At 64.4% G+C, this 57,385-nt stretch carries 45 protein-coding genes, 1 tRNA gene, 2 rRNA genes and 6 pseudogenes (1 of these 54 only partly in view); 27 read left to right on the top strand and 27 right to left on the bottom strand.

Going from position 1 to position 57,385, the window contains the following annotated elements; all coding sequences use genetic code 11:
• From RUMESO_RS10805 to RUMESO_RS10815, 3 genes are all read left to right on the top strand, one after another.
• Positions 1-1,994 (top strand): 23S ribosomal RNA (locus RUMESO_RS10805) (it extends 895 nt beyond the left edge of the window).
• A 109-nt stretch (positions 1,995-2,103) separates the two neighbouring features.
• A 5S ribosomal RNA gene (gene rrf / locus RUMESO_RS10810) occupies positions 2,104-2,220 on the top strand.
• Positions 2,221-2,298: 78 nt separating this feature from the next.
• Positions 2,299-2,375: transfer RNA gene (locus tag RUMESO_RS10815), tRNA-Met, on the top strand.
• On the opposite strand, the gene RUMESO_RS27145 is transcribed toward RUMESO_RS10815, so the two are convergent.
• The 4 genes from RUMESO_RS27145 to RUMESO_RS10830 all read right to left on the bottom strand — a co-directional run bounded on the left by RUMESO_RS27145 (position 2,332) and on the right by RUMESO_RS10830 (position 5,139).
• Positions 2,332-3,072, bottom strand: coding sequence for a recombinase zinc ribbon domain-containing protein (locus tag RUMESO_RS27145; RefSeq protein ID WP_245639245.1), 741 nt, complete (start codon positions 3,070-3,072; stop codon positions 2,332-2,334). The two genes, RUMESO_RS10815 and RUMESO_RS27145, sit on opposite strands and share 44 nt — an antisense overlap.
• Entirely contained in the window at positions 3,072-4,016 is a 945-nt protein-coding gene (locus RUMESO_RS27150) for a recombinase family protein (RefSeq protein ID WP_037280173.1), read from the bottom strand. The genes RUMESO_RS27145 and RUMESO_RS27150 overlap by 1 nt, the downstream gene beginning before the upstream one ends.
• Positions 4,016-4,264, bottom strand: coding sequence for a hypothetical protein (locus tag RUMESO_RS25730; protein WP_169791159.1), 249 nt, complete (start codon positions 4,262-4,264; stop codon positions 4,016-4,018). The genes RUMESO_RS27150 and RUMESO_RS25730 overlap by 1 nt, the downstream gene beginning before the upstream one ends.
• A 356-nt stretch (positions 4,265-4,620) precedes the next feature.
• Positions 4,621-5,139 (bottom strand): hypothetical protein, encoded by a 519-nt coding sequence (locus RUMESO_RS10830; RefSeq protein ID WP_037280176.1) that lies wholly within the window; start codon positions 5,137-5,139, stop codon positions 4,621-4,623.
• 555 nt (positions 5,140-5,694) lie between these two features.
• Here RUMESO_RS10830 and RUMESO_RS24170 point away from each other — a divergent pair.
• Positions 5,695-5,979 carry a helix-turn-helix domain-containing protein gene (locus tag RUMESO_RS24170; RefSeq protein WP_082483905.1) on the top strand — a complete coding sequence of 95 codons (285 nt, stop codon included), beginning with the start codon at positions 5,695-5,697 and terminating at the stop codon, positions 5,977-5,979.
• Between the two features lie 28 nt (positions 5,980-6,007).
• Here RUMESO_RS24170 and RUMESO_RS10835 read toward each other — a convergent pair whose 3' ends face one another.
• The 3 genes and pseudogenes from RUMESO_RS10835 to recD2 all read right to left on the bottom strand — a co-directional run bounded on the left by RUMESO_RS10835 (position 6,008) and on the right by recD2 (position 11,254).
• Positions 6,008-7,201 carry a cytochrome P450 gene (locus RUMESO_RS10835; RefSeq protein WP_037280177.1) on the bottom strand — a complete coding sequence of 398 codons (1,194 nt, stop codon included), beginning with the start codon at positions 7,199-7,201 and terminating at the stop codon, positions 6,008-6,010.
• A 360-nt stretch (positions 7,202-7,561) separates the two neighbouring features.
• Positions 7,562-9,028 carry a DUF6880 family protein gene (locus tag RUMESO_RS10840; protein ID WP_051521234.1) on the bottom strand — a complete coding sequence of 489 codons (1,467 nt, stop codon included), beginning with the start codon at positions 9,026-9,028 and terminating at the stop codon, positions 7,562-7,564.
• A 4-nt stretch (positions 9,029-9,032) separates the two neighbouring features.
• Positions 9,033-11,254 (bottom strand): annotated as a pseudogene (gene recD2 / locus RUMESO_RS10845) (SF1B family DNA helicase RecD2).
• Between the two features lie 351 nt (positions 11,255-11,605).
• On the opposite strand from recD2, the gene RUMESO_RS10850 reads away from it, so the two are divergent.
• The 4 genes from RUMESO_RS10850 to RUMESO_RS10870 all read left to right on the top strand — a co-directional run bounded on the left by RUMESO_RS10850 (position 11,606) and on the right by RUMESO_RS10870 (position 14,991).
• Positions 11,606-12,031, top strand: coding sequence for a hypothetical protein (locus tag RUMESO_RS10850; protein WP_037280179.1), 426 nt, complete (start codon positions 11,606-11,608; stop codon positions 12,029-12,031).
• A gap of 1,260 nt (positions 12,032-13,291) precedes the next feature.
• Positions 13,292-13,561, top strand: a complete 270-nt coding sequence (locus tag RUMESO_RS10860) for a hypothetical protein (protein WP_037280181.1) — start codon at positions 13,292-13,294, stop codon at positions 13,559-13,561.
• Between the two features lie 135 nt (positions 13,562-13,696).
• Positions 13,697-14,131: a hypothetical protein gene (locus RUMESO_RS10865; RefSeq protein WP_037280184.1), complete on the top strand. Its 435-nt coding sequence runs from the start codon at positions 13,697-13,699 to the stop codon at positions 14,129-14,131.
• 116 nt (positions 14,132-14,247) lie between these two features.
• Positions 14,248-14,991, top strand: a complete 744-nt coding sequence (locus tag RUMESO_RS10870) for a hypothetical protein (protein WP_037280185.1) — start codon at positions 14,248-14,250, stop codon at positions 14,989-14,991.
• A gap of 472 nt (positions 14,992-15,463) precedes the next feature.
• Here the strand turns inward: RUMESO_RS10870 and RUMESO_RS24175 are convergent, their stop codons facing one another.
• Together RUMESO_RS24175 and RUMESO_RS28510 are read right to left on the bottom strand one after the other, a co-directional pair.
• Positions 15,464-15,703 carry a DNA-binding protein gene (locus RUMESO_RS24175; RefSeq protein WP_082483821.1) on the bottom strand — a complete coding sequence of 80 codons (240 nt, stop codon included), beginning with the start codon at positions 15,701-15,703 and terminating at the stop codon, positions 15,464-15,466.
• A gap of 204 nt (positions 15,704-15,907) precedes the next feature.
• Positions 15,908-16,060 carry an Arc family DNA-binding protein gene (locus tag RUMESO_RS28510; RefSeq protein ID WP_082483823.1) on the bottom strand — a complete coding sequence of 51 codons (153 nt, stop codon included), beginning with the start codon at positions 16,058-16,060 and terminating at the stop codon, positions 15,908-15,910.
• Between the two features lie 540 nt (positions 16,061-16,600).
• On the opposite strand from RUMESO_RS28510, the gene RUMESO_RS10875 reads away from it, so the two are divergent.
• Complete coding sequence (locus RUMESO_RS10875) at positions 16,601-17,452, top strand: hypothetical protein (protein ID WP_037280186.1); 852 nt, start codon at positions 16,601-16,603, stop codon at positions 17,450-17,452.
• Between the two features lie 394 nt (positions 17,453-17,846).
• Positions 17,847-18,050 (top strand): hypothetical protein, encoded by a 204-nt coding sequence (locus tag RUMESO_RS10880; RefSeq protein WP_055725563.1) that lies wholly within the window; start codon positions 17,847-17,849, stop codon positions 18,048-18,050.
• A 370-nt stretch (positions 18,051-18,420) separates the two neighbouring features.
• On the opposite strand, the gene RUMESO_RS10885 is transcribed toward RUMESO_RS10880, so the two are convergent.
• Positions 18,421-18,954, bottom strand: coding sequence for a hypothetical protein (locus tag RUMESO_RS10885; RefSeq protein WP_051521235.1), 534 nt, complete (start codon positions 18,952-18,954; stop codon positions 18,421-18,423).
• Between RUMESO_RS10885 and RUMESO_RS28515 the strand changes: the two are divergent.
• The 10 genes and pseudogenes from RUMESO_RS28515 to RUMESO_RS10925 form a co-directional block, all read left to right on the top strand.
• Positions 18,953-19,297, top strand: a pseudogene (locus RUMESO_RS28515) (AAA family ATPase); the annotation flags it as partial. The gene RUMESO_RS10885 and the pseudogene RUMESO_RS28515 sit on opposite strands and share 2 nt — an antisense overlap.
• 52 nt (positions 19,298-19,349) lie before the next feature.
• A complete protein-coding gene (locus tag RUMESO_RS10895; protein WP_051521237.1) occupies positions 19,350-19,637 on the top strand; it encodes a hypothetical protein in 288 nt (95 codons plus the stop codon).
• The gene (locus RUMESO_RS10900) at positions 19,637-20,317 is read left to right on the top strand and encodes a DUF6634 family protein (protein WP_037280188.1); all 681 of its coding nucleotides are present in this window, start codon (positions 19,637-19,639) and stop codon (positions 20,315-20,317) included. The genes RUMESO_RS10895 and RUMESO_RS10900 overlap by 1 nt, the downstream gene beginning before the upstream one ends.
• Positions 20,314-21,285, top strand: coding sequence for a hypothetical protein (locus tag RUMESO_RS26375; RefSeq protein ID WP_037280189.1), 972 nt, complete (start codon positions 20,314-20,316; stop codon positions 21,283-21,285). The genes RUMESO_RS10900 and RUMESO_RS26375 overlap by 4 nt, the downstream gene beginning before the upstream one ends.
• 11 nt (positions 21,286-21,296) lie before the next feature.
• Entirely contained in the window at positions 21,297-21,785 is a 489-nt protein-coding gene (locus RUMESO_RS10910) for a hypothetical protein (protein WP_051521238.1), read from the top strand.
• 80 nt (positions 21,786-21,865) lie between these two features.
• The gene (locus tag RUMESO_RS10915; protein WP_037280190.1) at positions 21,866-22,582 is read left to right on the top strand and encodes a hypothetical protein; all 717 of its coding nucleotides are present in this window, start codon (positions 21,866-21,868) and stop codon (positions 22,580-22,582) included.
• The gene (locus tag RUMESO_RS25125; RefSeq protein ID WP_156362876.1) at positions 22,579-22,749 is read left to right on the top strand and encodes a hypothetical protein; all 171 of its coding nucleotides are present in this window, start codon (positions 22,579-22,581) and stop codon (positions 22,747-22,749) included. The genes RUMESO_RS10915 and RUMESO_RS25125 overlap by 4 nt, the downstream gene beginning before the upstream one ends.
• A 36-nt stretch (positions 22,750-22,785) precedes the next feature.
• A complete protein-coding gene (locus tag RUMESO_RS10920; RefSeq protein ID WP_037280192.1) occupies positions 22,786-23,148 on the top strand; it encodes a hypothetical protein in 363 nt (120 codons plus the stop codon).
• Positions 23,145-23,351: pseudogene (locus RUMESO_RS28520) on the top strand (metallophosphoesterase family protein); the annotation flags it as partial. The gene RUMESO_RS10920 and the pseudogene RUMESO_RS28520, both read left to right, overlap by 4 nt.
• Positions 23,352-23,425: 74 nt before the next feature.
• On the top strand, positions 23,426-23,947 hold the full coding sequence (locus RUMESO_RS10925) for a metallophosphoesterase family protein (RefSeq protein ID WP_051521239.1): 522 nt from the start codon (positions 23,426-23,428) through the stop codon (positions 23,945-23,947).
• A 101-nt stretch (positions 23,948-24,048) separates the two neighbouring features.
• Here the strand turns inward: RUMESO_RS10925 and tnpC are convergent, their stop codons facing one another.
• From tnpC to RUMESO_RS10945, 4 genes are all read right to left on the bottom strand, one after another.
• Positions 24,049-25,548, bottom strand: coding sequence for an IS66 family transposase (tnpC, locus tag RUMESO_RS10930; protein WP_037280194.1), 1,500 nt, complete (start codon positions 25,546-25,548; stop codon positions 24,049-24,051).
• Between the two features lie 58 nt (positions 25,549-25,606).
• The gene (gene tnpB, locus RUMESO_RS10935; RefSeq protein ID WP_037280195.1) at positions 25,607-25,954 is read right to left on the bottom strand and encodes an IS66 family insertion sequence element accessory protein TnpB; all 348 of its coding nucleotides are present in this window, start codon (positions 25,952-25,954) and stop codon (positions 25,607-25,609) included.
• Positions 25,951-26,304: an IS66-like element accessory protein TnpA gene (gene tnpA, locus RUMESO_RS10940; protein ID WP_037280196.1), complete on the bottom strand. Its 354-nt coding sequence runs from the start codon at positions 26,302-26,304 to the stop codon at positions 25,951-25,953. The genes tnpB and tnpA overlap by 4 nt, the downstream gene beginning before the upstream one ends.
• A gap of 548 nt (positions 26,305-26,852) precedes the next feature.
• Positions 26,853-28,454: a DNA cytosine methyltransferase gene (locus RUMESO_RS10945; protein WP_082483825.1), complete on the bottom strand. Its 1,602-nt coding sequence runs from the start codon at positions 28,452-28,454 to the stop codon at positions 26,853-26,855.
• Between the two features lie 56 nt (positions 28,455-28,510).
• On the opposite strand from RUMESO_RS10945, the gene RUMESO_RS10950 reads away from it, so the two are divergent.
• Together RUMESO_RS10950 and RUMESO_RS10955 are read left to right on the top strand one after the other, a co-directional pair.
• Complete coding sequence (locus RUMESO_RS10950) at positions 28,511-28,954, top strand: very short patch repair endonuclease (RefSeq protein WP_037280197.1); 444 nt, start codon at positions 28,511-28,513, stop codon at positions 28,952-28,954.
• Between the two features lie 121 nt (positions 28,955-29,075).
• Entirely contained in the window at positions 29,076-29,348 is a 273-nt protein-coding gene (locus RUMESO_RS10955) for a hypothetical protein (RefSeq protein WP_037280199.1), read from the top strand.
• 142 nt (positions 29,349-29,490) lie between these two features.
• Here RUMESO_RS10955 and RUMESO_RS10960 read toward each other — a convergent pair whose 3' ends face one another.
• Positions 29,491-29,736, bottom strand: a complete 246-nt coding sequence (locus tag RUMESO_RS10960; RefSeq protein WP_245639247.1) for a hypothetical protein — start codon at positions 29,734-29,736, stop codon at positions 29,491-29,493.
• 101 nt (positions 29,737-29,837) lie between these two features.
• Between RUMESO_RS10960 and RUMESO_RS10965 the strand changes: the two are divergent.
• Together RUMESO_RS10965 and RUMESO_RS10970 are read left to right on the top strand one after the other, a co-directional pair.
• A pseudogene (locus RUMESO_RS10965) lies at positions 29,838-30,868 on the top strand (IS110 family RNA-guided transposase).
• Between the two features lie 319 nt (positions 30,869-31,187).
• Positions 31,188-32,118 (top strand): annotated as a pseudogene (locus tag RUMESO_RS10970) (IS5 family transposase).
• Between the two features lie 432 nt (positions 32,119-32,550).
• Here the strand turns inward: RUMESO_RS10970 and RUMESO_RS25135 are convergent.
• From RUMESO_RS25135 to RUMESO_RS10990, 5 genes are all read right to left on the bottom strand, one after another.
• Positions 32,551-32,928, bottom strand: coding sequence for an ATP-binding domain-containing protein (locus RUMESO_RS25135; RefSeq protein ID WP_156362884.1), 378 nt, complete (start codon positions 32,926-32,928; stop codon positions 32,551-32,553).
• A 107-nt stretch (positions 32,929-33,035) separates the two neighbouring features.
• Positions 33,036-34,226 carry an NERD domain-containing protein gene (locus RUMESO_RS24185; RefSeq protein WP_082483827.1) on the bottom strand — a complete coding sequence of 397 codons (1,191 nt, stop codon included), beginning with the start codon at positions 34,224-34,226 and terminating at the stop codon, positions 33,036-33,038.
• 2 nt (positions 34,227-34,228) lie between these two features.
• Positions 34,229-36,049 carry a DUF1998 domain-containing protein gene (gene drmB, locus RUMESO_RS10980; protein ID WP_037280202.1) on the bottom strand — a complete coding sequence of 607 codons (1,821 nt, stop codon included), beginning with the start codon at positions 36,047-36,049 and terminating at the stop codon, positions 34,229-34,231.
• Positions 36,046-39,204 (bottom strand): helicase-related protein, encoded by a 3,159-nt coding sequence (locus RUMESO_RS10985; RefSeq protein WP_037280203.1) that lies wholly within the window; start codon positions 39,202-39,204, stop codon positions 36,046-36,048. Before RUMESO_RS10985 ends, drmB begins: the two co-directional genes overlap by 4 nt.
• Before the next feature lie 29 nt (positions 39,205-39,233).
• Positions 39,234-41,606, bottom strand: a complete 2,373-nt coding sequence (locus RUMESO_RS10990; protein ID WP_037280204.1) for a UvrD-helicase domain-containing protein — start codon at positions 41,604-41,606, stop codon at positions 39,234-39,236.
• A 131-nt stretch (positions 41,607-41,737) separates the two neighbouring features.
• Between RUMESO_RS10990 and RUMESO_RS25140 the strand changes: the two genes are divergently transcribed.
• Both RUMESO_RS25140 and RUMESO_RS25145 read left to right on the top strand, forming a co-directional pair.
• Positions 41,738-44,707, top strand: a complete 2,970-nt coding sequence (locus tag RUMESO_RS25140) for a hypothetical protein (protein WP_156362886.1) — start codon at positions 41,738-41,740, stop codon at positions 44,705-44,707.
• Entirely contained in the window at positions 44,707-47,679 is a 2,973-nt protein-coding gene (locus tag RUMESO_RS25145; protein ID WP_156362888.1) for a DEAD/DEAH box helicase family protein, read from the top strand. Before RUMESO_RS25140 ends, RUMESO_RS25145 begins: the two co-directional genes overlap by 1 nt.
• Positions 47,680-48,509: 830 nt before the next feature.
• On the opposite strand, the gene RUMESO_RS24190 is transcribed toward RUMESO_RS25145, so the two are convergent.
• The 3 genes and pseudogenes from RUMESO_RS24190 to RUMESO_RS24200 all read right to left on the bottom strand — a co-directional run.
• Positions 48,510-48,986 (bottom strand): DUF488 domain-containing protein, encoded by a 477-nt coding sequence (locus RUMESO_RS24190; RefSeq protein ID WP_082483840.1) that lies wholly within the window; start codon positions 48,984-48,986, stop codon positions 48,510-48,512.
• Entirely contained in the window at positions 48,983-49,531 is a 549-nt protein-coding gene (locus tag RUMESO_RS24195; RefSeq protein ID WP_169791161.1) for a DUF488 domain-containing protein, read from the bottom strand. The genes RUMESO_RS24190 and RUMESO_RS24195 overlap by 4 nt, the downstream gene beginning before the upstream one ends.
• Positions 49,532-49,663: 132 nt before the next feature.
• Positions 49,664-49,855, bottom strand: a pseudogene (locus RUMESO_RS24200) (integrase core domain-containing protein); the annotation flags it as partial.
• 384 nt (positions 49,856-50,239) lie between these two features.
• Here RUMESO_RS24200 and RUMESO_RS25150 point away from each other — a divergent pair.
• Positions 50,240-50,425, top strand: coding sequence for a hypothetical protein (locus tag RUMESO_RS25150; protein WP_156362890.1), 186 nt, complete (start codon positions 50,240-50,242; stop codon positions 50,423-50,425).
• A 197-nt stretch (positions 50,426-50,622) separates the two neighbouring features.
• Here RUMESO_RS25150 and RUMESO_RS11000 read toward each other — a convergent pair whose 3' ends face one another.
• The 4 genes from RUMESO_RS11000 to RUMESO_RS11015 all read right to left on the bottom strand — a co-directional run bounded on the left by RUMESO_RS11000 (position 50,623) and on the right by RUMESO_RS11015 (position 57,035).
• Positions 50,623-53,307, bottom strand: coding sequence for an SNF2-related protein (locus tag RUMESO_RS11000; RefSeq protein ID WP_037280206.1), 2,685 nt, complete (start codon positions 53,305-53,307; stop codon positions 50,623-50,625).
• Positions 53,297-55,009: a phospholipase D-like domain-containing protein gene (locus RUMESO_RS11005; RefSeq protein ID WP_037280208.1), complete on the bottom strand. Its 1,713-nt coding sequence runs from the start codon at positions 55,007-55,009 to the stop codon at positions 53,297-53,299. Before RUMESO_RS11005 ends, RUMESO_RS11000 begins: the two co-directional genes overlap by 11 nt.
• Positions 55,010-55,266: 257 nt before the next feature.
• Positions 55,267-56,538 carry a hypothetical protein gene (locus RUMESO_RS11010; RefSeq protein ID WP_156362892.1) on the bottom strand — a complete coding sequence of 424 codons (1,272 nt, stop codon included), beginning with the start codon at positions 56,536-56,538 and terminating at the stop codon, positions 55,267-55,269.
• A 158-nt stretch (positions 56,539-56,696) separates the two neighbouring features.
• Entirely contained in the window at positions 56,697-57,035 is a 339-nt protein-coding gene (locus RUMESO_RS11015) for an ATP-binding protein (protein ID WP_037280210.1), read from the bottom strand.
• Between the last annotated feature and the right edge of the window lie 350 nt (positions 57,036-57,385).

Genomic DNA, 57,385 nt, shown 5'->3' on the forward strand with positions numbered 1-57,385 from the left:
GGTGATGGGGTCCCACAGACTTACTGAGCCTAACCAAACTCCGAATACCGAGGAGCACTATCTGGCAGACACACGTCGGGTGCTAACGTCCGGCGTGGAGAGGGAAACAACCCTGACCTCCAGCTAAGGCCCCCAATTCACGGCTAAGTGGGAAAGCAGGTGGGACGACCAAAACAACCAGGAGGTTGGCTTAGAAGCAGCCATCCTTTAAAGATAGCGTAACAGCTCACTGGTCTAGACAAGTTGTCCTGCGGCGAAGATGTAACGGGGCTCAAGCCGTGAGCCGAAGCTGAGGATGCATCCTCTGGATGCGTGGTAGCAGAGCGTGGCGTGATACAGTGCCTTGCTTCTTCTGACTTGGCTGCCGAGGAGCGAACGGGCGGGGGGCAACTCCGCGCTCAAGTAGCGAAGCGGTAGCGCAAGCAAGAGGAAGCGAAGCGCTTTCGATGAAGCCCGGGCGTGAGCCATTGGGTGGAGAGATCGCCAGTGAGAATGATGACATGAGTAGCGACAAGGAGGGTGAGAGACCCTCCCGCCGAAAGTCCAAGGGTTCCTGCTTAAAGCTAATCTGAGCAGGGTGAGCCGACCCCTAAGGCGAGGCCGAGAGGCGTAGTCGATGGGAACCGGGTTAATAGTCCCGGGCCAGGAGGATGTGACGGATCGCAGGTGTTGTTGGGCCTTATCGGATTGGTCTGGCAGCTGAGCGGTTCCTGGAAATAGCCCTCCGTGAGATCGTACCCGAAACCGACACAGGTGGACTGGTAGAGCATACCAAGGCGCTTGAGAGAACGATGTTGAAGGAACTCGGCAAAATACCTCCGTAAGTTCGCGAGAAGGAGGCCCGCTTGGTGCGCAAGCATTGGGCGGGGGCACAAACCAGGGGGTGGCGACTGTTTACTAAAAACACAGGGCTGTGCGAAGCCGCAAGGCGACGTATACAGTCTGACGCCTGCCCGGTGCTGGAAGGTTAAAGGGAGGGGTGCGAGCTCCGAACTGAAGCCCCAGTAAACGGCGGCCGTAACTATAACGGTCCTAAGGTAGCGAAATTCCTTGTCGGGTAAGTTCCGACCTGCACGAATGGCGTAACGACTTCCCCGCTGTCTCCAACATCGGCTCAGCGAAATTGAATTGCCCGTGAAGATGCGGGCTTCCCGCGGTTAGACGGAAAGACCCCATGCACCTTTACTCTAGCTTCGCACTGGCATCAGGATTGCGATGTGCAGGATAGGCGGTAGGCTTTGAAGCGGGGACGCCAGTCTCCGTGGAGCCGTCCTTGAGATACCGCCCTTCGCCATCTTGATGTCTAACCGCGGCCCGTCATCCGGGTCCGGGACCCTGCGTGGTGGGGAGTTTGACTGGGGCGGTCGCCTCCCAAAGCGTAACGGAGGCGCGCGAAGGTTGGCTCAGGGCGGTCGGAAATCGCCCGTTGAGTGCAATGGCATAAGCCAGCCTGACTGCGAGACTGACACGTCGAGCAGAGTCGAAAGACGGCCATAGTGATCCGGTGGTCCCACGTGGGAGGGCCATCGCTCAACGAATAAAAGGTACGCTGGGGATAACAGGCTGATACTGCCCAAGAGTCCATATCGACGGCAGTGTTTGGCACCTCGATGTCGGCTCATCTCATCCTGGGGCTGGAGCAGGTCCCAAGGGTATGGCTGTTCGCCATTTAAAGAGGTACGTGAGCTGGGTTTAGAACGTCGTGAGACAGTTCGGTCCCTATCTTCCGTGGGTGCAGGAGACTTGAGAGGAGTTGCCCCTAGTACGAGAGGACCGGGGTGAACGTTCCACTGGTGGACCGGTTGTCGCGCCTGCGGCAGTGCCGGGTGGCTATGAACGGACAGGATAACCGCTGAAGGCATCTAAGCGGGAAGCCCCCCTCGAAACCAGGTCTCCCCGAGGACCGTGGCAGACCACCACGTCGATAGGCCGGGGATGTAAGCGCAGCAATGCGCTCAGTTGACCGGTACTAATCGTCCGATAGGCTTGATCCGATCCAGTGACGGGCAGGGCAGATCCCCGCCGTCCAGGAGCGACGAAGTCATGCACAATCCATGGTGTGCAAGGCTTGGAACCTGATGTTCACAAGGGGCCCTGATCCGGTCTGGTGGCCATAGGCTGCGCGACACACCCGATCCCATCCCGAACTCGGCCGTTAAGCGCGCATCCGCTGATGGTACTGCGCCGTCATAGACGCGGGAGAGTAAGTCACCGCCAGACCTGACCAGAGCCCCCCTCTCTCTCCCAGCGCCCCAGGCCCCCCAAGCCCAGGGACCCTCCGGATCAGACACGCCTCGCCGCGGGGTGGAGCAGCCCGGTAGCTCGTCAGGCTCATAACCTGAAGGCCGCAGGTTCAAATCCTGCCCCCGCAACCAAAACTGATTGCAAGGCCGTCCCGAAAGGGGCGGCCTTGTTCGCATTTGCGCCGGCCCTATCGCGCGCCGTCGCCAGGGCCAGCAGCCCGGCCAGCGCGCCCTCCAGATCCACGACGGGGGCGGCCGGGTCCTCGGGCGAGGGCGTCAGCACGATGCGGTCGACGAGCGCCCGGATGGCCTCACGGGCCTCAAGCGACTGCTCCGGGTCTGCGTCCGCCAAGCTGACCACGAGCTCCCGTACGCGGGTGCGGTAGGTCTGCGCCAGGCTGGGATGCAGCCGGACGGGGTTGTCCGAGGGATCTGCGGCCAGCTCGGCCTCGATCTGCTGGCGACGCGTATCGAGCGCCACGAGGTCGTCGCGCACCAGCGCTGCCGGAATGCCGTCCCTGATGCTCTTGACCAGGTTGGCGTGCTCGCGCCGGACCTTCTGAAGCTCCGCCTCCTTGGCGGCGCGGGTGGCGCCGGCACTCGCCCGGAGACGGTTCCGCTCGGCCGCATACTCCTTGCAGAAGACCGCGACGAGCTCGGGGTCCATCAGGTGCTCGGTGAGGGCATGCAGCACGCGTCCCTCGAGGTCCTCGCGCCGGATGGTGGCCCGGCTCGTGCAGATGGCCGAGCCCTTGTTGCGCGCGGCCGAGCAGCCGAAGCGGTTCTTGCCGACCTTGGAGAAGCCCGAGCCGCACAGGCCGCAGACCATCAGGCCGGAGAAGAGATAGCGGGGGCGACGGCGGTCCCAGCTCTGGTCGGGGTGTTCTTGACGATGTTGCTGGCCTGGCGCTCGCGCACCCGGTTCCAGAGTTCCTGCTCCACGATCTGGAGATGGGGGACGCTCTCGGTGAGCCACTCGGACGGCGGGTTCAGGTGGGCCTGGCGCTTGCCCGTCGTGGGATCCTTCCGGTAGCTCTGCCGGTTCCAGATGAGCCGGCCGATGTAGAGCTCGTTGTTGAGGATGCCGGTCCCCCGCTCGCGGTTGCCGTGGATCGTGGAGGCGCCCCAACCGTCGTCACTCGGGCCGGGAATGCCGTCCTCGTTGAGGCGGGCCGCAATGGCGCGTGAGGACAAGCCGGAGGCGTACTCCTCAAAGATGCGGCGGACAACCTCGGCCTGCCCGGGATCGATGCTGCGGTCGCCACGCTCGGGCGTGCCGTCGGGGGCGAAGCGCTTGACCACCTGGTAGCCGAAAGCGTTGCCGCCCGCGCTCTTGCCTTCCTTGATCCGGCCCTCGAGCCCACGGTGTGTCTTCTCGCCCAGGTCCTTGAGGTAGAGCGCGTTCATCGTGCCCTTGAGCCCGATATGGAGTTCGTTGATCTCGCCTTCCGCGACAGTAATAATCCGAACGCCCAGATGACGCATCTGCTTGTAGAAGCCCGCGATGTGCTCCTGATCGCGGCTGAAGCGGTCGAGGCTCTCGGCGATCACGACAAGGAAGCGCTTGCGGCGCGCATCCTCGATCAGGCGCTGGAAGTCGGGGCGGAGGAACTCGGCGCCCGAGATCGCACGGTCGGCGTAGATCGCGACCACATCGAGGCCCAGGTCGGCGGCGCGCTTGCGGCCGCCGCGCTCCTGGTCCTCGAGAGAGGCGTCCCGCTGCCGGTCGGACGAGTAGCGGGTGTAGATGGCGGCGGGGAGAAAGCCGGGCATCAGAGGTTCTCCTCGGTCGTGTCGTCGTTGTTCGTGATTGCGGACATGCCAGCGTGGTCGGCCCGTGCGGCGACACGGGCGAGGTGACGCACGAGCGCCACCAGCAGCGGATGCGGGCCGCCTAAGACCATGTCGAGCCGGGTGCCCGGCAGGCCCATGTGCAGGGCGAGAGCCGGCTCCTGGCCGGCATGGGCCGCCTCGGAGGTAGGCGGGTCCATGCTGCCCGCAGGAGCAAGGGCCTCCTCCATCTTAGGTCCCATAAACCGTCCCGCTTCGGGGGTCGTGTTCTTCGCCAAATTCGTTGTCATCGCCTGTCTGCTCCTGCCCCGCGGCCCCGATCGAGGCCGCGTTGCTGTTTGTCCTCAGTTTGTGCCCCGCGGTCATGCCGAGAGGTCCTCGAGATCAGTCTATTGGCTGCTGATGAAAGTCGGATGGGGAGAATGCCTTTCCGAATGCCCGGCTTGTCGAATATCGTGGACAGTGGTCGCAAGGGAGGGCAGGGACGGCATAGCGCTTCGACCTTCATCGATGCTCTGTGCCTCCAGGCGGCATCATGCGAGCCGGAGGAAACGCGGGGCACCACTGGGGCCCCGCGTCGTGATGCTTATCGCTTCTTCTTCACATGCGGCCCGACATGGGTCTGGTAGTAGTCTTCGAGGAACTTGGTCAGGCCGTCCTCGAAGGAGCCAGGGTTGAGGTTCGCCTCGCGCATATGGCCGAGGAGGATGATGATCTCCTTCCCCGCACCCATTATCAGCCGGCGATCGGCCTTGTGGCACTTGAGCGTGATGGTCAGGAGGCCCATGGCCTTCTCTTGAGCGGCGCGCGCCCGCGCCTTGCGGCGGTCCTCCTTCTGCTTCTTGGCGAACCTGCGGCCAAGCTCCATGAGCTTGGCCTTCGAGAGGGGCCGCTCGTCTTCCGTTCCGAGGGCAGTGTCCGGCAGCGAGGAGTGTTCGCTCGTCAGTCTCACCGAACGCGGGTCCTGGGTGGCTACAGCCGCGGCGTCGTCACCCAGGGGCATGGTTTCCTCGGGCCGCGAGCTGTCGTCCCCGCCGAGGCCGTCGGTGGGGTGATCTTCGCTCGTCGCCACCGGCTTCTGGTCGTCGTTGTATATATCACTCATGGCCGTCTCCGTATGCTGCCAAGCGGGCCGCCTGCCCGATTGCAGGCGGTCCCCAGCGCTGGAACGGCATTCTGACAGAGCGACATTGACAAATTGTTGCAACTTGATCGGGTCGACATCTCAAACCCCAACTTGGGTCAGGAGGACCGAAGATCCGATCGTCAGGCAGCGCACGATTACGGGCTAACCACGCCTTCTCGCACTGGATCTCCAGCAGGGAGGGGTCGCCTGGGAACGGGCGGACGCAGGCGTCCGAAGCACAGTCGAACTGCTCATTGAACTCTTCGGACGCCAGAGCTTCGTACGGATCATGACGCTAGTCACTCCGTCACAGAGAGCTTCCGGCGCACTGTCGTTGGCGCGAAGAGGCGCAGACCATATGCGCTGGTGGCATCACCACTTCGTCCGACATGACGCTCCCGACAGGGTAGTTGCTGAGGCATGAGCCGTTTGTCGTCGGAAAAAGCGAAGCTCATCTCGTCTCCCGACTGCACCCGATTTAGGTGCATTGGGACCTCGGATTACGCCGCTGTCAAGGGCAACCAGCGGACGCACATGACACGCACGATACGAAGCGATGGTCTCCTGGCATTGGGCCGAGCCATCGCAGAGATCAGGAATTCAAGAGGGATGTCTCAACGGCAGTTCGCCGACAGCCTCGGATGCAGCTACACCTTCTTGGCCAAGATCGAATTAGGTGTTCGGAGACTAGACGTTGTGGAGTTCGTAGCCCTTGCCCGTGCTATGGACGTCGAAGCCGCTGAGCTGCTCGCGAAAATCCAAGAAGCAACACCCCTCACACAGAAGATCCTGCCTGGAAAGCATGACGCAAAGCCCTAACCTTGCGGTCGCACTTCTTGAATGACGGTCAGGGCCGCAGTCGGACAAGGAGCCGCCGGTAGCCACGGATGCCGAAGCGACGGGCGTAGGCAGGCTGCTCAATCAGGCTAGCCTCAGGGAACCTCCTGAAGAACCGGGCGATGGCGACCCGTGTTTCGGCCCGGGCCAGCTGCATGCCCAGGCACACGTGCGGGCCGAAGCCAAAGGCTAGGTGAGCATTGGGCCGGCGATGGGGGTGCAGCTCCTCGGGAGCCTCGACGCGAGCCGGGTCGTGGTTTGCGGCCAGCAGGAGTGCCGAGACGCGGCTGCCCTTGCGCAGGGGCACGCCCTCGAAGACGAGGTCCTCGCGGGCATAGTGCATCTTGGTCATCATCACTGGCGAGTGGAAGCGTAGGAACTCCTCGACGGCGAGAGGAAGACGCGCCGGATCGGAGAGGGCTTCCTCTCGGACCTGGGGGTCAGAGAGCAGGCTTGCGATCGAGTCGGTGATGAGGTGGACGGTCGTCTCATGCCCTGCAAGGAACAGGAGCACGACCATTGACAGCACCTCCTCCTCCGAGAGCCGCCCGCCCTCGTCCTCGGCGCGCACGAGCTCGCGGATGAGGCCGGCGCGCTCCGTGCGGCGCACCGTCTCGAGGTCGGCTCGGAAGTGGCGCAGGACGCGCCAGAGGCCCGGCATGGCTCGCAAGATTGTAGTGGGGCCGGGATCGGAGAGCGGCGTGATCCAGCGTGTGACGCGCTCGCGGTCAGCCGCGGGAATTCCGAGGAGCGAGCAGATGGCCAGCAAGGGCAAACGACGCGCGTAGGCTGCCTTGAGATCCACGGGCCGGGCGGGGTCCAAGCTGTCGAGGAGGCTGTCCGCCATCTGGACGAAGTCGGGCACGAGGTCGTCGATGGCCGTTCGGGCGAAGGCGCGATCCACAAGGCTACGCAGGCGCCGGTGGTCCTCGCCGTCCTTGAGAATGAGGCTGTCGAGCATGGGCGAGAGAAAGCGGGGCAGGAACCACAGGGTCTGCCGCATGGTCCGTCCGGTGGCACCCTTCGGGTCGCGGACAAAGCGCGGGTCCTTGAGGAGCGCGCGGGCGGCCGCATCGGTCGTGGTAACCCAGGTCCGGCCGATCAGCGGCACGCGTGTCTCGACCAGAGGTCCGGCCGCACGCATCTGCGCGAGCAGGGGCTGGGGCTCAGCCAAGAAGGTGCTGGAGGTCAGATTCCAAGCCATGCGCAGGCATCCTACCCAGAGGCTGTGAGCGCAGCCTATGGGCCGATCCTGAACGCCGTCCAGCGCTATGCACGGTGTTGCGGCCGCATCCGCCAGTCGCTCGCGCCGCACGACGGAGCTGACCCAAACTCCAGCTTCCTGCCAGTCCCAAGGTCGGCGCCACCAGGACAGTGCCGATTAGCTCAACTTGTCTGGCTGCGGTTTTCAGAAGATGCCCGGTGCAGCTCGAAGATGATCGCGGACAAGGTCACTGGTCGTCGCAGCGGGGTTGGTCGAGCTGGGGCATGATGGTTCGGACATCAGCAGCGGCTCGATTGCCGCCCAGACCTCAACTGCCGCAAGTGGCCTTCTCATAGCTCTTCAACGCACAAGCCCTGGTTTGGTCAGTTCCGGTGAGCTCCAGAAGGCACTCTTGCGCCCGTGCTGCTTCTTCAAACGAGCCAAGTAGGCCCCTTGTGTCTCGACATCGCCCCAGTCCGGGACAGAAGTCGCGAGGCTCTCGCATTCGAGCAGGTGACGGGCGGCATGGCGGTAGCGGCTGGCCCGGCTGTGGCTCAGGGCGAAGTCGATCATCGCCCTCAACACCAGCGTAGCGGCGAGCGGGTGCCTGGCCGAGAGCGCGTCCGCGGCCGGGGTCAGCACCTCGTAGTGGTCGCCGTCGAGCTCCTTCGCGCGGCGGAGCACAAGCGCGGCTGCCCGGTCGAGCGCTGACCAGGACACCAGGAACGCTAGGGCGTGGAGCAAGCTCCTGTGACGCTCGACGTGAGCCAGGGCCCGTTCCTCCGCCTCCAGGTCCTCGAAGTCAGGCAGGCGCTTCAGAAAGGCCCTCAAGTGCTCCGCCGAGAGCGCCTGCTCGAAAGTGGACCACCGAGCGGCTTGGGCCTCCTCGGCCCGGCCAAGCGCCTCGAGCACCTCGATGTGCGCATCCGCCCAATCGAGGTCGGGGGCGTCCCTGCCGCTGCCCTTTGGCGTGGCGGCCTCGATCGTCTGCCATGCTTCCTCCGTCCGGCCGGCCGCCAGCAAGCGCCGCGCAATCTCGGCCGCGATCTTCGGCATCTTGCGTGCGCGCTCGTCGTACTGGCGGATGAAGGCGTCGACGTCACCCTGAGCATCGGCGATGTCCATGAGAGCCAAGCGCACGGTGCTCTGCCGCGAGCGCTCCGCCATCTCGTCGGCATAGACGGGACCAGAGAGCCCGTAACCCACGACCTGCTGCTTGCCGCTGGATGAGCGCCCGACCGACTGTCCCGCCAGGGCGAGCATTCGGCTCTTCAGGTGCTCCAGACCTTCCAGTCCGAGAGCCGGGGCCAGAACTTCGATCAGGTCGTCGTACTGGCCGTAGCCGTTGTCGGTCAGAGCTTGGAACACCTCATCGGCGAGCCTCGCAGGCTCGGGCTGCGCGGCTGTCGCGATCTCGCCGAGGTCAGCAACCGCCGTGGCAAAGACGGCGCTCACCGTCCCGCTGCTGTCGTCGCAGCGCTCGAAGACGGAGTCCGCCAGCCCCAGGAAGCGCCACATCAGCTCCAGCGCCTCGGCCGGGTCACCCTTCGCCACCTGCTCCACGATGGCCCGGCGCTGCGTGTCGAGGTCCTTCACCAGCGCCTTGCGCTTCTGCCAGTCCACATGGGAGCGGGACTTCGCGATCGCGGTGAGGCGCTTGCGGATCTCGCGCACCACCTCTCCTGTACCGGTCGTGCCGGCAAGCTCGAGCCGCAGGCGGCGCTTGGCCGCGGCATCCCCCGTGCTCAGCTCGATCAGGAGCTCGGCCAGGCGCTTGGCCCCGAGCGCTTCCAGGTTCCTGGCGTTCAGGGTTGTCTTGGACGCCATCAGGTCAGCCTCCCACCGTCATCGCGACGTCGGGTCGTGGCCCGTCGCCCTGCAGCCACTCCCTCAGCTTCGACCACCTCTGCCGCCCTGAGGCGTTCCTGACGGCCATACCCACCGCCTTTCGTTGCCCCACCAGCACCACGAGCCGCTTGCCCCGGGTCACGCCGGTGTAGAGGAGGTTGCGCTGCAGCATGGTGTAGTGCTGGGTGAGGACGGGATGACCACGGCCGGGTACTCGGAGCCCTGGCTCTTGTGGATGGTGACCGCATAGGCGGGCTGCAGCGCGTCGAGCTCACTGAGCGGGTAGGTGACCTGCCGCCCCTCGAAGCGCACCGTGAGTTCGCTCTCCTCCGTGTCCACCCGCTCCACGATCCCGAGGTCGCCGTTGTAGACCTCCCGCTCGTGGTCGTTCTCCACCTGCATGACCTTGTCGCCGGGCGCAAAGACGGAGCCAAACCGCTCCACTCGTGGCTCGGCCCTGCCGTTCAGTGCCGCCTGCAGCGCCACGTTGAGCGCCCGCGCGCCCACGCCGCCCCGGTTCATGGGGCAGAGCACCTGGATGTCGCGCACCGGATCGAGCCCGAAGCTTCGCGGGATGCGCGAGGTGACGAGCGCCAGCACCCGCTCGACGGCGGCCTCCGGCTCCTCGGCGGGAACGAAGTAGAAGTCGGAGCCCGGCTCGGGGCGGCCGAGGTCCGGCATCTGGCCCTGGTTGATGCGGTGCGCGCTGGCGATGATCCGGCTCTGGGCGGCCTGGCGGAACACCTCGGTCAGGCGCACCACCGGCACTGTCCCTGAGCCGATCAGGTCGGCGAGCACCTGGCCCGGGCCCACGGAGGGCAGCTGGTCGATGTCGCCAACGAGGAGGAGGCCGGCCTCGTCCGGCACAGCCCTAAGCAGCGCTTGCATGAGCGGCACGTCGATCATGGAGCTTTCGTCCACCACGAGGAGGTCGCAGTCGAGGGGGCTGTCCTCGTTGCGCTTGAAGCCGAAGCTCTTGGGATCGAGCTCCAGCAGCCGGTGGATGGTCCGCGCCTCCAGGCCCGTGGCCTCGGACATGCGCTTGGCCGCGCGGCCCGTGGGGGCGCAGAGGAGGAGCCGCACGCCCTTGGCTCCGAGGATGCGCAGGATTGAGTTCACCAGCGTGGTCTTGCCCACCCCTGGCCCGCCGGTCACCACGAGCACCTTGGAGCGTAGCGCCAGGCGCACGGCCTCGGCCTGGGATGGGGCAAGGCTCAGGCCCGTGCGTTCTTCGATCCAAGGCAAGGCCTTGTCGGCGTCGATGGCGGGCCAGGGCAGGGGACCCGAGGCAAGCGCCCGCACCCGCTCAGCGATGCCGCGCTCGGCGTGGTAGAGCCCCGCGAGGAACAGGCAGGGCGTCTCGCCCACAGGGGTGGCGATCACTGTGCCTTCGCTCACCTCCAGTTCCATGGCCGAGACGATCAGGTCCCCTGGTACTTCCAGAAGCTTCGTGGCCAAGGCGGTCAGCTCCTCGACGGGCAGCCCGCAGTGTCCCTGGCCCATGGCCTCGGTCAGCGCGAAAGAGATGCCCGCCCGCACCCGGATCATAGCCGTCCGCTCGATGCCGAGCTTGGCTGCGATCACGTCGGCGGTGCGAAAGCCGATGCCCCGGATGTCTCGCGCGAGCCGGTAGGGGTTCTCGCTCATCACCTGCACCGCGTCGGCGCCGTAGGTCTTGAAGATGCGCACGGCCCGCGCGGTGCCCACGCCATGGGAATGCAGGAAGACCATGATCTCGCGGATGACCTTCTGCTCGGCCCAAGCCGAGGTGATCCGCGCCATGCGCTTGGGGCCGATGCCGCCCACCTCGCGCAGGCGCTGAGGGCTGGCCTCGATGACGTCGAACACCTCGGTCCCGAAGAGCTGGACCAGCCGCTTGGCGTAGACCGGGCCGATGCCGCGGATCATCCCCGACCCCAGGTAGCGCTCGATGCCCTCCGCGGAGGTGGGCTCGGAGGTCTTCAGGAACCGCGCGCGGAACTGCAGGCCATGCGTGCTGTCGTTCGCCCACTCGCCAGAGGCGGTGATCCACTCGCCCGCCGACACCATCGCGGCATGGCCCACCACCGTCACGAGATCGCGCTGCCCGCGCGCCTTCACGCGAAGAACGCAAAAGCCGCTCTCGGCGGAGTGGAAGGTCACGCGCTCGACAAGGCCGGACAGGACCTCAGTCGGCGTTTCCTGGAATGGAGCTGTAAAGCGCATGTCTGCTTCGCCACCTCTCGGCAGGACCCGCTCGCAGCCCTGCCCGAGAGGGTAGATAGCAGTTCCATGCCTTACCGGCAGCACAAGTGTATAGAAGAGGTCGATCGAAACGAGACATCGCCTGCCTGGGACGGACGGCGGCTGAGCGAAGTTTCACCCTGAGTTCACCTTCAACCGTGACTGGAATGACAGCGTCCTTGGCTGTCGCCACACCCTGATGATCTTGCTGGAAGAGATTGTTCCACTTGTCCTTTGGCTTTTCAGCAACTGTTGGGATGCTCCGCTGAGCAAGTCTCCCAGGCACCCCGGGGTTTTTCGTCGGGGCGGGAGCGACGGACAGGAGCACGACCGATGGCACGCCCTCGCAAGGACGAACTCTCGAAGCGCCAGCGCTGGGAGATCCATGTCACGCCCCTCGAGCGGCTGCGCATCGAGGAGGGCGCGCGGGCCATGGGCCTGCCCATCGGGGCGGCCGCCGCGAAAGCCATGGATGGCGTCCAGCACGTCGAGCGCGCCGACTGGCGCGAGACCGTTCATCTCCTGACCGGCCTCGACCGCAAAATGGCCGATATCCTCCTCGCGGTGCGCGACCGCGAGGACCCGCTCGACGCGCTCGGGGTGGCGGCCGCCCTTGTGAGCCTCGACCGTGCTATCCGCGCGCAGGCGATGCCCTGGACGCTGTGGGGGGCCGAGGCGGAGGAGTCGCAGGAGGACGGCTATGGCGAGGCGGCGCATGACCCCGAGGCTCGCGGCGGGGACGCCGAGGTGGCCCCATGATGATCGTCTGGTCGCCGCATACGGAGGAGCCGGGCGCGCTGGCTCGCGTGCTGCCCGACCGCGACCGCTTCCGTGCGCTCACCGACTACATGGCAGCCCCGGTCGTGCGGAAGGAGGTGAGCGGGCGCGTGGTGGAGCTCGTCCGCGATCCCGCCCCCGAGGTACTGCTGGGTGACCAGGCGCTCCTGCGCATGACCCTGCGCCAGCAGACGTCAGAGAGGAAGTACACCGCCTTGACATTGTCCTTCGCGCCCGAGGACCTCGAGGTGAGTGCGTTCAACTCGGGCGAGCCGCGCGCGCGACAGATCGTGGACCTCACCCTTACGCTCGTTCTGGAGACCGCCTTTGCGGGTATCCCGCCTGAGCCGCGCCCGCACGTCTTCGCCACAACCCACACACATGCCGGCCGCGTCGAGGTGAACCTGGCGCTGCCCCGCGGCGTCCGCCGCCCGGACGGGTCCTGTCGCGCCCACAACCCGCACCCGCCGCGGCGGGGCAGCCTGCTGCTCTGGGACGCGGTGACGGACGTCATCAACCACGCCTTCGGGCTCGCGGACCCCGGAGACCCGGCGCGGGCGCGGCTCCTCGTCCGGCCCGACTACGTGCTGAAGCGCGAGGCGGAAGAGGTGCGGGCGTTCGAGGCGGGGCTCATCGACGCGCTCCCGGCGCCCGACCCGCGTCTCGCGATCGCCGCAACCATCGCTCAGCGCGTGGACGAGGGCACGATCCGCAACAGGGCGGAGGTGCTTGCGGCGCTAGTAGAGCTGATCCGGCCCGAAGGGTGCGTCCTTCACCGCATCGGGCGCGAGTCCGTCACCGTTGGGGTGCCCGGTGCTCCGGCACGCGAGCGACTGGAGCTCAGGGGGCCGCACTTCGCCTCGAGCTTCACCGGGCCGGAGGCGCTCGTCTGCCCGTACAACCTGCCCGCGCTTCGTGCCGAGCGGGCGCGTGTCCTTGCGTCCGCCCCCGAGCGCCTCTGCGCCGCCTGGGCCGAGCGCGCGCGGGCCACGCGCGCGCATCTAGGGCAGGGAGCCTGGCCCGAGGTGGAGCCGCCCAACGTGCTGCTGGCGAGGATCGCAGCGGCCGGTCGGAGCCATCGCGCTGGAGAGTCTATCGCGCTCGGGGCGATGCCGCCTCGCCTCATCCCAAGCCGCCACCATGAGCTCGCGCCCGCAGCCGGCTCTGGTTCCCCGGTATCCCTAAGAGCCGTCCCCGGCTCTTCCTCCCCGACCACCCATCTGACGAATGGAGTTCCGTCGTATGCCGACCTCGAAGACGACCTCAGCAAACACCGCGTCGGAGCCTATGCGTCCGCCCTCGACGCCGCGGCCGCCCGGCCTCACGCCTCTGGAACGTCAGCTCCTCGACCAGTTGGTCCGGGTGGAGCAGGAGGCGCAAGGGCGGGAAGCGCGGCTCGAGCAGCGTATCATGTCGCTCGAGATGCAACTGGCGAGCACCAACGGCACCGTCTCGACCTTGACCGTCTGGTTGGGCGCCTTGCTCGGCCCGGAGGAGCCCAGCGGCTCCTGAGCCGCCTCTTTGTCCGGAGCCAAGAACTCGCCCGAGCTCTCGCTCCGCGCCTCGCCCGTGCCGATGTGGCGCGGCTCATCCCGCCGGCGCTGACCACGTCCCTAGCCATCTGCACCCGTTCCCTGGAGAGACTTCATGACCACCTCGACGCCTTCGCCCGAGCCGGCCTCCCCGGCTCCCGAGACGCGGCCCTCGGCTCTGCCGGACGCGACGGCCCTGCAGCCGCAGCTCCAGTTGGTGAGTGGGCTCCTGAGCCGCCTGCTGGAGCGGCTGGACGCGCCGTCGGGGGACGCGGCCCAGCAGATCGCGGAGATGCTGCAGCACCTCGCGGCCCTGGCGCTGAGCCTCGCGCGGGCGGCGGAGGCGATGGAGCGGGTCTCGGCGCCGGAGGGCACGCTGGGGCAGATCGGGGTGGAGCTTCAGCGCATCGGAGTCCGGCAGGAGGCGCAGGCGCGGCAGATCGCGGTGCTGTCGCAGCAGATGGCGACCATGATGGACTGGCTCGCGGGGGAGCCGACGTCGGAGGTGGCGTCGGAGGGCCTGAGGTCGCCGGCCGCGCCGCCGGGCTGAGCCGGCCTCCCGGCACGGCGAGCCGCGACGACTTTGTTCCATCCAGTCGGGCGAGGCCGCCCGCCGGGAGCCTCGCGGAGCGCCTGCGCCTCCTGCGCGATGCGGCGCAAGGCGTGATGCCCGGCTCCCGCGTGGCTGTGCGCCCCGTGCGGCGCCCGGACGGCGTGTCGGGTCCGGGCTCCACCCTGACGCTCAAGCTTCCGGGGATGCCCCTGATGCTCTGGAGCGAAGGCGTGCTCCGCTTCGCCGCCGGGGGCGTAAGCGGCCCGGCCGCGGAGCGGCTTCTGGAGCAGATCGCGGCGCGACTTGGGTCGACAGCCTTCCATGCCGGGGACGTAAGGCGGTCGCAGACCCTGGTCGTGGTCGCGGACGCCCCATCGCGCGATCGCTTCATCGCGTGGGCCGCCTCCCCGCCGGCCGCCAGTCTGTCGCAAGTCGGTTGGCTGGTCCTCCACGAGGCGGTGCATGACTCCGCTCGCGCCGTCGCGGCCGTGCGAAAGGCGGTCGAGGTCTCGGCGCCCGTTCGGGTGATAGTCGTCCTGCCGGAGACCGCCGGCACCGAGGATAAGGCCAAGGTGCCCGCCTGGGAGCACGGCCTGTCCGAGCTGAACCTCCACCTGCCAGTCACCATCCTGAGGCCGACGGCGGACGGCTATGAGGAAGTCAGGCCTGACCCATTGGGGCAGGAGCCCTCGGACGAGGCTCTGACCGTGACATCGGGCAACAGCCCAACCGTCGGCCCAACGACGGAGCCGAACAGCCCGGATGGATCGGAGGCCGTGGACGCCAACTCCACCAACGACGGCGCGCTTGATCCTGGGGACGATTTCGAGGCTGGTCCCTCGCCTTGGCGCTCCTGATGCGACGGGCTGCAGCGAGCAGACCTCCGGGCCAGCACATGGACCGTTCAGTCAGGCGGCGAAGCGCTCCCGTCCGGCGTTGCGTCCACCGGCGGCCCGGGTTGGGGCAGGGCGGGCGCCGGCGCCTCCACGATCAGGCCCTGGGTCCCGGCGTTCGCGGCCACGAGCCTCTTGCGCAGATCGGCGATCGTTGCCGCATGCTCGTCCACGCGTTGGCGCAGGAAGCGCGTGTTCCCGCGCTCGTCCCAGAGCTACTACCTGAGGTCGGCCATGGCCCGTTCGCAGTCCGCCTGGTAGCGGTTGAAGTATCCCTGATACCGCTCGGCCTCCTCCCGAGCGCCGGTAAGCTCGACTTCGAGCTCCTTCACGATCGTCTCGTGCTCCTGCGCCTCAGCGTCTCTCTCCGCTTGCAGCCTCGCGATCTCGCAGCGCAGTTCCGCCTTGCCGGTGTCGGCGATCTCGCACGCCTTCCTCAGGCCCGTGCGTCTATCTCCAGAGCCAGCCGCTCCACCTCTTCCGGGACGGGTATCTCATCGAGCGCCTCGCATTCCTGCTGGGCTGCGCGCCAGGCGCGCAGGGCCCGGTTGATCGTGGCATAGGAGCCGCGATTGCCCAGGTGGGCGCGCACACGTGATTGCGTCGGCTCTATCCCGAGCTCTGCAAGTTCAAGAGCGGCACGCAGAACGTCGTTATCCCGTTCTTGAGGCATCATAGGTCCACGCGAGGGGTGTCCTGTGTGTATCGCGATACGGTCGATACGACAGGCTCCATAGAGCCCACCACTCGGAAGCAGGGGAGTAGGCCGAGCATCTAGAGCTTCTGATCAGTCGCTGCAGCCTCTTCGACACGGCTTAACATGTCGCCGGCTTCGACCTTCACGGCGCGTCTTATGACCAAACAGATCCCATCGGCGCCATCACCCGTCGAGATGCCCGTTCGTCTTGAGCCAGTCTGTGAGGATCTTGGTCACAAGCGAACTAACGGATCGGGCGTCTGCCTTGGCTGCTCGCTCCAGCGCAGCCTTTGTCTCTTCGGGGAGCCGAAAGGAGATCGGCAGGCTCTTCGTCATTTGTAGTTATCCGTAGTTGACCAGCCGCCCATCGTGGTGTAACTACGTCGTACTACAACTCACAGGCGGACCAATGACCAACTCACCCTCTTCGGCAGGGAACGGCTTTTCGTTGCCTGCAGAACACGACTCGCTTGCGCTGGAGGACAGTCAGCCCGGCGCGGCGTCTCCGCATCGTCATCCCGGTCGCCATGAGATGGTCCCTACAGTAGGTCCGTCAGGCATTCTTAAGACCTAGGGCTGGCAGGGAGGCATCGTCTCGCTAGCCGGGATGACCTGCTAACGGGCAGGAAACCATCCCCGCTGTTTTGCTGATACTTTACCTTGCCCGCCGCAGTCTGAACAGGCTGGTCGTGTGTGGGGTCCAACGCGGGGATCAAGGCTCCCCGTCCTGCCAACCGTCGCGCAGCGCGGACCGTTGAGACGCATCGGCGCTGTTACCGAATCGGTGAGAAGCTTCGCCGTCAATCGGACAGGATGCCCGCCTGCCCGGGAGCCCAGCTTGTTCCCCTCGTCATTCGCCCTGAAGGACTCCGTCGCATGTTCAACCAAGATGACTCCGCCCTCCCGGTCATGCTGCGGTTTCGGGCGTTCCCATGTGAGCAGGTTTATGCAAACTCGCTCGAGTTCGCCGACGCTGGCCTTTACGTGTTCGTCCGAGTGGAACCGCCGCATTTCATCTATCTGGGTCGGTCCCTCAGCCTGATAAAGCGCCTCAAAGCCCAGCGCCGCATCCGGCAGGTCTTCTCATACCTGATGGTCTTCGACTTTCCCGGCCTGCAGATGAGTCTCGCGACATCCATGGATCTCGAGAGACGCCTCCTTCGTGCGGCCTGGGATCGATGGGGTTGGGCGCGTTGGACGAACCAGACGGACCTTTGGGTCAAGTTCTTCGACCGCTGTGTCTGGCCCGGCTCGCCATCGATGATGGAGGTGGTCGAGCGAGTGCTCACCGGGGTCGAGGAGTTCATGGCCGCTCAGGCCACATTCGACCCGCGCCGGCCAGCCTACCTGCGCATGACTTGTATCCTTGGAAGGCCGAGTGACGAGGTTCATGCCTTCGGCAGGCCCGGACCCTCCGGGTTCACCGTGCTCGCAGGCTCGCGCCTCTCATTGAGGTTCAGGTCTTTCGCGCAGCTCCGAACAGCGGAAAGCCCTGAGGCTCGGCTGGCGCTGCGCCTTTGGAAAGATGGCCTTCTGGACCGCAAATCCGGCACTCGGACCCGGGAGGAAGGCATCTACTTTCTGCGCGACCAGGCATTCGCGACATCGCAGGTTGCCAACTCGATCCTTTTGGGACGGCAGGCCGAGACAGAGCAATGGCGGAAGCCCACGGAACCGGAGTTACTCCGGTTCGATGTTCCCCCTGGCTCTCACCCCCGCTGGCGGTGAGCTTGCCCCGATGGACCTCAGCACGAGACCTCGGCCGCAGCAGCACCGGCTCGATGTCATGCGGCACATCGCTCGTCTCCCTCAAGGCGGAGCAGATACATGTCTTTCAATAAGGTCACCGTTCTCGTCCTAGTGTCCTGGTGCCTTGCTGGGACGAGGAGGAACAAGCCGCCAAGACCTGCGGCATGGCGCAACATCGGCCCGCAGCAGCCCGGGCATTTCTTTGACGGGCTGAGTTGGCGCTGCAGCTCGGCCGCCCGCCAAATCACCCAGACGCAGCTGTGAGGAACGGAATGCTCTGCCTAAGTCTTGGACAGTCTCGCCGGAACTCCTCCGGGCACCACAACGGGGACGGACAGTCGTGCGGTCCCTCGATACGGGCGGAATGGCAGCCATGAGCAGCTATCTGTTCACGCTCACGGGCTGCAATGAGCGCCTCCTTGTCGATGTGGACGCGACATCGCTGGCGAGTTTGTCGCAGGAGCTTTCCTGTTGTCGATTCTTGGTCGGTCGCATGGTCGCCGTGGATGGTGAAGCGACATCAAGGGGCGTTCTGCTCCCCGTCAGCCGCATCGGCATGGTCGCCGAGGCGGAATGACGGCGACGCTCAGCCGAACGTCCTCTTCTCCCGTCATCGGCAGTCTTGGCGCCTCGAGGTTGCCCCAGAGGAAAAGTTCGGAGGTGGCAACATGAAGAGCATGGCTAGCATCCGAGCGACTGTCGCCTTGCCGGGTAGGCAACCGCGCCATCCGGACGGCTCATTTCACCCAGCCATCTCCTGTCCGCTTCTCAGTTCGGATCGGCGCACACCCATTTATCACCTGCGTCAGATTGTTCTTGACCCTTGGTGCGGCAAGCGACAGCTTCGGGGTATGTTGACTCCGGGTCTCATACCTGCTGCCTGCTGACGCCCCGCTCTCGCGGGGACCGAGTGGTCGCGCGCTGACTTCTTCTCCTTCACGATCAGATCACCCCACCGCGCCGCCGTCGGTCCTCGCCTGTGCCCTCCCGCAGGATGACGACCTATGCCCCCCAAGACCATCCCCTTCGCGCCCAAGCTGCGCCTCTGGCCCGAGACGGCCGCCGACATTGAGGCCCGCCTGAAGCGCTATCTCGTGAAGCTGCGCAAGGCCCGCCACGCGGCTTGGCAGGCCAGCGTCGAGGAGCCCGCCGCCGAGCCGTCGTCTGGGGACGAGGACGACCTGTCCGACGATCTTCCCGTGGAGGCGCCGGCCCAGCGGCCACGCGGCGTCCTCATCAAGCTCAACTACACCGACGAGGAGCGGATCCGTCGGCGCGCCCGCGCACTGGTCCGGGCTCGCGAGGCCGCGTTCGGGGCCGCGCATGTGCGCAAGGAGGACCTTGAGCGCCTGCGCGCGGTCATGGGCGGGGTAGAACTGCGGGGGCCAGCCGTCCGAGCACGAGGCCGACGAGATCGCGGCCAGGCTCCTGGAGGAGATGCCTTGGCACGCGCGGGCGCTGGAGATCCTGTGGCGCGACATGCGCCAGGGTGCGAGAGCCAGGGAGGGCCTGCGTTTCCGGCCCATCCTCCTCGACGGCAGCCCCGGCGTGGGCAAGACGCACCTGGCATTGCGTTTGGCCGAGCTCTCGCGCGTGCCTCACGCCTATGTGGACGTGGCTACCTCCTCGGATGGCTTCACCCTGGCCGGGGCTCAGAGGACTTGGGGCTCCGCGAACCCGGGCCGGCCCGTGTCGCTCATCCTGGAGACCCGTGTGGGCAATCCCCTGGTCTTCGTGGACGAGGTCGAGAAGGGCGGGACGCACCACTCGTACAAGGGAGGCACCCCCACCTCGGCGCACCTGTCGCTGTTGTCCCTCCTGGAGCCTGCCTCGGCCCGGGTCTGGAGCTGTCCCATACCATGCTCTCGAGTTCCGCATGGACCGGATCAACTGGATCCTGGCCTCGAACGACGCGCGCCTGCTGCCTGCGCCACTGGCCTCGCGGCTGCGCGTCGTACCCGTACGCGGGCCCACCCGGGCCGAGATGCTGGCCTTTGTCGCCCGGGAGATCGCGCGTCGGGGTCTGGACGAGGAGGCGGTCGAGACCGTGGCCGCGCTCATCCGTCTCTACCCCGAAGGCGATGAGCGGCTGAACCTGCGCACCGTGGTGCGCCTGATCGAGGACTTGGCCGCACTGGCCGACATGGCGGAGGTGAGACACTGATGGTCCGCAATCGCGTGCCCGTTGCTGCCGTTCCCCTGGCCGACCTCCTGGCCGCGCTCGACGCGCTGCAGCGTGCCACTGAGCCGCCCCTCACCGACCCGGATGTACCCGTGCGCCTCGTGGACCTGCCTTCCGTGTGGCAGGCCTATCTGCACGACGACGCGGACACCTACGCCGACCTGGCCCCGCCACACCTTGCCGAGAACCGGCGCATGGACTGGACGCGTCTTCTGGCGCGCATCGGTCGTCAGTTCGCGATCCCGTACCAGACGGCGGAGGTGCTCACGGAGGTGGGGCAGGGACCCACACCCGAAGACTTGGACCGCGAGCCCATCATCTCGCCCTGCTCGCCGGCCCTGGACGCGCACAGGGCGCTGGTCATCGCGGGTCATGTCACCCATCACCCCCGCCTTGGGGTGGGGTGGATGCGCACCTCACTCCTGATGGGCCTTAATCCGAAGGCCGGCTGGGCCCGGAGCTGGAGGCGCTGGTATGCCCTGGGCGAGCCGATGGCGGCGGAAGAGCGTCCGCTGTTCTGGCAAAGGGGTGTCGCGGCCGAGCCGATCGGGACCGATGACCCGCAGGTGGCGCAGCACTTCGCGGACCTGCGGCCGCGCGCGGCCGAGCTCCTTGGCTCAATGGCCCATCTGGCGCCGCTGCTCGGGGAAGGCCAGCCATGACCGAGCGGGAGCCTAACGCCCATCCTCTCCATCCCGAGCTGACGCTCGCCGGCCTGATGGCGGCCTTGCCCAACTGGGTGCGGCCCGACTCCGACCGAGAGGACTGGGTCGAGGTCCTCCGCGAGCGGCTTCCTGCAGCCATGGCCGCACAGCTCCTCCTCCCCCTGGTGCGGGCCGGAGAGCTCCGGCCTGACGGGCGCGCGTTGCTGCCCCGGGCCGACTGGGAGTGGCTTTGCGAGCGCCTCCTGACCCAGGCCCGAGCGGTCCTGGAGAGCCGAGATGCGCTCCTGCAGGCCGAGGCGGGCCCGCCCTTGGACGAGCTCGCGTGGTCGCCGCACGTCGAGGACTGGCGGGCGATGGATCTGGGCGTCGTGACGCCGCACCTGGCGGGCCGGGTCGTGAGCCCGCGTCCGGGCGAGCCTGACGCGTTCGGCCCGAGGCCACTCATTGCCCTCGGACCGGGGGAAGCCTGGGCGCGACTGCTGGATGGCTGGGTGAGCCTCGGGCAACAGGACGACACGGTCACGGTCGAGGAGCTGCGAAGGCCGTTCCCACCCCGGCCCATGGACCCGGCCGAGACGGAGGCGAGGCTCGCCGATCTGCAACGCCGGATCGAGCGGCAAGTGGCAGACCTTGTGCCGCCATCAAGGAACAGTCCGAGCGCCGGGTTCATCTTGGAGCCGCTGGACGATCTGTCGCGCCCAGACCGGGACGGAAAGGGCGGGCACCGCGAGCCCGGTGAGGGCGCGGCCCGATCAGACCTGAGTAGGACCGGCGAGGCGCTGACTAGCGCAGAGCGGCTCATGGTGCGGGTCCACCGCATCTTTGGGGACGAGGTGCCGTTCTGGCTCCTGCGCCGCAACCTCTGGCTCGAGCGGGAGCGGCCCATCGATCTTTTCGCGAACGAGACGGACCGGGAGCGCCTGGCCGATCACCTGTCGGCCCTTGAGGCCGGGGTCTACCTGTGAGGAAGCCAGCCATGAGCGATGATCCCGAGGCGGACCGACCCGCCGGCACGCCGCCCTCTCACGCGGAGCAAAGGCTTCGGCAGGCCAACCTCCGGCTCCGCGCCGACCTCCTGCGCGAGATGCCGGTCCTCGACGTGGGAGGCCGGATGGGTCGTCCACATCAGGCGGGCGTTGGGGTGGGCGCGACGGAGGGCGTCGGGAGCGACGTGGACCCGGCGCAGTCGCTGTGGGCTTGGCTCGACGAACGACGCCTCTTCGGGGTCGAGTGGAAGAGCCGGGTGCTTGTTTCCGTGTTCCAGCTTGACGCCTCGGGCCAGCCGCGGGCCGTGGTGGGCGAGATCCTTACGCTGCTTCCGCAGGACATGACCGCTTGGCAGGTCGCGTTCTGGTTCGCCTCGGCCAATGGCTGGCTGGGCGGCGACTACCCTTGCGAGCGGCTCGACGACCGCGACGCCGTCCTACTGGCCGCGCGGCGGCTGGCCGAAGGCACCATAGGCTGAGGGGCCGACGATCCGGCCTCCCGGCCCCGCGAGCCTGACCCCCAACCCCGTTCCACTCGTCTCCAGCAGGAGCTCTCCCCATGCGATCCCTCGACCTGTCCCCGCCCGTCCTCGAGATGATGGACGACTTTGCCGACCTGTTCGGCTCCGCGCCTCACAGCCCGCGCGAGACTCTCATGGCATTCGGTTTCTCCTGCGGCCCGGGCTGGCTGCCGCTCATCCAGGGGTGCCTGGCCAACCTCCGGCTCATCGTGGAGGAGGACGGCCTCGCCGATTTGCGGGTCATCCAGGTGAAGGAGAAGTACGGCCAGCTCAGGATCTACGCCAGCACGGGCAATGATCGCGTGTGGGAGCTCCTGCAGCTGGCCGAGGCCGCCTCGGGGCAGATCTGCGAGAACTGCGGCGGGCCCTCGCAGGTGGCCTGGAGGGGTGACTGGCTCACCACTCTGTGCCCGGTGTGCCTGCTGTCCCCCGACGTGCCCGAGCACTGGCGCGACCCGGATTGGGGGCCGGAGGAGGGGGAGGGGGTATCCCGCGTCACTTTGCCGGTCGCGCCCATTTCCGCCCAGGCGCTGGTGCAGGCGCTGGGGCGGCTCCCCCCGGAGATGGCCGTGGTGATCAAGGGCCCCTGGACCAACGAGCACCAGCCCGCGGGCGGGGTCGAGGTGATGCGTGTGGCGGCAGACCCGCGGCGCTTCCGGCGGGTGGCTGCGCCCCATGGCGGGCCCGGCTGGGACAGTAGAGAGGTGGCGGTGATCCGCCCCGCATCCTCGCAGGACAACGGAGAGACGCCATGACCCCGCCCCACAACACCGACCCTCGCGACAGCGGCCGCGAGGCGCTTGAGCAGCTCTGGGTCCTGGGCCAACGCCTCGCGCAGGCTTGGCGCGACCTCAGCGTCATGCTGCCCATCCACCTGCCCGTCGAGCCTGAGAACCCGGCACTGGCCGAGACAGAGGGCTAAGAGCCCCTGAACCTTTCGCTGGGCGATCTGGACCAGGTGCTCATTGACAGCTTCCTGTTCCGCCTGGGCGCCGTCCTAAGCGCGCTGGTCGAGGAGGCCGTGGAGGCCGTGTTGATCAGGGAGAGCGACCTGTTCGTCTCCATTCGCCTCACGCACGACCTGCGGGACCTCGAGCACTGCGGGGTTATCCCCTCAGCCGACGAGATCCTCGCGATCCATGAGCGGATCCGGCATCACTTTCGCATCGCTACGCTCAGGGGGGAGGACGGCGCGGATGCGCTGAACAGGGCGTGGGCGGATGGTCGAATGGTGCTGGACATGCTGGTCTGGCTGTCTCGGCACCTGCAGGAGCGGGAGCTCTTCCCAGGGCTCGCGGCCTTTGTCGAGACGCCGGCATGAAGATCCTGTGCCTTGCCGACCTGCACGACGACTTCTCGGCCGAGGCGGGCCGCGACCCGTTTGCGGGCTGCGAAGACCTCCTAAAGGGCGTGGAAGCCCTCGTGCTCGCGGGCGATCTGGCCAACAAGCCGCAGGTGCGCTGGAAGCAGGCCCTCGCGCGGCTGCGAGCCCGGTTCGGGGATATTCCCGTCTTTGCCTTCCCGGGCATCCACGACTTCTACAACTGGCACATCGACCGACGAGGACACGACTGGCCGAGATCGCGGCCGAGTGGGGCGTGGTCTACGCCCAGAAGCGGGTGCTGCGCCTCGGCGCCACCCGCCTTCTCTGCTGCACGCTCTGGACCGATCTCGAGCTCGGGCCGGGGCGCGTGCGCAACGGCGAGGCTGTGGTACGGGTCATGAACGACTACCGAATGATGCGGCACGCGGGTGCGGGTTACCGGCGCGTCCGTCCGTCGGACTTGGTGGCCGTTCACCACGAGCACCGTGCCTGGCTTGAGGGGGAATTGGCCCAGCCCTGGGAGGGCCCAAGAATTGTGGTCACCCACCACGTGCCCCACCCGGAGGTGCTGGGGTCCTACGCCGAGGGGGTGGACGCGGCATACGCCAGCGACCTGTCGGCCATCCTCAAGGAACTGCATGCCCCCAATGTCTGGCTCTTCGGGCATGCGCATAATGCGCGAGACCTGCAGGTTGGGCGGATGGAGCTCCGCTGCGTCTCATTGGGCTACCCCGATGAGGTCGAGACGGAGGAGGCGGTCCGGGCCAGGATCGGGCGCGCGATCATGGACGTCTGATCCTTGGCAGGCATGCCGCTCCTTGCGGCGTCCTGTCCCAACCAAGGTGTTCCCGAAGATCATCGGTACCGAACTCCTGAAGTAAGCGTCCGGCCTGACCGCTATGACCGCCAGGACCAGGGCAGCAGCTCATCAATCCTTGTGATCTTGTAGTCGGGCAGGCGCGCCAGGGTGTCGGCGAGCCAGGCCAGTGGGTCGACGCCGTTGAGCTTGGCGGTTTCGATGAGTGTGTAGGCGATGGCGGCGGCGCGGCCGCCCGCCTCCGAGCCCACGAACAGGTAGTTCTTCCGGCCCAGGGCGACGGCGCGCATGCTCCGTTCGGCTGTGTTGTTGTCCAGCTCGAGGATGCCGTGCTCGAGATAGGGTCTGAGCCGTGTCATCCGGGCCAGCGCGTAGCGGATCGCTGTGGCGAGCGGGCTCTTGCCGGAGATGGCGGGGAGCTGGGCGGCGAGCCAGACCTCCAGGTCCTCGAAGATCGGCTTGGCCCTGGCCTGCCGGATCGCGGCCCGTCGGTCGGGCGGTGAGCCGCGGGCTTCGGCCTCGACGGCATAAAGCTGAGCGATGCGCCGGATCGCCTCTTCGGCGATGGCCGAGCCCTGAGAGCGATGCACGTCCACGAACTTGCGCCGCACGTGCGCCATGCAGGCGACCTCGCGGATCGTGCCGGCGCGGTAGAGTTCCTCGAAGCCGGCGTAGCCGTCGGCATGCATCCAGCCTGCGAAGCCGGCCAGGTGATCCTTGGGGTGCTGGCCTCGGCGGTCGCCGGAGAAGCGATACCAGGCCGCCGGGGGCGTGGTGCTGCCCCAGGGACGCTCATCACGGCCATAGGTCCAGAGCCGGGCCGTTTGCGTCTTGCCGGTGCCGGGGGCGAGCATACTCACGGGCGTGTCGTCCGCGAAGATCGCCTCACCCGCCCGCACGTGCCGCCCGATGGCGTCGGCCAAGGGCTCAAGCAGCGTGGTGGACTTGCCCACCCAGTCCGCCAGGGTCGAGCGGTCGAGGTCGAGGCCGTCGCGCTCGAAGATCTGGCTCTGCCTATAAAGAGGAAGGTGGTCGGCATACTTGCTCACCAGCACATGGGCGAGCAGGCCCGAACCGGGGCGCCCGCGCTCGATCGGGCGCGACGGCAGCGGTGCCTGGGTGAAGCGCTCGCAACCCGAGCAGGCCAGCCGGGGACGGACGATGCGGTTCACGACGAACCGGCCGGGAACGTATTCCAGCTCCTCGGTCGCGTCCTGGCCAACCCGGTGGAGCTTGCCACCACAGCTGATGCAGCAGTCGCCCTGTGGGGTGAGCTCAATCTCTTGGCGTGGGATGTGGTCCGGGATCGGGCGGCGCTTGGGCTTGTCCTTCTTTTCCACATCCGGCAGCCGCAGCCTGGCCGCCATTGCGGCCGAGGCGATCTCGCTGGTCTCGAGCGCCAGTTGCAACTGCTCGGCCGCCTCGGACGAGGCCCCAAACCGGTGCGCCCGATGTCCGGCAAGCTGATGCCGCAGCTTCTCGATCAGGAGCGCCTGCGCCTTCACCTCGACCAGCAGCCGCGCCGCAAAGGCCCGCAGGTCCTCAGGGTCGTGGGGCAGCGCGTGGGCCTCGTCCAGCATAGCCGAAGCCTAACCAGTTGGTCCTGCCAAAGGAATCCCGCTCGCTCCCCTTTATCGCTTATCCGGCCGTCAGAGGCTGCCAGCTCCGCTGAGGCATCCGCCAGTCGATCCCTTCCAACAGCATTGCAAGCTGTGCCGGGGTCAGCGCCACCTTGCCCTCTGCCACCGAGGGCCAGACGAAGCGCCCCTTCTCCAAGCGCTTCATGAACAAACAAGCGCCTTGGCCATCCCACCAGATGACCTTGATCAGGTCTCCTCTTCGGCCGCGGAAGACGAAGAGATGGCCCGCGAACGGGTCCTGCTTCAGCATCGCCTCCGCCTGTGCCGCCAGGGCCGTGAAGCCGCGCCGCATGTCGGTCACCCCGGCCGCCAGCCAGACCCGGGTGTTGCTGGGAACAGGGATCACGCCGAGAGCCCGCGAATGAGCCGAGCGAGAGCCTCGGGGTCGTAGGGGCCCGTGATCCGCAACCGGTGACCGTCCGCAAGGTCGATCTCGATCCTGCTCTCGATGGCGGGCACCGCAGGCTCAGGGCAGCCGCGTTCCGCGATGATCTCCACAGGCAGGAAGGTGCTCGTCGCCTCCGGCGGGTCCCCCGGCGCGAACCGCGGATCCCTGAGCCAGGTAAAGACGAGGTTGGTGTTGGCGTTGTAGCGTCGCGCCACCTGGCTCACCGACATGCCGGGCACCCGCGTCTGCGCGCAGATCTCCCGCTTCTCCTCGTCCGACCAGACCCGCCGCTTCCGACCTCGCGCCACCCACGACCTCGATAATGTCCATCATCTGCAAACGGACACTATCGTCAGGCATCTCAGCTCGTTAGAGCAGCCAGACCGGACGCTTACCTCCTGAAGGCACGGGCGCCTTGTTCACGAGGACGGCCTTGCCCTGCTTCGGGCGTGTCCTCAGTGGTTTTCGCAGCCCTGCTGGTGCTGGGTCCAGGCACTGGATCTATGCGCACCTAGACAGGCTTGCCGATGATCAGAGTGACCGCAGGGGGGCCGTCGAGCGTGCCCTCGAGCCGGTCACCCGGTCCAACGGGTCCTACCCTGGCCGAGGTGCCTGTCATCAGGAGGTCGCCTGGGCCTAGGCGGTAGTCGAGGAGCCTAGGGAACGGCCAAACATGTGGATCGGCAGGCTTCGGGACCCCTTTAGGCGCCGAAGTGGTACTCCACTTCGCACCTCAATTTCCATTCTCGATCAAGGCACTGCTGGCCCTTCGCCGGGGTCCCAGTTGAAAGTCTAAAGGAGTTCAAGGGCGCGCCGATCCACAAGAGGCTCCAAGGCCTAAGCTTAGGAGGCGCTGTCACGCACACCGAGCTTGATGTCTTACTCGCTCGACCTCCGCACCGGAGGTGCGGTAACAATTGACTAACACTTCGCAGATGGCTTTAGCGATCTGCCGCGCTAGGAAGGGCGGCACGGCATTGCCGATCTGGCGGTACTGCTCGGTCCTGCCGCCAGCGAAGACGTAATTGTCTGGGAAGGTCTGGATACGTGCTGCCTCCCTGACGGTGAAGGCTCGGCACTGCATCGGGTCGGGGTGGATGAAGTAGTGGCCGTCCTTGGCGATGTGGCTGGTGACGGTGGTGGCTGGCTTTCCTGCGAGCTGCACGCGGAAGCGGTCCATGAACATCTTTCTGTCTCGGTTTTCATGGCGGGGCTTCAGTAACTCGGAAAAATCCCTGAGCCTTGGCGACCAGTCCCGACGCTCGCCATAGACTGCCGTGAAGAGATAGCGCCCGAGGTCTTCGGCGATATGCGAGCGGGTCTCATGGTGGATGACCCGCGTCAGATCGGGCTTCCTGATCCATGCTCGCAGCTCGGGGTCGGATACTTCAAGCTCTCCCAGGTAGTCCGAACCGACGTGCTCCTGATGGCTGCCCAAGCCCTGCGATAGAAGCTCTGTGATCCTGTCCCGAATGTCCTCGGGAACAGCAGAATCCGAGAGGATGCGCGCAGCCTGCCCCCTGACCCGGTCTCTCCATCCGTCGGTGCTGTCATCCGAACTGAGGCGGCTCCGGAGCGGCGGGAGGTCTCCGATCATGGACCAGCAGCTCGGAGCTGATGCCTTCTTAAGCTCGAGCGCGGCCAGAGCAGGCCTGTTGCCCTCTAGAAGGTCCCGTCGCACGCCCACCACGATTACTCGATGCCTAGTCTGCGGGACGCCGTGCTCCTCGGCATACACGAGGAAGTCCGATGCCTCGAACTCTGAGGCCTTCGTAGGCCGTAAGAGGTCAGACTGGAAGAGATCGGCTGAGCGAGGCGCGAGCGGGACCAGCTGGTAGCCGTCGCCGGCGCGCTCGAGATCGCGGAGCACCCGCCCGAAGATGCGCCCGCCGTCGATCCTGCTCGAGAGCAGCCCTTTGACGTTCTCCATCACGAAGACGGCCGGCCGGAGGCGCTCCAAGATCTCGACGTACTCGGTATAGAGGAAGTGGCGCTCATCCAGCTCTGCCACATAGTCCGTCTTGCCGCGGTTCCGCGCCCGTCCGACGACGGAGTAGGCCTGACAAGGTGGCCCGCCGATCAGGACCGTGTTCCCGTCGTACTCCTCCCTGAGCACGTCCAGGGTGTGCGCCAAACTCTCGAACACCCGTCCGTTCGCGAGCTTCAGGTGCCTGATCTCTTCCTCCACCAGCGCCCAGCGGTCCGGGTTCAGCCTCCTCATGGCCTCCTCGGGGAAGCTGTCGCCCGAGTTGAGGGCCTCGTAGTACTCAGGCGGGAAGCCGTCCTCGAAGGAGCGCAGAAACGCCCGGAGCCGGAGAGTGCGCACCGCGTACTTGTCCATCTCCACCGACAGGCGGATCCGCATGCTGCCCCCGTCCTCGGCTCCGGCCGCAGCGAAGCCCTCGCCCAGACCTCCTGGACCGGCAAACAGATCGACGACACCTATCTTGCCGGACATGGGCACTCCTCGGGAACGTGTCCTGTATAGCGGGCGCTGGGAGGGTATCCAGACGCATGGTCGACATTGTCACGCCGGATGTCCGGTCCCGTAACATGGCTGCCATACGGGGGCAGGACACGAAACCAGAGCTCCTGCTGCGACAAGCCCTGCACGCCCGCGGGCTGCGCTACCGCCTCCACGCCCGCAACCTGCCCGGTAGGCCGGACCTAGTCTTCCCGCGCCACCATGCTGTTCTGTTCGTGCATGGCTGCTTCTGGCACCGCCACCCGGGATGTCCGAAGGCCACCACACCTGCCACACGGCCGGAGTGGTGGCAGAGGAAGTTCGACGGCAACGTCGAGCGGGACCGACAGCAGATGGATCGCCTCATCGCCGCCGGTTGGCGAGTCGGCATCGTCTGGGAATGCGCACTGGGCAGAAAGGCCGATGGGGCGCTGATCGACAGGGTCGAGGCCTTCATCCGGCATGGGCGAGACCTTCGGGCGGAGTGGCCGTAGTCGGGCCGGTTCCCTGATGATGCTGGCATAAGCTGACAGAACGAGCGTGTGGTCGGACCCTGTGGGCTCCGGAACGCCCGCTCGGTTGACTATGTGGTGCCCGCGGCGGCAGGGTGCCACCATGATCGAGTGGACGGTCGAGTTCGAGGGGCGGCAGAAGCTCCTCAGTGACATCCGGAGCGCCGAGGTCCTGCGCCTTGTCGAGCCGCTGCGGCATACGTTGGTCAAGGCTCTCGGCCGAACGGCCGATCCGGATTCGTTGGACGGTCTGAAGGTCGTTATCTGCTCTGAGAAGGAGAACTGGGGCTTTAGACTCGAGGGCTCAGAGCCTGCCGTGAACCACGCGATCTCTCTCCTGGGCACAGAGGTGCTTGTCATTCCGCAGTCGCACTGAGGCACAACGGCTGTACCAACGGGTTCGGCGGTCTCAAGCCTACACATCATAGGGAATGGCAGGTCGCACCTCCTACTCGACAGCTGCAAGCTTCCAAGGCGTCGTGAGGCAAAGAACATTCGGGTTCTTCCAAGGAACGTTGTCATCCCCACTCCACGGGGAAAGGCTCTAGCAGCCGCGCCAGCTTGGCCTCCGGCCCCTGCTTCCCGTGGAGAATCGCCTCGACAATCTCGGGCGCGAGCAGCGTCAGCCGCAGCACGCGCGTGAGGTAAGAGGGCGCGATCCCCTCGCGCTTGGCCAGTTCGCCGATGGTCGCGAACTCTCCCGTGTCCAGCATCCGCTTCCACCGGAACGCTCGCGCGAGCGCCTTCACGAGCGTGTTGTCGATGCGGGACCGCGGGGCAGGCTCACGGCGTTGATGATGTGACCGCCCCCGACGGCATCGGTGTGCCAGGGTGGGTCAGCGACGATCCACAGAGGGGAGCGGTCATGGCGGAGATTACCACGGTCGGGCTCGACCTGGCCAAGAATGTGTTTCAGGCGCACGGGGCTGACGCCTTGGGGCGTGCGGTGCTTCGCAAGAAGCTGAGACGCGACCAGGTGCTGGCCTTCTTTTCTCAGCTCCCCGCCTGTGTGGTGGCGATGGAAGCGTGTGGCGGTGCGCACTTCTGGGGCCGTGAGATCGGGCGGCTCGGGCATGAGGTGCGCCTGATCCCACCGGCCTATGTCAAACCTTTCGTGAAGCGCCAGAAGTCTGATGCCGCCGACGCGGAGGCCAGTCTCGCGAGGCGGCGCAGCGCCCGACCATGCGTTTCGTGGCCGTGAAGAGCGAGGAGAGCCAGGCGGCCGCGGTGATCTTCCGCACCCGCGACCTCCTCGTCCGTCAGCGGACGCAGCTCATCAACGCGCTCCGGGGGCACTTGGGCGAGTTCGGTCTGGTGGTGCCGCAGGGAGCTTCGCAGGCGGCCCAGTTGATCGCGATAGTGGCTGACCCGGATGCGCCACTCCCTGAGGCCGCGCGATCGGCGCTGCGCGCCTTGGTGTCCGCCCTTGAGGGGCTCGAGGTCGAGGTCCGCCGCCTCGAGGCAGAGATCACGCGCCGAGCCAAGGAGGATGAGCTCGCGCGTCGGCTGATGACCATCCCCGGGGTGGGACCGCTGATTGCGACGGCGCTGGTGGCCTTGGCGCCTCCGCCCCAGACCTTCCGGCGGGGGCGCGACTTCGCGGCTTGGCTGGGGCTCACGCCACGACAGCACTCGACGGGGGGCAAGCAGCGGCTGGGTGCCACGACGAGGATGGGTGAGCGCTCGCTTCGTAGGCTTCTGATCCTTGGGGCCAACAGCGTCATCATCAAGCGCCACGTCCACCCCGCCGCACGACCGGGCACCTGGCTCGCGCGGTCGCTGACGCGCAAACCGCCGATGCTGGTCCGGGTGGCGCTCGCGAACAAGATGGCCCGGGTCGTTTGGGCGTTGATGGTGAAAGGTGAGGACTACCGAGCTCCGGGCGTGGCGGCGTAAGCCGGCGCGGTCGCGAGGGCGTCGAAGCGGAAGAGGGCAAGGAGCGGTATGGCGCAACGGTCGTGAGACGGGACCAGACAACCCAGCCTGCAACAAAGTGCCCCAAGCACGCGGCGTTGATGTGGGGTCTGGTCCGCGAACACCATTCGGGCCCGCGGCATCTTAGGGCCGCAGCAAAGGCCGGACAGATGTCAGCACCCGACAGCGCGCCACGACCAGCCCCGAAGATCTCTCTTGCGCAAAGGGGCGGTTACAGATGTTGCGTAACCCTTGGACGCAGCGGTTCGTGTAGGGACTCCGGCCCCCTATCTGCTTAGGCATGAGCAAGCCCGCACCTGCGTGCTATCGCACGATGAACTGGTCCAGCTACAACGCCGCGCTGCGCCGGCGCGGCTCCCTGCTGGTCTGGCTGGACCGCGAGATGGAGTGGCTTGCGCCTGCGAGCCATCGGCCAGGTCGGCCTCAGACCTTCTCCGATGCCGCCATCCAGTTCTGCCTCGGCATCAAGGTGCTCTTCGGCTTGGCGCCGCGACAGACGATTGGCATGGTGGAAAGCCTGCTGAAGATGGCGGGCCTCGACTGGCCGGTGCCGGACTACTCTACCCTGTGCCGGCGACAGAAGACCGTCAGTATCCAGATCCCATTCCGGCGCGCAGGCGGCGACCTCAACCTGCTGGTCGACAGCACAGGGGTGAAGATGCGCGGCGACGGCGAATGGCAGGTGCGCAAGCACGGTCCCGGCCGCCGGCGGCAGTGGCGCAAGGTGCATCTGGCCATGGATGTGGCGACCGGAGACATTCGCGCGGTGGAGTTCACCTCCAGCCACCAAGGCGACAGCCCAGTGCTGTCGGACCTTTTGGCGCAGATCCCGGCCGACCAGGACATCGGCACCGTCACGGCAGATGGAGCCTACGACACGCGCCGATGCCACACCGCGCTCGTCGAGCGTGGGGCGACCGCCATCATTCTGATCCGCAAGAATGGCCGTCCCTGGAACGAGAACTGTCCCGCTGCCAAGGCTAGGAACAAGATCCTTCGAGCCTCAAGGCACTTCGGCCGGGCCCTCTGGAAGCGCTGGTCCGGCTATCACGCCCGAAGCCGGATCGAAGCCCAGATGCTCCGCCTCAAAGCCGTCGGAGACCGCATCGCCTCGCGAGACCCCGACCGCCAAACCGCCGAGATCCACCCGCATTGCGCTGATGAACCGCTTCTCAGCCCTCGGACAGGCTGAAATCGTGCGCGTCGCCTGAACCCAAGGGGAAAGGGGAAGCTCGGCCTCAGCCCGAGTTCCGCAACAACGCCCTTCAGCTGGTGCCTCTTCGTCGGCCCGGATCTTTGCTTCATTCTCGCTCTTGGGCGGCTGCGATGAACCAGACATCCTCCTCTCACAAAACAGCCCGGTCTGTCTCATGGGCGCTGAACCGGCCCACAGTAATCTACTACTTTCTCGTTGTGAATCATCTTGCGAATATCATCCCACGTGTTGAGTCCGTCGGGGTTAGTTGACATCGACAGTACTTCAAGGGGCTCGTCCAGACCGCACAACTCGTGTTGAACGCGATTGCTGGCATCAATTCCGTGTGCAGCGGCAGCTAAAGGCTGCACATGTCATCCGCGGATATGGATCCGATGCAGAACGACCTGTTCGATTATGGATAAACCCAACCTTTGTGTAACCGACTTCACGGTCCAGCGGCATCAACCTCCTGCTTAAGGCGGGCGATATCCTCAGCTGTCCCAACAATTTCCAGCAGGACATTCGCGCGGCTTGTTGCGACATAGACCAGCTCAGGGTCGGTCAGACCCTCGATCCCGATCAGAAAGACGCACGGACGCGACAGCCCCTTGAAGCGCCGAACCGTGTCAAGGACGATGTGATCGGGCCAAATGTCATCAGCACGGCAGGTCGCTTTGCCGGCGATCTTTTCGCCAAGAGCAGTCAAGATGCCACTTGTACCTGAGAGTACCGCAATCTGCCCCGGCGCGACCTGACCGGAGCGCAGAAGCTGTGCAATTCGATCGTTCAGGCGCGAAAGGGAAATTTCGCCGTTGCGACACACGAGGGTTCCAACCGGCTCGCCCTCAGGTCCTGCAGGGGTACTTCGTCGACCCTGGTACCACTTTGCCATCACAGCATGAATCCGCCGCGTGTTTCGAAGGTTCCTTGTCAGTGCAATGGACGACGCGGGAAGAGCATCGATGAACCCTTTTTCAGGAGAGAACAGGCGCTGATTGTCGTCGTAGAAAACGTAGAATCCGCCGCTTTCCGGGTCTCTGATGGTGAGGCGTAGGGCGTGCAACCAAGAGTCACGGAAGTCCTGCCCCTCATGATAATGATCGTATCAAAGCCGAGATCGGGATTGTCGCTGACCGCTTCCACAAGTGCCTCGGGAAGAAGGCGATCGAACATGGACTGATCGTCATCCGAGAGTACTTCGACCCCGGCCTTCTGTGCGATGGTTCGGCATAGCGCATGGAAGCTGGCCACAACGAGGCAGTCGTGACTCTGACAAACCGTTCGAAGATGGGCAGCCAGCGGCGCGTTGTAGCAGGTCAGAAGCGTACGCCGGCCTTCGGCAGCTGATCTTATGGCTTTTTCGACGGCCAGAACGGTTTTGCCGCTGCCCGCACCGCCCGAGATCGCCATTTCCTTGTTGTCTGCGAGCGAGTCGAGGATCCACGCCTGTTCTGCCGTAAGCCGCTCAATGGTCTTGGCATCGTCAGCAAGGCTGATGCCGATGTGGGCCTTCAGTTCGAAATGGCTGGCAAGCAGCTCCTCGAGCGCTCTCAGGCCATCCAGTCCCAAAGGACTTTCACGCTGGTCGCCCCCTTCGGTCATCCGATGGACAATCCAGTTGTCGAGGGTTTCCATGTCATCCCCGAACGCCATGATCTCGAGCGGCGCATCCGGCGCCAGTGCCCGGCGAGGTCGGACGCTGCCGGGAAGGAGCGCGCCATGTCGTGCCCTTACGAAACGACCGCTCAGTGCCCGGCTTGCATTGAGGCGCTTCAGGAAATGGTGCTTGCTGCTGCGCGCCTGGGACAACGGGTTCTTAATTCTGAACTTGAACCCGTCCCGGTCCTCGCTGAGCCATTGGCCGTCATTCTCGCGGCAGCTCACCCTCCCGCCCTTTACCTCGAGGAACAGCAGCCCGTGTTCCGCATGCGCGACTATGAAATCCGCCTCTCCGTCGAACTCGGCGCCGTCGCGATCCGCTTCATGCCAAGAGCGTGAATAGTAGCAGTTGTAGTCTCCGGGCAGCTTGTCCCTTATGCGCTCGTAGACCCGGATTTCCGAAGACAGTTTCGGATTGTCCACAACATGTCGTGGCAGTTCCCTCGGGTACATGCGGGCCATATTCAGGGCCTTCCGTTCAGAACCTTGCGGAAGAAACCGAGTCCCGGATTCTCGGGTGTTCCGACCAGCATGCCCCGATCAAGGTGACGATTGAAATGCTCGCATGAGGTTTCCGGAAGGAACGTGCAGCAGTGACAGGCTGAGGATCCAGATCCCTCGGAAAGTGAGAGGATGCCACTGCTGCAAAGCGGATCCGAGGAGCACCACTCCAGATCCCGCAGTGCTGCTAGCAGTATCGGGCCAATCTCACTGGTACGTCCCTTTCGTGACAACCCACCCAGTGTTCCATCGGAGTCCGGGGCCGACGTATATAGCAGAAATCCGCACATCCCACCAGGACCTGGCGAGACGTACAACCTCTCTCGGATGGAGGCAGTGGAATACCCGCTGTCAAGTGACAGGCGTTCCGACAGGGCGTGAGCCGTTGTGTGGATGAGGAGCAACCTCGCTGAAATCGTCATGGGGAAGGGACGATCGCTGCCGTTGTGGTCCTGCCATGCACGCTCGGCGGCATTATGCGCCTTTGCCGCCCTGTCGGCGACATCGGGCGCGTTCTCCCAAGACAATACGGCTGTCTCATCGAAGTTGATGAATATGCCTTCCCCGCGGACTTCGATCGCTGGCAGCCAGTTCAACTTCTTTTCGGACAGCGGCGCCACGAAAGCGCTATTGTCGGCCGCCTCCACCGGGCTGAGACGGGTGAATGCCTTCAGAGCTCGAACTTCGCGCAGCCTCTCGACCGAGACCACATTGTCCAGAACTCCCGTCAGATCGTTCGGGATCGCCTGGGGCGAGATCTGGAACTCGGGGAACTCCTCTCCATCCGGGCCGCCCGAGCGAAGCATCAGGTGCTCGTTGGGACGCAGGTCACCGGTCTTGTTGTCCAGCATTGTCAGCAGGGTCAGTATCCGCGCGGTCAGGTCTTCTGGCCTGGTATCTGGCTCAGGCCACAGGGGATGGATCCGCTTGCGCACGAAGTCGGGAAGTTGCGCCCTGTCGTCCAGTGCAATGATGTCCGGCCAGAAATCCTCCAGCATTTCCCGAAAGGAACCTCCAAACGGCGGCACGTCGAGCGCAGATTCAATCACGGGGAAATAGGCATTCGATGCACCACGCTGAATGGCAACAGGCGGATGGTTGCAAGGTTCTGGCTGCATCTTGAGCCACAGTGACCTGCCGTCGCATGAGATCTTGCCCAGCGCACCGGGCGACAGGGCGCCATCAAGGTCGCGCTCGGCCTTGCATTCGGTGCAGTGGACCTTGAGCCCCTTCAACCCGGCTCCTTCCCCGACGAGCTTGAGCGCCTTCTTCCGGGAGCAGGCCTCGGCGTGCTTCGGCCATGACATCCAGGGAAAGTCCTGAAGATGCCCCGCAGGGCATGTCACGATGAAGCGGACAGGTACCGCATAGACCTTTTTGATGCGCTTGCCGCGCCCGGAACTGCAGGAGGGGCACCACAGCTCGGGTTTCCCGATCTCGGAACTCCAGAGGCGGCTACGTTGCAGGAAGTTGCACTTTGGACAGACATGCCAATCGGGAAACCTATAGGCCGGCAAGAGGCGAGGTCGCTTCTCCCTGCCTACCTTCTCGTCTCCGACAGGAGGCAACCTGAACCCATTCACCTGCAGCCTGGCCTGAAGGGGCTCGTGATGAATGCGCTGATCGTTCAGAAGCCCCTTCTTGATGGCCAGTTTGTCCCAAGCCTCAAGGCCGGCCGCCACCACGGAAACAGGCGCTCCGTTCTCGCCTCTAAAGTCGATAATCGCGCCGGGACCATTTCCTGTCAGAACCTGACTCCGGCGAATCTTTCCGATCGGCTTCATTGTATTGTCCCCCTTTCCGATCCGCCCTCCAGCAGAACATACGATGCCGAAGCTTCGACGGAACGTAGCGAGTTCGGAGTCGGCTTCTGCCCGGCAAAGCGTGCCTTGTTTCCACGTTCGGCTGCCGCTTCCGCCGAAGTCAGAAGAGCTTCTCCGTAGTCTTGCCAATAGTCGTTCAGTCCCTGTCGGTCGATCCAGTCGTCAAGGAACGAATTGAGTTGAGCGCGCGCAGCCTCTGCCTCTATCGGATCAATCCTCTCAATCCGGGCAATAACCGTCGCCAGAAGTGCTTCAGCCTCCTTTTGATGCTGTTCGATCGCCCCCGGATTCTCCATGCCATTCACCAGATGGCGCACCATTGCGACATACGGAGCATGAAGTGCGCGGTCGCGCGCACGCGGAGCGAAGGGAGTCACGCTAGTTGCCTCCACGTCCCGGTAGAGACTGCGATGCCAACTGGCAAAGGTCTCGTATCGGCTTCGATCGCGGGACTTGGCGGCGTTGAACAACGTGATCACAAGCCCGGGCGCCTTCTGGCTTCTGCCAACCCGACTAGTGGCTTGAATGTACTCAGCAATCGTCTTTGGTTGACCGTTGACGACCATCAGGCCAAGCCGAGAGACATCCATCCCCACCGAGATCATGTTGCTCGCCAGCACGATGTCTACGTGGTCAGGATCGCTCCATGCCCGCTCCAGATCCTTTAGGTACTTCGGGATGTCGCTGGAGCGGACACGACTGGTAAGTTCGATCTGCATCCCGGCGTCGCGCTCGGTTTCACCGGGTCTGCGCCCGGCATAGTCTTGGATGCTACGGGCAACGTCGTCTCGCATGAGCACGAGTGCGCCGCCCAGCTCCCTAAGCGAATTGAAGTAATTGACAAGGGTCCAGTATCCATCACGCCTGTCTGCCGCAAGCGTCTGGTCGGTAGCCGCTTGGAGCAGAGAGGCCGCGACAGCCTGTTGGGTGAACTTAGCAGAGCGACCGACGGTTGAGATACCCACATAACGACGGCCGGGTACGTCACGATCCTCGATTGCGAAACCGGAGTTGGTGTGATCGAGACCCGGCGGCGGAAATTGGAAGGAACGGCGGTCAAATAGGGCTTTGATCTGGTCTTCCGCCTTGCGGATGGTCGCTGTCGATCCAATGACTTTCGCCCTGACGCCGGTCCCTGATCGACACAGCTCGTCGATTGCGGTCTCATAGAGTCCCGCAAGGCTGCCCAATGGCCCGGAGATCAGGTGGAGTTCGTCTTGGATCACCAGTTCAGGGGAGTCCGCCGCCGTTCCAATTCCGAAAAGGCAGCCAGTCTTCTGGTTTCTCGTGATCTGCGCGTACTTATCGACCGTGCCGATCAGCAACGTCGGCCGCTCTCGATAGACATCCTCGTCCACCGTCCAGATAGGGAGCAATGCAAGTTCCTGCCCCACGTCACATGACTTCGTTAGGCAGCGAACCTCCACACGACTCTTGTCCGCCGAGATTTGCCAATTGAGGACTTCACGACAGCACGGGCAACTACGCAACTGCGCCGGGGAGCTTTCCGCTTCCGTGCCGAGCACCTGCTCTGCCTGCGCAACGGTATTCGGTGTGGCACCTTCCCCCACCCAAAGCCCGAGGGAAATTGGGATGTCCGATGCGAAGTGCGCGGGCAATTCGACCTTCTCCAGCTTGACCTTCCCACGCCTGACCATCTCGCAGGCACAAATCAGGGCTGCTGCACGCTCAAACTGCTGGATAGTCAACAGCCTAAGGGTGTACCGCATGAACGTTGTCACGCCTCCGCCGCTCGGATTTCCCGCAGCACGGAGACGACGGAGGAATATCGTGAACGCTGTCAGCAGCAGATAGGCTTCGGTCTTTCCGCCGCCGGTCGGAAACCATAGCAGGTCCATCATCTCGCGATCGGAGGAATCGTGTTTTGCGATCGACTCAAGACACAGGAGCGCGAAACCGAGCTGAAACGGTCGCCAAACCAGTTCGGGCGGCTGTGGATTGATGCGCCATGAATACTGTAGCGCGAGGGCAGCGTTCGCGAGCCTGAAGGCGGTCAGGACATCGGGTGAAGACTCCAGCAGAGCAATACCCGCTCGCATTCGCTGTTCAGCGGTTCGGCAGCGCTGCATGTGCAGCTGTGCCTGCTCGACATGCTCCTGCCGCATGCCGAGCGCTCCACCTTCCATCCTTGAAATCCAGTGCGCGTAGGCATCAACAAACGACGCCAGTCCAGCGACGAGACTGGCGGAGTCCTTGGATGCCAGCCAAGAAGCCGCAAGCGGTAACCTGGCATCATCCTGCCGGAACTCGATATCGCCTTCCGCGCTAACGAGATGGACGGTGGCCTCCGGAAACCAGCTTGTTCTGACCCGTTGAACAAGGCCATCCACGGGCTCGTCCCACATCGCGGAACAGGTATGGCCCACCGCGAATTGCTGTACGTCACGATACAGCAAGGCAGATGCACGGGCATCGTCTTCGTCACTCCCGGATCCTGCCCGGTCCGGTTTCGGAACGAACCGGCAGTCAGCTTCGCATTTTACACTGAGGGAGAACTGGAAGAGCGTTGCTTGCTCGTTGGCTGCCCGACTTCTCGCTTCTGTCGGCTTCGCATCGTTGGTGACCGCTAGCGTGACAAGTAGGATATCGCCCCAAGGCGCGATCCGGCAGTGCAACGACGTTCCCGCAAGCCCGCTGTTGGCAAGGCCGATGATTGGGGCTGCCTCTGTGCGCAGTTCCGCAAGATTGAGTGACACCTCGGCGAATTGAGGGTCTCGTCGCCAACTCTGCACCCGCTTCCTGCCCGAACCGGCGCTTTCTTCGGCCGCGCTCTCTGGCCTGTAACGAGCCCCATCCACCCGAACCCGCAATCTCGGTGCCGAACCGCTCGGCTGGACCGCAAAGGAAAGACCAGCCGAACTGGGTCGAAAAGCAGAGGCTGCCTTCACTCCATCCAGCGCGGTCCCCACTGCATCCGCATCGTCAGCATCGCTCGCCTCGTCGTCATCTTCCGGCGAAATCGTCGTGCGAGGGGGAAAAAGGATTCCGGTCAGGTATCGATCAGTCGGCCGATCTGAAATCAGTTCATCCGGTGCCTCTGGACCAATAAGATCGACCTTTATCCTTTGAAGGAGCGTGTCGCGGGCATCGATCATATACGTTCTCCAAGAATCGTGGTTCTCGCTCAGCGAGGAATGCTGGCGAAGCCGCCTAGCAGCGGCATGAGCGCAAGGCTCGGCGCCTCTCCGGACCGCCCCGGCACGACAACCGTGGTCGCACCAACAACAGGAATTCCCGCAACGACTTCCGGAAGCGCTGACTCCGGCTCAGCCTTGCGCAACGACTGCATCAAATCGACGAAACTGTCCGAAAGACACCCGATCGCGGTTCCGTCATGATCTCCGACCCTCAGGACCAGACGGCTTTCCGCATCAAGATACGCAGCCGCTCTCGGTTCATCGTTAGCAGCACGCCATATATTTGAGATCAAGTTTACCTCATCAACGACGTGGCTCGAACGCACGAATTCGGTCCAGTCGACGAGATCCCCCTCAAGGCCGATCTCCATCAGGCGATGATCGGGGCGTGCGGCCCAGAAGCGTTCCGGTTCTCCAGTCGTGTAGAACTTTCGCGGATTGATCCACCCAGTTCGAAGTTCCGTGCTCGCACGGGTTGCTCCGACATACAGGGTACGGGCTTCCTCGGCCCAGTTCACTTGGTCGCCATACGGTGCCCGCGCGAGCAACAGCATGACCCGCTCGGCCTCTCGCCCCTTGATCGCATGGATCGTCGACAGCAACGGTCCCGAGCTTCCCTCATGGTCGCTCAGCAGTTCGAGCGGCGGATCTGCAAGACCTTCGGCGATATTGCCAACCGAGATGTCTTCTCGGCCTGAAGCATCCAGATCGAGCAGGATTTCCCAACACTCATCGAGATTGCGCCATGGCGCTGGGCTCAACGCCTCATAGATGGACCGGAAGTCGTTCTGCGACATACGGGTTGCCGACGGAAGGCCGCCGAGCAGTGCGCCGATCCAAGCCTCAACTCTTGGCGGTCGGTCGGGTAGCCTGAGCCTGAAACTTCTGCCAACCGCGCGCATTTGTTCGGCAGCAGTGAAAAGTCCACGACGGCTTCGTGTCAGGATCAGGCCGCCTGTTGTAGATGCATGAACTGCAAACCTTGTGACGTCGTTCTCAACGGCAGCGGTGCAGATCTGCTCTCGAATACGAAAGTAGCCATCCCTTGAACCCACCGGATCATCCTTCAGGGTTTCGCGAACTGAGCGAAACATTTCCTTTAAGGCTTTTGTCCGGGTTCGGTGGTCGCATTCGAGCTGGTCACAAGTGACATCGGCATGCTTCGCGATTTCGGCCAGCAATGTGGATCCCTCAGCGCCTCTGTGCTGATAGCCATAGATCGATTGCGCGAAATCTCCGAAGACCGTGATGCCACAGGAAGGATCCAGCAAGGCAAGAAGAGCCTCACACATCTCCTTGCGGTCACCGACCAGATCCTGCGCCTCATCAATGACCACGTGTTCCAGCAGACCAATGGCATCTGCGACGAGTGGATTATCCGACCGCATCAGTCTTGTTGCAGCCCGAATGCTGGCGTCATGCCCGCCCGCAGCATATACTCCCGAAACCGCGAGCAGGCGCGCCGCGAAAGAGTCGAACGTCCTGATCTGCAGCGCCGCTGCATTTGGCATGTCGTGCAGGCGTCGACCGATCCTGTCCCGGATCTCTGCAACTGCGATGCGGGTGAAACTGAGAAGCAGGATCCGTGAAGGGGCAAGGCCCTCGTCCTGCACAAGGGATATAACACGCTCGCAGGCTACATGGGTTTTGCCACTACCGGGGCCAGCCTCAACAATGATTCTCGATCCAGCAGGAGCATGCGCTACCCGCATTTGACCCTCATCGGGTTCAGCTACCTGACTCGAAGGATCAGAGGTCTTGAGATTAAACCATTCATTCAGGAAGGAGGCGTTCTCTTCGCTCATCGACCATTTCTGATCGACAGGATCGAAAGCTCCACCGAGTGAAAGCGCTCTGCGCAATGCGGCAGGCATCGGATCGTCGCCAGTCCAGCGTCCGATGGGCTCAAGGGCACGATGACCACTCAGTGGGACAGGTTCGTCAAATGACGCAAGCACTTCGACCAGGCTCTCGGTCGCACCTCCTGCGACTTCGGGAAAAAGTCTTTCACAACCTGTTCCAACCAAGGTGCCATGATCTCCCAGAGCTACGACCGTGCCATCCGGCAGTGCGATCCGACGCTCTGGCAGGGCCACCAGAACTGGCTCACCGCGCATCGTGCCGTAGCCAATGTCCTTCAACTCGCACAGTGCGTCGATAACGCCACCGACGCGGGCTGCAGCCTCCACGCTGTCTGGGTCATCCACGAACTGCGACACCCAACTCACAACCTCGGTGCGGCTGAGGCCACGACGTGCATTGACGATGCGCCGGACCAGATCCGCGATGGCACTTATGCTGCCGTCCCCCGGCACATCTGGCGTGGGCGGGCCAAGGGCAAGCGCAGATTCAGAAGTCACACAGCACCTCTCAGGACACATGCCAAATATGATTGACGTCCAGACAGTTAGTAGTCAACCTTGCTGTGATTGCTTCGGACTGGCGTCGCGGTGGCCTTGTTCAGCGAAGTTGTCTGGGCTCGGATGGAAAGATGCAGAGTGCGAATGTTCTGGCAGACCGACATCAGGCGCTCGCCGAACAATTTACAAGCCTCGGTCGGGCGCGAGGCGAACTGCCCGTCTTCGCCATTGAGCACGGGCTCGACGAACTGGCGCTGGAAGAACTGAGAAAGATAGTCTCGCGACAGATTGAGGAGGATCCGCAACTCTCGGGAGCAGTGTGGTCGTGGAGCTATCTTCCCTTGGTCGTGATCGCCACGGAGGTAGGGTACCGATACCGAGGCACCGGAACGGATTTCTGGCCGGTGCTCTCTCAGGATCTCGGAACCGAGGCAGGTCCTGCATTCCGATCTGCTCTGTCTCGCCTGTTCGGACTTGGGCACGATAGGTTTCGCCTTGCGCAGCCCGGCGACAGCCCGTGGGAGCGCCATTTCCCCCATATTTCATGGCCGATCGGCAACTCCGTGGTGCCACTCGAGATCCAGCCCCAGCTCGCAGACGCGCTCAGACGTGCTGTAAGGGCAGGAGTTTCAGCCGACGACACGGAAAGGCTGCTGGAGTACCTCAGAGCGCTTGCGGCGGGGCATGCAAGTCGTCGCTTCGAGAACTGGCTGCTCCAGAGGGACCTTGCCTTCGAGATCATGCGCCGGCTACTTGCCCCTGAGTCAGCCGGCTGGCTTTCAGAGAACTTCCTGATGCGGATCGATCGAGATATCCGAAAAGACTGGGGCGCACTTCGAGCAATCACCGAAGCACGGAAGACGGTCGCAAGAAGAACGGCGCGCCTCGCACAGATTGTACCATCCCGATACGTTCTTGTACTCACGGATGGCGCGCCGAGCCACCTAGTCATTCGTGGGCCAGCATTGCCAGCTCAGCTGCGCGACGAAGTGATCGCCGCTTTGCGCATACATGGTGACCGCATACGGGCCACTGATGGAATGCAGGCACTCCCTCTTGGCTCATTCTTGGCAGGCGGTGAAATCGCCTTAAAAAGCCTCTTCCCTTTCCCGTTAAAGCCTTTGCGCCGGGACGACGCTCTCGATGTCGAGGAAGGAACTGTAAATGCAGCAATGGAGCGTCTGCAGCCGCTCGAGTCGGAGTTTTTTGCTGTTGAGTCCAATGGTCTCACAGCTCACGCCGTTTTTCGGGACGACAAGATTCAACCTGAATCTAAGATCATCCAGCTCATTCGCGCAGATGGCGACGGAAACCTTGAAACCCGAACCTTGGAAGCATCTATCCCCTCGGACATCGAGTTTTTACGGCGTCGAGGGTTTGTGATTGCGGACCGCGTTCCTAGCCTGCAGCTTTTGGGGTTACCTGCACCAGGGTATTACAACAGGTTTCTTGGTGACTTTCCTGTCTTGGTTGCGCAGCGAGGCGTGGCAGGCGCTGAACTCCTCCTTGATGGGTCGGTTGCCTCGGGAGAAGTTCTGAGCATCCGCGGTATCGAGTGGAAAGCACTTAGACCAGACGTCGGCCGACATCTGATCGAACCCGCTGAAGGTCGAGATCTCGACAGGCTGGATTTCGAAGTTATAGAGCCGCCGGACGTTGAATCCGCAATGGTGAAGTTACTGCCAGCCAACGCGAATGTCTCCGATCTCGAATCAGGCCGTCTCGAGATCAAGATAACCGCTCCCCTCGCACTTGAGGCTGTCGCGATCCGCGTTCGAGTGATTTCGCCGAACGAGACAGTGCTCGTTTCCGAAGGTGTGATCGAACGGTTGCCCGCAAGGATAACTGGACGGTCTCCAATCCTGCACGAAATCCAGACACAGTTGGCAGGGCTCCAAGCCAATGAATCCGGTTTGCGACTACATGTCGAAGTCCAGGGACTTCTGGAGAAGGTCTTCTCGCTTCCACCAGTTCGCCGCGAGATTCGCTATGACGGGGATACGGGCAACTGGATAAGGACCGGAGAAGACGAAAAAGTCCTAGCATCGATCAGAGCCCCCGTCGCAGCGCCTCTCCTCGGCGCACGAAATTCTGACTCGAAAGCAACCCGACTAGTCTTGCCGGACGCTCCTGATCACGAGGCGCTGACGGCGGGCCTGATCCTTTCAGGACCAGACTCCACTCGACTTGGCCTCGTTGATCGCAGCCGAGTATCACTGCCCGCACTACTTCGGGAGCCGACTTCAAGCGAGAACGGCGTTGGGCTCATCGAACTGGCCCGTGCGAATGTTGCGTGGCAACTTGCAGAAGCGCGTGATCTTCTTGGAAACTGGCAAAGATGGTCGGTAGTAGAGGAGCTTGAAGCCGCGTTAATCGAGCAGCTTTGCGGAGCGAGATGGCGTAGGCTGGAAACGGAAATTGATTCGTCTTTCGCTGACTTTTATGCGGCGCTGTTGCGATTTATCTCGGAGATTTGGGACAGCACAAAGGGTGGTCGACCGCAACTCGATGATGCTCGGGATCGCGAGTTTCTGTCGAGTAGAATACTTCAAAAGATGAAGGAGATCCTACCTGATCCGCAAACTGCAGTCACGAACATCGGCGATGATTTGGCGGGCGCCTTAGACTTGGCGATGGAAGACGCTTACGATGATTTGCGCGCGGCTGTCGAAGCTCGAGGTGACACCCCAGAGTTCTCTTGTGCAGTTGGCTTTCTCACAGATGACTGGAGATCCGCTTTCAGGAAAGCGGGAGATGCCCAAAGACTCTTGATCTTCCAACCGTATATCTTGCCCGATGCAAGGTGGTCTGCACTTGTGAGGCCATTCTACAGCGAACTTACCGAAGACGATTTGGTCGATCTGCTGGATTCCGTCCATGTCGACGCCTTCCGGCGACCTGGGCTGCGCTGGCTTGGGCGTTCTGAGCTCCGAGCCATGTTACAGTTGTGGCTTTCGCCGAAGGCGATGGTGGAAACAGAAGGTTGGCGAGAGCTTCTGGCAAAGGGACTTTCGGACATCCGAACGAGCAGAGCCGTGCGCTACGTAGCACTTCGACGGAAACTCGCACTTGGAGACCTTCCGGACGGGAGTGCCAACTAATGGACCATTACCTCAGGTTCGTTAACGGTGTTCAGGCGTTGCGGCGAAGGGTCTCAGCACTCGACATCGGTATGGGTGGCGCGCTTGGGATCGCCGCTGATCCTTTGCCGCACCAGATTGCAACGGTCCGTCGAGTCCTTGGGGACTCCCATATCCGCCACTTGATTTCGGACGAGGTCGGCCTCGGCAAGACCGTACAAGCGTTGATGATTGTCAATGCCCTGCGCTGGCAAGACCCCGGACACCGGACACTGGTGATTGCACCAGACAATTTGTTGTCGCAGTGGCAAGAGGAGTGCTGGATCAGAGGTCACATAATGGCAGCGATCGCTGGCGCGGTCGGAGATGGCACACAAGACGAACGGTCGCCCGTCACGCTGGCGCGTCCGCGCGACCTGATGGCACGTCCTGGACAGGGCGCGCGAACCATCAGCGCCGACCCGGCTGTCTTCGATCTCCTGATCGTTGACGAGCCCCAGACGATGCCGCGCGAAACCATTCAGGCCATCTCTCAAGCATCAGATGAATTTCGGCAGGTGCTTGTCCTGTCCGCAACACCGAGACTGGGCGATCCTGCTTGGCGCGAACCGATCTTGCGGATGATCGAACCGGAGGCTGCTGCGCTTGCGCGGATGGAAAGCCGGAACGTCGCTGAAGTTCTTGAAGACCGTGAGGCAGCGGCAATTACGGATCTGAACGGATCGGACTGCCCTAGAGACTGGACCCAAGGTTTCCTGCAGTCGGGAGCGGCACGGCGCATCATCAGGAACGGTCGCTCCGACTGGGGTGAGTATCTGCCGCAGCGCCGCAATCACGAGGTTCGGCTGCAACCCCTTGCGTTCGAGCGAATGCGGCATGAGATCGCTGCTATGGTGCTGGAGGGCGCAGACCCAGCCCAAGGCATCCAGGGTCCTGCCTGGACAGCTGCGCGAGCCCTCCAGCGTAGCGCGAGAGCTGCGAGAACGGTTCTCACAGAACTGGCGACACGGGGAGGGGCCGTCTCTGAACTGGCAGAAGCCGCCCGCATCAAGTCACTCGAGGATCCCGGCGACAGTCGCGTGGAGGCCTTGCTCGACATCCTTTCAGAGGAGTGGTGCCACGATGAGGGTCGCGCATTCATCGTCGTCTGCGGAGACAATCCGACGATCGACATGTTGCGTGCAGCGCTTCCGAGATACTTCCCTTTTCTTGCGGACACCATCTCGGTGCTGCGGCGCCCTGCAGCGACAGATGTGGAAGGGGTAACCAATCTTCGCGAGATCCAAGAAACGCTCGCCCCTTTGTTGTCTGGCGAGAACCGCCTTCTGCTCGTAGGCGACTGGGTGCAAGCTGGGCTCAACCTTCACCACGTTGCCCAAGGGATCATCTTCTTTTCCTTGCCATGGGAAATCGACGGCATCGACCAGCTGATCGGCCGCGTGGACCGTCTTGGCCCGACTGGTGACCGCAAAGGCTCCAGGCGTGTGATCGATATCTGGCGCATTCTGATCGAAGGGTCTCAGGAAGCCGCGATTGCCGACACAGTCGCGGCACTCGGCGTGTTCGACGCTCCTCTGCCACCACTGTCACCCTCGGAGTTAGCGAACCTGCAGGCAGTGCTGGGACGCGCTGCCATCAAGCGCAAAGCAGCTCTTTCGGTCGTCCCGCTCACGGGCAACGGCACGGGCCTGCCTTCTCATTTCAAGGGAGCAGATCCCTTCATACCACAACAGGCAGCGGCCGACTTCGATCTTTGGCGTGAGAAACCTTGTCCCGCGCCGGCCATGCTGTCTGAGCTCGCCCGCTCCAAGGAGACACCGATCCGGCGAGAAGAGCGAGCAATCGGAGCATGGCTGAAGACAATCACAGCTTCCAGCGACTTCGACACAGGGTTCCGACGTGACAAGGTCGACGGTTACGGGTTCCAGACGTTCTGGTATCATGGCGTTGGCGAACGAGGCCGCGCTGGCGAGAGCCCTTTCGCGTTGCCTAGTGTGTCGAGGGATAGCTGGATGTCGGGACACCTCCCGTTCATCTATCGGCGATCCGATATTTCTGCACCGCCTCGGAGGAGTGTCTACACGGACGATGGAGAGCGTTCAGGAGATGGCGAAAGATCAGGACGTCCATTACGCTTTTTCGACCACGGCGCAGAGTTGCACGACGCCTTGGTTGCTGGCTACACCGCCGTATGCCTGAATTCTTTCGGAACAGCGAAGCAGGTAGTACAGACAAGCGTCAAGCTGCCCGAGGGCCACCCGGCAAGAGGAATTGGCCCAATCGTACTCATTTCGGTAGCGCAGATCGACCCATGCCCGGATGAACTGCTCCCGCCATTGTGGACGCCTGAAGCAAAGGAAATGCTCGAAGCCGCGCCAACAGATCCACAGAGGAGAGCACTCAGTGCCGACCGACATGCGCTTCAAACACTCTTTCGCGCCCTCCAGCGCAAAGTCAGAATTGCAGCGCCGGCAAGCCTCATCCGTGTTGGGTCGTACAAGGCACAAGATGGCTGGCAAGACTTGACAGAAGAGGAAGTGGACCTTTGCCTCAAGCCAATAACTTCCTCCACGAACAACGCTTTGGCCAAAGGTAGAAATGCACGCGTGGCTCTCGAGCGGCATGACGTGGTGAATCTAATCCGTTCCCGACAAGTGGCCACGATCATCTCAAAGGTGGAGCAGTACCGGGCTGCGGTTTTGAATAATGTTCGGCAAGAACTTGTGGGTTTCGCAGTTCAGGTGAGCGCTCACTTTCAGGCGGAAATCAGAAATCGGGAGATGGCCTTGAAGCGTCGTAGGCAGTCACCACCCGAAGTTGGACCCGTCGAACTTTGGCAGGGTCAGGTGGCTGCTTTGGAAAGATCGCTGGCGATGGACCGTCTGAACTTTTCGGAAGCGACCACCTTTCTTCAGGGTCTTGCTGGAGGAAGCAGCTTCCTCGGAAAGATCCAGCCCTGCACGGCTCTCATGGCGCTCATCGCTGACGACTGAAAGTACGGTGGTGGGTCAGGGGTGTCCCGGTTCAGCACCTAAGAGGCAGATCGGGGTTTTTCATGGTAGGAGGATGTCTGGTTCATCGCAGCTGCCAAGGAGCGAAGATGAATCAGACACCGGGCCGACGAAGAAGGCCCCTGTTCAGATCTCCCGAGCCAGCTCAGTTCATCAAAGGTACCAACCGGAAATCTGGAGATAAGACTTCTCCGCTACGTCGCTACCATAGGGCTTCCACGAACGTGTCAGAGAGAGTCTAACGAGAGTGCCTTCCGGTATGACGTCGATCCGAGGCTGAACGCCCACAAAGGGTACTGTATGGAACTTGAGCTCGTCTCCATATCTGAATCGCACTTTTCCGTACATATCGTGCCTATATAGGGGTCGATCCGAGAGCCAGAAGCCGACGCTCCCTGACGGGATTCTATTTTCCGCGATGGATAGGCTCCCGAACGCCGTATCTAAGCTGTGTTCAAATGTCTCGGTGAGTGGACAGCTTTGGATTGGGCAAGCGCTCCTAATGAGCGCACCTAGTTCGACTATGTCGAGCTCACCCGCCACCTCGTAGGACACCACTTCGACATCCTCCAGATGTGGAGGTGAAATCTTGGTCTTGTTGCGGTACTTTAATTTGTATCTATGGCCCACCTTGAATGGAGCGGAATCAGGCCAATTATATTGGCCTTGAGGCAAAAGCCTTATATTCTTGGCCTTCGTCCGGTCGAAGGCGCCTACGCACACTCTCTCCTTACTCATCCGCGTCCGGGCAACGATCAGCACATCGGAGGCAGACTCATGCACCCCCTTCGGCCATCATCATCAATCACCTCCTAAAGATGCACTGGATTCACGCCGAACCGACTGCGAATCTCGTCCGTAATAAGTGAGCGATGGCAGGCAGCGTGCCCGTGCTCCACACAGAAGAAACAGACAGCATCGTGACTGGAAATGATGACCGAAATCAACTCTGGGCCGGCGGCAGCGAGCACTTCTCGCCGATAACTTTCCGCGAAACTCGAGGATAGTGCGACTCTGTCGCGCTTTCGTGTCCTGTCAGCGTTGTCCTGATCCTTCTGAATATCCCTGATTTTCTGAGTTGGGGCGAGCTGCTTCGCGTGACTGTACTGAACCTTTCTGTCAGCAAGCATCTCCTGAAGCTTTCCGGCATTTAGATGCCGGTACATCGGGCCGCGGACGAGGCGCCTTGCTCTTACATCAACTAACAATCCTATTCCGTTGTTCGTCAGCTTCTCGAAGAATTCGTCAACGCTATGGCCATATCCCCCGATTGTGAATACTTTTGTCACCGTTTATAGCGTCCTCTCGAGCGCGTCAGGGCTGGGTCAAAACTGAACAAGTCGAGCTGACTGCTGGCGATCCTTTCAATGACAACGATTTGGCTGGAGTTTTGCCCAGCCTTGTCTATGTGTGTGACATTGATGCCGCGAGCTTGAAGTTCGGCGCCGATAAGCTTTGATCTGTGGCAGTCTTCCGGCCTCTCCTCGCTGCACATTATGCAAACGTGGAGGTCCTTCTTCGCTGCGGTCTCGAGCCGCTCCAGTCCGGCTTGGAAATATTCTTTACACCGCAGTTGTTGGTAATCTATCTTGCCGGTCTTGTCGTAGATTTGGGGGTCGTTTGGCCGTCCGCCAAGCTGGTCACCCATAAAAACATAGGTGATCCCTGCGGAGGCCGTGTGCCTCCTGAGTTGGTCAATATTGAAGTCTGGATTGAACTTCGAAAATGGGCTGCTCCGGACGTCCACGAGGAAGTCGCATTCTCTAGCCCGAAGGAGCTCTTGGATCTCAGCGAAGCTGCGGGTCCCATGGCCGACTGTATATATTCCTTGCACTTGGGACCTCTGGTGGATGTCGTGCCTAGCTTAGGTTGAACTCGGCGCCCGAATCCAGCGGAGCTTGCAGTAGCAGATCTTGGTGTGGTGCGCTCGACGTGATCAGCCCCCATTGGGTGGCCCAAGTGAATGTTAGTGCAGCACTGGTCGTGGCGCCACCGGCAGCCTGGCCGGCGGAGCGGGTTTGGCTGGCGCAGCCGGCCAGGCGGTGAAGGCCGGGAGGATGACCTCCGGGGCGGGTGGTCTATAGCCCAGCGAGGCGTGGGGCCGGACTGTATTGTAGTGTCTGCGCCAGCTTTCGATGGCGGTCTCCGCCTCCCCTAGCAGGCTGCTGAAAAACTAACTTGGGGTGAGCTGGCGGGGAACAGCGTTCCGTAACTGGACCTCTGTCATCGCCCAGTGGCACTCACTAATCGCTGAAACGTGAGAAAGTTCTGCACGGGCTGCCCTGCACCTCTGGTCGTAGGAGTTTCTCAGCAGCCTGCTAGACGGTGCGCGGGGCAGGGTCCTTGGACGCAGGGCTCGCTAATCCAGCCTGCAATCGTCCGTTTCTCAGCAGTGGATGTGACCGGAAATGCAGAGGGGGTGCATGCGCATCTCCCCCTCTGTGAGTCGGCAGCGAGGCCAGACCCTCCCTTTGGCCGGCCGTCCGCCGCCTTATGTCCGACGCCGCTTGACCTCGCGAACCACACTCTCACGGACACGGAGTTGGCTTTCGATCATCTCCTGGCGGGTGGCGCCGCGATAGGCTTCGGCGAGAACCTGTTCCGCGATCCGGATGATGCGAGCGCGCTTGTCGTCCGAGTGGCGCTCTTCCGTTCTGATGTGCTTCAACTGAGTCGAGCCTCCATGACTTGCCAGCCCGCCGGGATGGCAGGCCAGAACAAAATCTGAGGCTTTATAGGATCTACATAGGACCGGCTTGATACGTCAGAGAGTCGTCCGGATCAAGCGCTTTCCTGGTCTGCTCGCGAGATCCGGTCCGGGCGTCGGGCTGGCCCGAACAGGTGTTCGTGCTTCGGCGTGTCCTGCCATCCCAGCCGCGTCACGCAGACAGGAACCGCATGGATCAGCCGAAGCCGCGGGCCGCCTCACCCTTGGGAGACCTGTCGGCGAGGAGGCGGCGAGAAGTCGGGCGCCGCCTCATCCAGGGTCGTGAGGATCCCGATCTCCTCCTCGGTGCATCCTGTCCGGTCGTGGTGAGGTATGACGATGCCATGGAGCTGTGCCCTTAGGTCGTCCCAGCGGTCCAGGAGGACGGCCCAATGGTGGGCATCGTAGGTCCCGCCAAAGATCACTGGCCGGATCTCGATGCGGGGCAGCGTTCCTTCCCCTGTCTCGAGGGCGCGCTGGACCGACGCAGCCCAGTGGCTCGCCACCCGGTCCACGCGTCCGATCTGCTGTTCCACCACCCCGGGTTCCACTCCGGGTGGATGAGGACGACGACACGGCAGGCCCTGTGCAGGTTGAGGCCTTCGCGCCCGACGAGCGACTGGGCCACGAGGACGCGCGGGTTGCTTTCGCGACGGTTGAACGCAAGCTGGAGCGCCCGCCGGGCGGGCATCTCGGTCGAGCCGGACATGAACCGCGCAAAGCGCCCCCCGTTCGACACGGTACTCGACCTCGAGCCGGTTCTCGGTGTCAGACCACACGGCGAGGGCCTTGTCCTCGTCGATCGGTTCGCGGAGGTCCAGGGCGTCCCGACCCTGGTCCCGCAGGGCGGAGACCAGATCGATGAAGCTCTCGGCGACGGCCCTCGGGGGGAACTCCGCGGCCGCCGGACGCTCCCCAGTGTCGGCGGACGGTTCGGCAACGCGCTCTCCGAGGAGCTGCTCGATCGCGGCCGCGAGGTGGGTCGGGCGGTCCGTCCGACGGGCGGCCGCCAGGAGCGCCGCCGCGCCGGGCTCGTCAGGGCGCAGCCCTTCGCCGATGAGGTCGAAGATCTTTTGGCGCAGCCGGCCACGGCGTCGCTCGAGGACCAGATACTGCGCCGCAAGGGCCGCATCGATCCGCCCGAGGTCGAAGGGGTCCGGCCGCCCGAGCTGACGATGGGCGGCCTCGACGGCGGAGCGGTCCTCCTGCGCGACCTGGCTCTGGGGCCAGAGCCGTCCTTCATCCAGGGCGCGGAGCATCTGGCGCGCGTTCAGGAGTGCGACGAGCGCCCGCATCGGCGCGGTGAAGCGCCCGAAGACGAGAACCTTCTCGCCGCGGGTCGCGTAGTCGTCGATCTCCCGTGCCGCCGCGACGATCGCGGGATGCTCGAAGAGCGGATCGGAACGCCCGCCGACCTGGGCGAGGACTCCCTTCCACCACGAGATGCGTTGCGCCCGCTTGTCCGGGGGGCCGCCCTCGCTCGAAGTCGCACCCACCGCTTCGGGGTCGGAGGCGGCGATCCCCTCCGGGTCGCCGTCGAGCGCGAGGGTCGGATCGACCTCCTCTTGGCCGGCATGATCGAGGCCGGACGCGATGCCATGCCCGTTGCCGAAGGTCAGCCTTAGCCGCTTGGAGAGAGGGTCCTTGCCCATCTCCGAGACGAACGAAAGCGCCTCGACCGCGCAGACCGCACGCTTCCAGGACGGATCGAGACGGGACAGGTCGACCGGGATCTCGTGCTGCCACCGGTAGGAATCGACATCGGCCGCAAGGGGCTCATGGAGCGCGGCCGATCGGTTCCGCAGCACGGCCTGCCGGTACCGGACCACATCCTCGTCGCGTCGCTTGTCGCGCCGGAGGACGAAGGGCGAGAGCGCCTCCTGGAACGCGCGTGCCGCATCGGAGAACTCCTGGCGCGCATCTGGGCTGCTCCTCCAAGCGTGCCGGAGCCGGGCCAGGCTCTTGGCGTAACGGCTCGTGACGCCGCGGATCCGGTTCTTCGTCGTGTCGTCCCTGACCCCCGCTCGCGCAAGCGAGTCCACCCATTGGCCGGCATTGAGCTCGACGGGCGTCGCGGTCAGGCAAAGGTGCCGCCGGCTGCTCGACCCGAGAAGAACCTCCCCGAGGAGACGGGACAGCCCGCTTTCGTCGTGCCGGCTCTTGTGGGCTTCGTCGACGATGACGAGATCGAAGGCGCCGAGGCCCAGCCCGACGGCCTGATGGAGCCGCCGGCGATTGCCCCCGTTCGCCTCGAAGTCCTGCGCCGCGCTGGCGTCCCGCCACGTCGTTTCCTGCCGCAGCGCGTCGAGCCGCTGCATCATCTCGGGACTGCCCTGCGCGCTGCGAGCCCAAATCGAGTGGGCGGCCGTCCGGACGGACGGGTCGAGGTTCCGTTCGAAGTCGGGGAAGCCGTTGGGGGCCCGCCCGGATGCCGACCGTTGGGCCAGCCCGACCAGGGCGGGAAGAAGCTGGGTCCGCTGCCGCGGGCCGTTCGGGTGGAGCCTCCAGTTCACGAGCCCATGCGACAGCAGGACGACCGACCGGTCGAACCAGGGCCGGGGCGCGCTGGGGTCCGACCAGGCGCCGATGAACTGCCAGAAACTGCGGACGGCCTCTCCCGGAGCGGGGAAGCCAGCCTTCTTGAACTCGTCCTGCCACTGGTAGGCGAGGGTGGTGGGGATGAGGATGGCCACGCGGCCCCCCGCCTCGGTGACGGCGCGGGCCGCGGCGACGGCGATGCGCGTCTTACCCAGGCCCACCTCGTCGGCCAGGATGACTCCGTGCTGCGGAAGCCGTTCGGCAAGGAGGCACAGACTGTCCCGCTGACCCTCGTTGAGGAAGGTTCCAGGAGCGTCCGCGATCTCCCGCAGCCGCTCAGCGACCGTTGACCAATCAACCGACATCGCGCTGCCACCTCCCATCAAGGCCGTTCACCTGCCAGCCCCTTTCGACCATGTCCAATGTGCGTTCGTAGCGTTCCGCATCCGGTCCGGGGGCGAGGGAAAAGTCCGGGCGGAACGGGGCGGCGCGCAACGGCCCGAGCGGGTTCAGCGACAGGCTGCGGAAGAAGGCCACCGCCGGGTCGTCCTTGGCGGCCTCGAGCGTCTGCCCCAGGCGGACGCACCAGGCCGTCCAGTCCAGGGGATGGATCGCGGTCTGGCGATCGGCGATGCGTTCCACCAGCTCCATGATGCGCCTGACCGGATAGGAGGAGGGCAGGCTCGTGCCGCGCCCCTCGCCCTCGCCCTCGCCCTTGCCCGTCCCGTCGCCCCCGGTGGTCTCCTCGTCTCCGGGTGGCTCGGAGGGCGGCAGCGGGAAGTCGGACAAGGCCCACCAGACCTCGTCGACGGCGATGGAGGGCAGCGGACGGGCGGCCATCCGTCCGTCCGCGCCGATGACGGGGACGCGCTCTGTCAGGGCTCGTCCGTCGGAGCTCCAGGACACCGTCACCTCGACGGGTTGCTCTCCCGCCCATTCCCAGCCCCCGTCGATGCGGCGGCAGGGGCGGCCCGTCGGATCGAGCAGGTCGCAGGAGCTGTCGGCCGGCTCCGGTGGCCGGAGCGGGGCGGCCGGGCTGTCGGGTCGCCACAAGAGATAGGGCACCGGCGGGGCCAGATAGGCGGGCGGGCGGTCCGGCATGTCCTCGCCGCCGCTCAGGGCGCCGGGCTCGACCCGCGTGTCCTCGCTCCAGGCGATCGGCAGGAGCCGGCGGACGGGGTGGCCCTTGTCGGACGGGCGGTCTTCCCAGGTCAGGGTCCGGGGTCTCAGCACCACGCCGGCTTCCAGGTTGCCGCCGGCCGAGGCGGCCCGCATCATCCCGGGCGGCGTCAGGTTCCCGGAGCCGAGGTAAAGCCAGGCGTTCGCGCAAAGGGAATCCTCGTCGCGCCAGTTCGCGGCGAAGAGGAATTTCGCATGGAGGAAGCGGGAAGGGCCCTTCGGTGTCACGGCCCGTCGAATCGTCCAGCCCCGCGCCGCGATGGCGTCGACCGCCGTGGCCACCGCCTGGCAGGCCTCCGGGTTGACGTAGAGGTCCACCCAAGGCTTCTGCTTCTTCAGCGCGCCGGCCTTCTGCAACTCGGCCACGACGGCGTCGAGGACCGAGGGCACGAGGCCGGGCGCCGTGGCGCTTTCGTAGAAGCCGGAGCCGATGGACAGGTAGTTCCTTGGACCGGCGGGGATCCGGTCGCAGATCTGGGGCAGCAGGGCCTGGCTGCGGCTGTCAATGAAGCGCGGGGCCGGAGGCTTGGGCAAACTCGCCGGCAGGTCGGCGACCCACTGGTCGAGGGCGTCCATCGCCTCCCGCGTGACGGGAGGGGCCGCATCGAGGGGCGATGACGGAACCTTGCCGCGGAGCCATTGCAGGAAGTCCGCGGCGGCGGCGACATCCACGGCGTTCTGGGTGGCGTCGCGGCCCCTGGTCTCGCCGGAGGCGATCTCGACGGTCCAGGCCAGGTCCAGGCTGTCGTCCAGCGTGGCGCGGGTCCAGTTGCCGGTCGAAACGATCAGTCGGAGCCGCCAATCCTTGGGCTCCGACACGGCGCGGAACCCCAGCAGCGCGACCTTGGCGTGCATCAGGCCGAAGGGGAGCTTCGAGGGCAGCGGCACGATGGAGGACCCCCGGCACGTCGAGCAGCGAGAGCCGCTCCTGGCCGGGGTCGAGGATGAGCGCGAGCGACACCTCGCCCGCCGCGGCGCGCTGCGCATGGGTCCGGCGCGTGAAGCGCTCGACGGCCCTGTTCAGGAAGAGGACGTCGGCGGAGTAGCCGCAGACCCAGCCGAAATGGCCGACATGGCCATCGGGGGCTTCGAACAACTGAGCCAGCGTCGGGTGACGGTCGGTGCCGAAGGACATGTTCATGGGGTTACCGGTGCCCTGCGAGATCGGGGGCCAGATGATACAGGTTGCGGACACGGAAGGAGATGGAGGGGGGAAGCTCTCCTTCCTCGATCACCGGGGCGTCCGGCGCTTCCTCGTCCTCCACGAGGGCGGGCGCGGCGATGGGGCGTCCGGCGAAGGCGCCTCCGGGCCGCAGTTCTCCGTCGACGAGGCGAAGGATGCGACCGTCCCGGGCGACTAGCGACCGGATCACCTCCACGTCGCTCCGTTGGATGCATTCGTTGCAGAAGGCGGTCGCCATGCGGTCGGGAGAGGGATCGTGGTCCTCGGCCAGAAAGGCCTTCGCGGCGTACCGAAGCGCCTGGAGCCTGTCCGCGGGCACGAGGGAGGGCGCCAGATCGACGGGGACCCGCTGCCGGGGGAAGGCACCAAGGCCGGCCTCGAGATGGTCGAGCACCGATCCCCTGTCGACGGCGCCGCCCAGGGCGACCACCTCGAAGAAGCGCGCTCCGGCCCGCATGTCCCGCCAATGCGCGTCGTCCTCGATCTCGTCCGGGCGGGTGGCCCAGTCCGTATGGCTGCGCCGGTCCCGGCGAAGGGCTCCGATCCAGGCCAGCGCCTCGCGGCGTCGGGTGCGGTCCGAGGCAGGGCCCGACAGGAAGCCGTCCCGCAGGATTTCCGAGACCGCGCCGGTCAGCGGGCTCGTGGGATCGAGTTCCGCCCGCAGTTCTGTTCGCCTCCTGGGGAGAGGGCCGCCGCAGACCCAGCGGAGAAGCATGGCGCGCGAGCTCGGAAAGGCGTTCTCCAGCAGCCGCAGGCCCCGCGACGTGACGTTGTAGCCGTTGAACCGACGGCTCTCCCCCTCCGCAAGTCCAAAGGCGTGCAAGGGCGCGAGCGTTCCCACCCGCATGGGCTGGGTCACGTAGAAGCTGCGTGTCCCAGCCGTGGCGAAGCTCAGGTCGCGCAGGTCCCTGTGCCGGGAAAGCTTCTGCCGGCCCGGCAAGCGGGCGTCCCGAGGCCAACCCAGGTGCCTGAGGCTCAGCCACACGGCCAGCGCCTCGACAGCATTGGCCGCGGCGATGTTCGACAGGTCCTGTCCGCCCGCGCGGGCCCGCTCGGCCAGATGGATGCCCAGCAGGGCCAGGAGAAGCTGGCGGCCGAACCAAGCATTACCGAGACCTGGCACCGCAAGCTCGTTGAAGGCGCGGACAGCGGCGCCGAGTCCCAAGGGCCGGCTCCGCCGTTCGGATTCGGCCTGCTCCGTGCCGAGGAGTCCCCATTCCATACGATCATCCACTCCACAGACTCCTGGACATGCGGCGGATGGCGACCGCCGATGCCCTTTTGATGACATTTCCGAGGCACCGGCCCGGACATGCGGTTGGACAGGCGGGGTGGCGTGGCCCCGCGGCTCGGGCGGCGATGAGGGGCCGGCGCCGTGCCATTCCCTGCGCATCACCGTGGGGCCCTCACGCGGAACCCGACCGGCTCGACCCCGCCGCCCGGCTTGGTCGCCTGTTCGCGGGCGAGCTCGCCGAGGATCCGCTCCGAGTCCCCAAGCCCCAAGAGCCGGACGCGTCGAAGCACCGCGGCGAAGTCTCCGGGCGTGAGACGATCAAGGCGGGACAGGCCGGCCGGAGCGGCAAGATCGAAGAAGTGCCGGAAGGCGTCCCGAGCCTGGTCCGGGTCAAGCGGGCGGAACTCCACCTTGAGGGTGAAGCGCCGCATTGAGGCCGGGTCGAGCCGGTCGACGAGGTTGGTCGTGCAGGCGAAGGGCAGAGGGTGGTCCTCCATCACAGGTTCTGCGCGTCTGGTCTGAGCGCGTGATGCAGGCAGGTCATGGCCGGCCATTGCAGAGGGAACTCTGTCAGCGGCTGAGTAGCTCACTGCGGGAGGCGCTTGTCATTAGGAACCTCGTTTGTCACGGGCTGATCGGCTACTCCGCAGACGTCCCACACAGGTCCGAAGAAGCTCATCTTCTTGTTGAACTCGACGGGAACAGGCGACGCCTCACTTGGACCGAGCTGCAGACGATGTTCGAATGGATGTCGCGGAGCAGATGGCTCATCCGCGATCTGACACACGCAGCTATCGGAAAAGATGCTGCAGCGAGCGAGGCGAGCCTGCGCGGGTGGGAGAGATTT

This window comes from Rubellimicrobium mesophilum DSM 19309, from assembly GCF_000600335.2.
GTDB classification, from domain to species: domain Bacteria; phylum Pseudomonadota; class Alphaproteobacteria; order Rhodobacterales; family Rhodobacteraceae; genus Rubellimicrobium; species Rubellimicrobium mesophilum.

Coding starts and splice junctions, on each gene's coding strand:
- RUMESO_RS27145 (WP_245639245.1), bottom strand. CDS start 3,072: ATGGTCTGCGGCCTGTGCGGCTCGGGCTTCTCCAAGGTCGGCAAGAAC.
- RUMESO_RS27150 (WP_037280173.1), bottom strand. CDS start 4,016: ATGCCCGGCTTTCTCCCCGCCGCCATCTACACCCGCTACTCGTCCGAC.
- RUMESO_RS25730 (WP_169791159.1), bottom strand. CDS start 4,264: ATGGAGGAGGCCCTTGCTCCTGCGGGCAGCATGGACCCGCCTACCTCC.
- RUMESO_RS10830 (WP_037280176.1), bottom strand. CDS start 5,139: ATGAGTGATATATACAACGACGACCAGAAGCCGGTGGCGACGAGCGAA.
- RUMESO_RS24170 (WP_082483905.1), top strand. CDS start 5,695: ATGACACGCACGATACGAAGCGATGGTCTCCTGGCATTGGGCCGAGCC.
- RUMESO_RS10835 (WP_037280177.1), bottom strand. CDS start 7,201: ATGGCTTGGAATCTGACCTCCAGCACCTTCTTGGCTGAGCCCCAGCCC.
- RUMESO_RS10840 (WP_051521234.1), bottom strand. CDS start 9,028: ATGGCGTCCAAGACAACCCTGAACGCCAGGAACCTGGAAGCGCTCGGG.
- RUMESO_RS10850 (WP_037280179.1), top strand. CDS start 11,606: ATGGCACGCCCTCGCAAGGACGAACTCTCGAAGCGCCAGCGCTGGGAG.
- RUMESO_RS10860 (WP_037280181.1), top strand. CDS start 13,292: ATGCCGACCTCGAAGACGACCTCAGCAAACACCGCGTCGGAGCCTATG.
- RUMESO_RS10865 (WP_037280184.1), top strand. CDS start 13,697: ATGACCACCTCGACGCCTTCGCCCGAGCCGGCCTCCCCGGCTCCCGAG.
- RUMESO_RS10870 (WP_037280185.1), top strand. CDS start 14,248: ATGCCCGGCTCCCGCGTGGCTGTGCGCCCCGTGCGGCGCCCGGACGGC.
- RUMESO_RS24175 (WP_082483821.1), bottom strand. CDS start 15,703: ATGATGCCTCAAGAACGGGATAACGACGTTCTGCGTGCCGCTCTTGAA.
- RUMESO_RS28510 (WP_082483823.1), bottom strand. CDS start 16,060: ATGACGAAGAGCCTGCCGATCTCCTTTCGGCTCCCCGAAGAGACAAAG.
- RUMESO_RS10875 (WP_037280186.1), top strand. CDS start 16,601: ATGTTCAACCAAGATGACTCCGCCCTCCCGGTCATGCTGCGGTTTCGG.
- RUMESO_RS10880 (WP_055725563.1), top strand. CDS start 17,847: ATGAGCAGCTATCTGTTCACGCTCACGGGCTGCAATGAGCGCCTCCTT.
- RUMESO_RS10885 (WP_051521235.1), bottom strand. CDS start 18,954: ATGTCGCGCCACAGGATCTCCAGCGCCCGCGCGTGCCAAGGCATCTCC.
- RUMESO_RS10895 (WP_051521237.1), top strand. CDS start 19,350: ATGGACCGGATCAACTGGATCCTGGCCTCGAACGACGCGCGCCTGCTG.
- RUMESO_RS10900 (WP_037280188.1), top strand. CDS start 19,637: ATGGTCCGCAATCGCGTGCCCGTTGCTGCCGTTCCCCTGGCCGACCTC.
- RUMESO_RS26375 (WP_037280189.1), top strand. CDS start 20,314: ATGACCGAGCGGGAGCCTAACGCCCATCCTCTCCATCCCGAGCTGACG.
- RUMESO_RS10910 (WP_051521238.1), top strand. CDS start 21,297: ATGAGCGATGATCCCGAGGCGGACCGACCCGCCGGCACGCCGCCCTCT.
- RUMESO_RS10915 (WP_037280190.1), top strand. CDS start 21,866: ATGCGATCCCTCGACCTGTCCCCGCCCGTCCTCGAGATGATGGACGAC.
- RUMESO_RS25125 (WP_156362876.1), top strand. CDS start 22,579: ATGACCCCGCCCCACAACACCGACCCTCGCGACAGCGGCCGCGAGGCG.
- tnpC (WP_037280194.1), bottom strand. CDS start 25,548: ATGCTGGACGAGGCCCACGCGCTGCCCCACGACCCTGAGGACCTGCGG.
- RUMESO_RS10945 (WP_082483825.1), bottom strand. CDS start 28,454: ATGTCCGGCAAGATAGGTGTCGTCGATCTGTTTGCCGGTCCAGGAGGT.
- RUMESO_RS10950 (WP_037280197.1), top strand. CDS start 28,511: ATGGTCGACATTGTCACGCCGGATGTCCGGTCCCGTAACATGGCTGCC.
- RUMESO_RS10955 (WP_037280199.1), top strand. CDS start 29,076: ATGATCGAGTGGACGGTCGAGTTCGAGGGGCGGCAGAAGCTCCTCAGT.
- RUMESO_RS24185 (WP_082483827.1), bottom strand. CDS start 34,226: ATGGCCCGCATGTACCCGAGGGAACTGCCACGACATGTTGTGGACAAT.
- drmB (WP_037280202.1), bottom strand. CDS start 36,049: ATGAAGCCGATCGGAAAGATTCGCCGGAGTCAGGTTCTGACAGGAAAT.
- RUMESO_RS10985 (WP_037280203.1), bottom strand. CDS start 39,204: ATGATCGATGCCCGCGACACGCTCCTTCAAAGGATAAAGGTCGATCTT.
- RUMESO_RS25140 (WP_156362886.1), top strand. CDS start 41,738: ATGCAGAGTGCGAATGTTCTGGCAGACCGACATCAGGCGCTCGCCGAA.
- RUMESO_RS25145 (WP_156362888.1), top strand. CDS start 44,707: ATGGACCATTACCTCAGGTTCGTTAACGGTGTTCAGGCGTTGCGGCGA.
- RUMESO_RS11000 (WP_037280206.1), bottom strand. CDS start 53,307: ATGTCGGTTGATTGGTCAACGGTCGCTGAGCGGCTGCGGGAGATCGCG.
- RUMESO_RS11015 (WP_037280210.1), bottom strand. CDS start 57,035: ATGGAGGACCACCCTCTGCCCTTCGCCTGCACGACCAACCTCGTCGAC.